The organism is Ruegeria sp. YTSA075 (assembly GCF_059610245.1).
Genome location: NZ_JBXWNG010000011.1, coordinates 1 through 55,619 on the forward strand (window position 1 = coordinate 1; position 55,619 = coordinate 55,619).

Sequence of the window (55,619 nt, forward strand, 5' to 3'; positions counted from 1 at the left end):
TTCGGCTTCGGCTTCGGCTTCGGCTTCGGCTTCGGCTTCGGCTTCGGCTTCGGCTTCGGCTTCGGCTTCGGCTTCGGCTTCGGAAGTCAGGTCTTCAACAGGGATACTCTGGTCAAGCGGTGCATCGTCCAAAGACTCAGCCGCTTCGACAGCATCCTCGTCCACAAGATCGTCCGGTTTCGGGGTTTCCGCCGGTTTCTGATCGGTTTTCTTTTTGCCCGCCACCGTCACATTCCCCTTATCGATTCTAAAATCACCAGAACTACAGACTGGTCCAAGTTAATCCGCACCCGGCTCGCCCTCAACCCGCATCGCGTGTTTCACAAGCTTTTTAACGGCTTTACGCATATGCTTGGGTGTAGGTTCTTTGGCGATCTTCAATCGCTGAAACCCCAAGGTTTTAAGGGGCTCCGCGGTCGCCTCGCTGATTGCAGCCAGCCACAAAGGGGCTGTTCCGGCCCAAATATCGGCAAATTGTCGCGCGGTCCGGGGCGAAAACAAGGGCGCGATGACTGGCCTTTCACCGGTTGAGGCTGCTGCGGCCTCATCGTTCAGCGGCAACAAACGCTGTTGATAAACGGGTTGCTCTCGGGTGGTCAGGCCCAGTGCCGTCAACCGATCGGCCACATTGCCCCGGCTATGCTCCCCACGCAGATGCAACAACGGGCTATCGGGACGGGTGCGCAACAGCATCGCCACCAGCTCCTCTGCAGTGGCCCCCATCATCTGCGCCTGCCATCCGGCACCCTTTGCGGTGCCGGTGGTTGTAGGGCCCACGCAGAAGGCCGGCAGATCGCGCCTGACCCCCAAGGAGGCCGCCGCGTTCACCGCATTCGCCGAGGAAAAAATCAATCCCTGGATATCCTCGGTCTGCACCTGAACCGGCAGCGGTTTGATTTCAAGAATAGGGGAATAAATGACCTCGACCCGTGATCTGGTGCGGGTTGGCAGCTGCGCCACAAACCTCTCCGAGGCAGCACGCGGGCGGGTCATCAACAAATACAACGATCGGCGCCTTTGGCCTTGGGATTGTTTGCATCCGCGCAGGGTGATACCCCGCTTGCCAATCATGATGCAACGGAACAGGCCAATGGTGCAAACACTAACCATCCTTGGGTTAGAAAGCAGCTGTGACGACACAGCCGCAGCCACGGTGCGGCAAACCGATGGAGCACCAGCTGAAATCTTGTCATCAGTTGTGCATGGTCAAACCGAATTGCACAGCGCTTATGGTGGTGTCGTGCCCGAGATTGCGGCGCGCGCACATGCTGAGAAGCTGGATATCTGCGTGATGCAGGCGCTGGATGAAGCCGGATTAGGCCTTGGCGATATTGATGCCATCGCCGTGACGGCCGGGCCCGGGTTGATTGGTGGTGTCATGTCGGGCGTGATGTGTGCCAAGGGGATCAGCGCCGCCACCGGGCTGCCGCTGATCGGCGTCAACCATCTGGCGGGCCACGCCCTGACGCCGCGCCTGACTGACGGGGTATCGTTTCCTTATCTGGTGCTGCTGGTTTCAGGCGGTCATTGCCAATACCTGATTGCCCATGGCCCCGAGGATTTCACCCGCCTTGGCGGCACCATTGATGATGCGCCAGGTGAGGCTTTTGACAAGACCGCGCGGTTGCTGGGCCTACCCCAACCCGGCGGCCCCTCGGTCGAGGCCGAGGCAAGATCAGGCGATCCCAAACGGTTCCGATTTCCGCGCCCATTGCTGGATCGGCCCGGATGCGATCTGTCCTTTTCAGGTTTGAAAACGGCTTTGATGCGCATGCGGGATCAGATTGTAACCGAGAAAGGCGGGCTGACCCGTCAGGACCGGGCCGATCTCTGCGCCGGGTTCCAGCAAGCGGTCGTGGATACACTGGCTGAAAAAACACGTCGCGCCATTGGCCTCTATCTTGAGCAAACCCCAGTAGAGCCCGTGATTGCAGTGGCGGGCGGAGTTGCTGCAAACTCCGCTATTCGTTCAGCATTAGAGTCTGTTTGCGATGAAACGGGGGCCAGATTCACTGCGCCCCCCCTGGCACTTTGCACTGACAACGCCGCCATGATCGCCTATGCCGGGTTGGAACGCTTTCGGGCCGGTGCACGGGACGGCCTGGACCTGACGGTCCGCCCGCGCTGGCCTTTGGATCAAACCAGCCCGGCCATGTTGGGCAGCGGCAAGAAAGGGGCCAAGGCATGAGCGTTTCCGTGCTGGGTTCCGGCGCATTTGGAACCGCCTTGGCCATATCTCTGGCGGGCAACGGGCCGGTGACTCTGTGGTCCCGCGATGCGGCGCAGGCGAGAACCATACAGGAGGCGGCCGAAAACACGCAACGCCTGCCCGGCGTGACCTTGCCGTCCCAGATTCACGTAACAGCGCAAATCGATCAGGCGTGTCAAACGGATGTGCTGCTGGTCTCCGTGCCCATGCAACAGCTGCGCACGGCCTTGGAGCAGCACAGGTCGGCCTTGGCAGGCAAAACGCTGGTTGCCTGCTGCAAAGGGATTGAACTGTCCACCGGTCTTGGCCCGGTGGCTGTGATCCGCGAAACCGTCCCGGACGCGCAACCTGCGCTGCTAACCGGACCCAGCTTTGCGGATGACATCGCACGCGGTCTGCCAACTGCGCTGACTCTGGCTTGCGCCGACGCGGATTTAGGCAAAGACCTGCAAGCCAGGCTGACCACCGCCAACCTGCGTCTGTATCGCACAACCGATACCACCGGCGCCGAACTTGGCGGGGCGTTAAAAAACGTCATGGCGATCGGATGCGGGGCCGCCATCGGCGCGGGTTTGGGTGACAGCGCGCGGGCTGCACTGATCACGCGCGGCTTTGCCGAAATGCAGCGTTTTGCCGCCCAGCGTGGGGCGCAGACAGAGACCTTGATGGGCCTGTCCGGGCTGGGGGATCTGGTCCTGACCTGCTCCTCCGAATTGTCCCGGAACTATCGTTTTGGCCAAAGTTTGGGTCTAAATCGGCCCTTTGACACCGGCACCACAGTCGAAGGTGTCGCCACCGCCCGCGCCATGGCTGCAATTGCCAAAGCCGAAGGACTGGATATGCCGATCAGCACAACGGTAGCGGAACTCAGCGACGGTGCCTACAGTGTTGCGCAAGCGATTCAGTCTTTGCTGGGTCGACCCCTGAAGGAGGAATAGAATGCTCATCGCCCTGATCGCCAAAGACAAAGACGGCGCCCTGCAAACGCGGCTGGACAACCGATCGGCCCACCTGACGTATATCGAGGAAACGGGCGTTGTCTCGCAGGCCGGTCCCCTTTTGGACGGAGACGCCATGATCGGATCACTGATCATTCTGGATGTCGAAGACGTCGCCGCCGCGCAGGCTTGGGCAGATAGTGACCCTTATGCCAAAGCAGGGCTGTTTGCCACGGTCGAATTGATCCCCTGGAAGCGGGTGATCGGGTGATGGCATATTGGCTGTTCAAATCCGAACCTTCGACCTGGAGCTGGGAGCAGCAGGTCGCCAAGGGTGATGCGGGCGAAGAATGGGATGGCGTGCGCAATTATCAGGCCCGAAACTTCATGCGGCAAATGTCCATCGGCGATCGCGGCTTTTTCTACCATTCACAGAAAGACAAGGCGATTGTTGGCATTGTCGAGGTGTGCGCCGAGGCGCACCCTGATAGCACAACAGATGACGCGCGCTGGGAGTGCGTGGATATCAAGGCCGTGCGCCCGTTTTCGGAATCGGTCACGCTGGATCAGATCAAAGCCGATGAGCGGCTGGCCGAGATGGTGTTAGTGCGAAACTCGCGCTTGTCTGTTCAACCGGTCAGTGATGCGGAATGGGATGTGATCTGCGCGATGGGGAATACGCAGGCGGACTAGGGATAAGAAAGGGAAGGTTCTGAACGATGCAGAACCTTCCCTACCCCACGTGCTCCCTACTCACCACACGCATCTGGAAATATCTGGTTCTGACCGTCCTGGTCACTGGAATGACTATAGACCGGGCGAGGCCCCGGTTTCAAATGGCAAGTCCTTAAACTCTGTCTCAAATGCAAAACGCCCACCTTGGCGACAGGCGGGCGTTTGTGTCTCTGGCCGGATCGGGTTAGCCGTAAACGGATTCTTTCCCGAAATGCTTGGTCAGCATGTAGTAGACGACGGCGCGGTACTTATTACGCTCGGACATGCCATAAGTTTCCATGGCCTTGTTGATCGCTTCCATCAGTTCCGGACCGTCGGACAGGCCCAGCTTCTTGATCAGGAAGTTGTTCTTGACGGTCTCAATTTCACCGTCCTGGCTGGCGGCAACAGTCGATGCATCCGCATCGTAAATCGCAGGGCCACAACCGATTGTGACCTTGGTCAGCAGGTCCATATCCGGATCCATGCCACATTTGTTTTTCAGGTCATCGGCATATTTGGCAATCAAGTCGTCGCGTTTTCCCATTAAACAGTCTCCCTATCAGCAGTCCTGGCTGCGGTTACTCAAATCCTTGAAACAGGTGCGGGAAGGTTAATCACAAGTGTTTTCAATACAAAGGGAAAAATTCCAACCTTTCCCCCTAAGCGGAGGCGCGCCTTTGCGAAACGCTTCGAAACGCCCGATCCGCCAATTCAGGAAAAGCCCGAACTTTGCGCCCCTGCGTGTTGCTGCCTGCATGAACGAAATCGGCGCAGCAGGGGATTTTAGTAGCCCAGATAGTACCTCGACCAACGCGCCCTTACTACTCCCAGTCTCTAACCCTGCCTCTCGCAGGTCCGACAGAACCGGCTCAATCCGATCCAGAAAGATCAGCCCCTCGTTGGTCAACTGAACCCAGCGGCTGCGCAGCTGAGCCGATACCACCGGTTTTTTGCGACCAAGACGAAGGCCAACAGATCATTCACATAATACACTCGAATTTCCTTGCGCTGGTTGCAGAGTGCAGACAGTTATCGAAGAAAATCGAATGACATCTGCTCTACCATGATCGGCGGAGGTCACTATGAAATCACTTTGCGCAGCAGTCTGCGCAATGTCTCTGGTAACTCCGGCGCTGACCCGACAGGTGTTTAATCGGAGCGGATGGCGATGTATGCCACAATCAACAAGCTGCATCGCTCACCCGTCCTGAATGGGGGCGAGGATGCCTCGGAAGGTATCTACAAGATCGTTCGATTCAAAGCATTGGCTGACGCGGTAAGTGGGCGGTGATCGCGCTCTAACCCAGCGAGGCCCCGGCAAGCTATCGGCAAAAACCCCAGCCGGGGCCCTGCAGATGAAAATGATCCGCATGCAGGCGGTTGTATTCTGGGCCCAGGACGACGCGGAACCAATCACAGGCCCCCTGCCCGATCTGTCTTAGAAACGCGGTCTCTGGTCCCGCAGCACTCCAATCTGACAACAGCGAAAGCGCCCGCCCATCGACCAGTTCGACCCCTACGATATCAATCGAGTCGGCGGTGGCGTGGCTGCTCCAACGACCGGATTGCCCCTGCGCAGTGCGCATGCGGCGGCAATTGTAGCTGCCAGCGTGGCGCAGCCTTTGTACACCCGTACCCAGGAAATCCCGTGCCGCAGGCTGCACCACATGGTGTTCCCACATCGCCAATCGCAGGGTTGTCCGGCAACTGGTCTCGACCGCGTCAATTCGCGAGGTCACCAGTTGTGACAACAGCCCCCGCCCGGTGATCCCGCAGTTCTGATCGATGACCAGATTCTCCATCTCCTCAAAACGGGCACCCGCATCCGACAGCGCAATCCGGCATTGCGCCTCATCCGCAAGGGCGCGATTCAACTGGAATTTAGTAACTGGTGTGACCGGCGCTTTTATAGTGAGATCACGCAAAGGGTTCCAATATGATGGCACCGGCGTTTCTGGATGCGCCAACAGGGCCCAACCCCCGCCACCCAGAAGGATTGCGACGACAGCTATTCGAAAAACGAAAGACGCCGCCAGATACAGGTATCGGCGGCGTCCAGAATTCTGTGTCATCGTCAGAGGACAATCAGTAGCGGTAGTGTTCCGGCTTGTAGGGGCCTTCCGGCTTCACGCCGATATAAGCCGCTTGCTCATTGTCCATCTTGGTCAGCTTGACGCCGATGCGATCCAGGTGCAGGCGCGCGACTTTCTCGTCCAGATGCTTGGGCAGAATATAGACGTCGTTTTCATACTCATCACCCTTGGTGAACAGTTCGATCTGCGCCAAAACCTGGTTGGTGAAGGAGGCCGACATCACAAACGAAGGGTGCCCGGTGGCGTTGCCGAGATTCAGCAGACGGCCTTCGGACAGCAGGATGATACGGTTGCCCGAGGGCATCTCGATCATGTCCACCTGTTCCTTGATGTTGGTCCATTTGTGGTTCTTCAGGCTGGCCACCTGAATTTCGTTGTCGAAGTGACCAATGTTGCCAACGATGGCCATGTCCTTCATCGCGCGCATATGCTCGATGCGGATCACATCCTTGTTGCCGGTTGTGGTGATGAACACATCTGCGGTTTCAACTTCATCTTCCAGCAGAGTTACTTCGTAACCGTCCATCGCCGCTTGCAGGGCGCAAATCGGGTCAACTTCGGTGACCTTCACGCGGGCACCTGCGCCCGACAGCGAAGCGGCAGAGCCTTTGCCCACGTCACCATATCCGCAAACCACGGCAACCTTGCCAGCCAACATCGTGTCAGTGGCGCGACGAATACCGTCGACCAGCGATTCCTTGCAGCCGTATTTATTGTCGAATTTCGACTTGGTAACCGAGTCGTTCACGTTGATCGCCGGGAACGGCAGATGGCCCTCTTTCACCAGCTGATACAGGCGATTCACACCAGTGGTGGTTTCCTCAGAAACGCCCTGGATCTGGTCGCGCATCTTGGTGAACCAGCCCGGTGATGCCGCCATACGTTTGGCGATCTGTTTCTTGATCACCTCTTCCTCTTCCGAGCCGGGAACAGGGATGATGTCTTCACCCGCTTCGGCACGAGCCCCTAGCAGAATGTACAGCGTCGCGTCGCCGCCATCGTCCAGGATCATGTTGGGGCCGTCTTCGAACATGAAGGACTTGTCAAGGTAATCCCAATGCTCTTCCAGCGTCTGGCCCTTGATAGCAAAGACCGGAATACCGGCCTCGGCAATCGCAGCGGCCGCGTGGTCCTGGGTTGAGAAGATGTTGCAGGAGGCCCAGCGCACATCCGCGCCCAAAGCAACCAGTGTCTCGATCAGAACCGCCGTCTGGATTGTCATATGCAGGGAACCCACGATCCGCGCACCTGACAAAGGCTTGCTTTCACCATATTCGGTACGCAGGGACATCAGCCCTGGCATTTCGGTTTCAGCGATATCCAGTTCCTTACGGCCAAACCCGGCCAGTGAAATGTCTTTTACGATATAGTCCCCGGCCATCTGGCACTCCATTTTCCGGTCAATCACACTGTCGCTGCCCCTAGCATCCCTTGGGGCAGGTGGCAATGTAGATGTCCGAAAACGGGGTGTAACGCCAATTTAGTCAGCTGGGCGTGCCGTCAACTTTGACTTTCGGGATCGCTTCGAAAAAATCAGTGCCAACGGCGACAATACAGGAAATGCCGTTCGCCTGGGTCACTAAAACGGTGTAACTGCCCGTTTCCCTTGAGGTCCAGACCTCCATGACCGACTGCGCACCGCGTGTTTTCTGCAACCCGCCAAAGGCCAGCTCTTCCGAGTAGCTTTTTTGCAGCTTGGTGATCACATGCTCGCGCTCTGCACAGGTTTGGGCAAAGGCGGGCGGGGCCGTGGCGGCCATGCCAAAGGTCAGGGCAAGGGCGAATAAACGCTTGAACATAGAAAACTCCTTTCGTTTCGCGTTTCGCTGTGTGAGAGGAGCACACCGGGAGAAGCGTGCGCCCCCCTCGGTTTTTATGTCGGGATCGCATCGTTTCATTTCAAAGCACGAATGCTCAAGAAAACGTTGGCAGCTGGTGATCCTGACAGGTACATCATAGCAGAAAATCGCAATTTTAGTGTGTCCCACTTCACAAGGCATTGCAGAATGACAACACAACCACGCGCTTGGCAAAGGATGCTATCGGGTCGCAGGCTGGACCTGCTGGACCCGACCCCTGTGGATATCGAGATTGAGGATATCGCCCATGGTCTGGCCTTTGTGGCGCGCTGGAATGGGCAGACAAACGGCGATTTTGCCTATTCCGTGGCCGAGCATTCATTGCTGGTAGAAGAAATCTATGGCCGGATCGCACCCAATGCCCCGGTGAAATGGCAGCTGGCCGCGCTGCTGCACGATGCGCCGGAATATGTGATCGGTGACATGATCTCGCCCGTCAAATCCGCCGTCGGCCCGGGCTATGGCGCGCTGGATGATCGCCTGATGGCAGCGATCCACATCCGGTTCGGGCTACCTGCCGAGGTGCCGAAGGCGGTGAAACGGCAGATCAAGAAGGCCGACAAGATCAGCGCCTGGATGGAGGCAACCCAGATCGCAGGGTTTTCCGAAACTGAGGCGACGAAGTTCTTCGGGAGGCCGGATAAGGCCATTATGGACGGTTTAAAGATCACACTGCGCCCCCCGGTTGAGGTGCGACTGGCTTACACCCGGCGGCATCAACAGCTGCTGGGCAATCTTTGAACGCAGCGTTCAAACTAATCCGCCTGCTGTTCAACCTTCTGAATGATGCGTCCTTCAGACTCGTGGGCCGACCATCGGACAGGCGTGGCGGTCACGCTTTTGATCGTCGTTTTACCTTCGGATTTTTGAACTTCCGCCTGCAATATCACGCTGCTTGCGATATCTTCATGGGCAAATCCCCAAAGCAAGCTACCCAGCGAATAGGCTATAGGCACCGTTTTGTCGGCGTCAGATTTTAGCCGATAAAGCTGAACCGGCTGGGGCACATGCGGGTGGTGGCACACGATGATATCTGCGCCAAATTCAGCCAATTCCTCAGCTGCTTTCTGCTGTGCACGGCGTGGAAACAGCTCGAATTCGTGACCCCAATGAAGGATCGCAATGACCAAATCGCATTCGACGGCCTTTGCATTTGATATCTGCGTCTTCAGAAGCTCGATATCCGGCGGCTGGTGCTTTGAGGTCAGCTTGGCCAGATTGACATTGTACCCATGTCCATCGGGCAGCGTTTGACCGTTGGTTCCAAACGCGCAGGAGGCAAAACCGATCTTGATTCCATTCCGTTCAATCACATTGACTGCGCCGGGATCAGCCGGGGCTTTGCTTATCCCAGTCGCCATGATGTTTCGTTTGGCCAGTGTGGCCAATGTCGTTTCGACGCCTTCAACGCCCATGTCGAAGATATGATTATTTGCCAAATTCAAGACGTCTATCGCCCGCCCCTTATGGCTGGTCAATGCATCGAACTGATCCTCTGACGCACATTCAACAGGAGGGCCCGCATCGCCGATTACTTCATCCACCAGAGGTTGGGTTGTAACAGGCGATTCATAGTTGGCGATGACGATATCGTTCTTGAACAAAAGGTCTTCGATCTGTGCGTAAACCTGATCCTGCGCGGGCTCAGCCCGATGCGTGCGCAGGATATCCCCGGCAAAACTCAGCGTGAGTGTGTCAACACTTTCACCCTCCGCGCGCGGCGCAAGCTGAGCATGCTTTGCTTGCATGAATTCGGACGTTTGTAGACCGGGTTCGGGCAATTGCACCGGGTTTTTGCTTTTGTAGACCCAATAGAGATTGTCCAACAAATTCATCTCAGAGACTTCGCCCGCCGCCCCTTTACGCGGGCGCGCCCAAAACCCAAATGTTTCTGCGGATTTTGTCACCAGCGCGACAATCCCGTTCAAAACGGGATTGGAAATTTTCAGCGCCTCATACGGCGTGTTGGGCAATAGGGACACTGGGGCTTCTCACTTATCGTTTCCAAACCTTGGTGCGCATGCAGATCACCAACATGCGCAGGTTCTCGCGGTAGCATAAATAGGGTTAACAAAACGATACTCAGAATAATGTGAAGCTGTAAATCCGTTGCACGCCCAGACCAAAAAACGCGACCAAAACGGTCGCGCGGATTATTTTCACCGGTTGGCAGGGGCGGGTCGACCAGACACCAGCCTGGCCATGCGAACCCGTCAGCGCGGACTGCGTTTGGCCAAAATGCGCTGCAACGTCCGACGATGCATGTTCAGACGCCGTGCGGTTTCTGACACGTTGCGATCACACAGCTCGTAAACACGTTGGATATGTTCCCAGCGCACGCGATCCGCGCTCATTGGGTTTTCCGGCGGCGGCGGCATCTCATCCCCTTTGGCCAATAGGGCATTTGTGATGTCTGTGGCATCCGCTGGTTTCGACAAATAATCCGTCGCCCCGATCTTGACCGCAGCAACTGCGGTGGCAATCGCGCCATACCCGGTCAGAACCACAACCCGGCTGTCAGGGCGTTTTTCACGCAGCACTTCGACCACGTCGAGTCCATTGCCATCCTCAAGCCTGAGATCGACAACCGCATAGGCAGGCGGACGGGCGGTGGAGATGGCGCGACCAGCGGCAACGGAACCGGCGGTTTCAACCTCGAACCCGCGTTTTTCCATGGCCTTTGCCAGACGTCTCAGAAACGGCTCATCATCATCCACCAGAAGCAGGGATTTGTCCGGGCCGATATCAAGCTGAGAAGGGTCTGCCATTCTTGGGTCTTTCCGTTATTTCATGCCTTTGGCTTGAACATGAGTAATAGCAGCGCCGCACTAAAGGTCAAACCGCCTTATCGTCAGGAGGTCTGATCAAGAAAGCAGCCGATTTTGTCAGCCATTTGTTCGGCCGTTTCATCGCGCTTGAAAAACTCCAGAAATCCATCTTCGGGCGTGACCAGATAGGTAAAGGTCGAATGGTCAACAAGATAGTATTCGTCACTTTGGTCATGCACCTTGTAGTAGGTCTTGTAGGCCTGGCTGGCGGCTTTGACCTGTTCGGGCGATCCGGTCAGGGCGATCAGCCTCTCGTGCAGATTGAACGCATAGTCAGCCACCACCTCGGGCGTATCCCGATCCGGGTCGATGGAAATGAACAGAGGCGTCACCGATTGCCCGCGCTCGGCCAGAATATCCACCGCATCAGCATTGCGGGACATGTCAAACGGGCACACGTCGGGGCAGAAGGTATAACCAAAGTAAATCAGCGTTGGTTCGGTAATCACATCTGCGTCAGTGACTGTCTCGCCTTTACCATTGACCAGCTCAAAGGGCCCGCCGATCGTCGCTGTCCCGCCTGCGATCTGGCTGGAGCGGCATTGCGCATACTTGTCATCTGACCCCGTTCCTCGCGTCAAAAACCACATGGCCCCAAGGCCCACGGCCAATACTACGGTTGCTAGAATTGCATAAAGGCGGGTCATGGCGAATATCCATACGCAAGGGATTGTTGATCGTTCCGGCCGGGACACCTATCAAGATGAACAGCCGATGCAACAGGACATAATCGACCCATGGCAGATTCCAACCAGACGTTTTGGCGCGGCCAGGAACGCAGCAGCTGGATCCGGCTGCGCACATTGATCCTGTTGCGCTGGGTGGCCATCGTGGGTCAGATCACTGCGATCACGGTGGCGCAACAAACCTATCATGTGCAGCTTGAACTTGGGCTGTGCTATCTGGCCGTTGGTGTCTCGGTCATCGGGAACCTGATCGCGATCTTCCTGTTTCCGCAGAACAAGCGCCTGTCCGAGTTCGAAAACTTCCTGATGGTGCTGTTTGACCTGCTGCAACTGGCGTTTCTGTTGTATCTAACCGGCGGCTTGAACAACCCGTTTGCCTTGCTGCTGTTGGGGCCCGTCACGATTTCGGCCAATGTCATGAGCACGCGGTCCACCCTGATCGTTGGCGGTGTCGCGATCATACTTGCTACCTTGCTGGCCGAATTTCACCTGCCCCTGCGTACCGATATCGGGGTCATTCTGCGCATTCCCGATATTCTTCTGTTCGGCAACTGGGCGGCCATCATCATCGCCATCGTCTTCATTGGCGCTTATTCCCACCGTGTCAGTTCCGAAGTGCAATCCATGTCCGAGGCGCTATCGGCCGCACATATGGCGCTGGCGCGCGAACAAAAGCTGACCGATCTGGGCGGCGTTGTCGCTGCCGCTGCGCATGAGTTGGGGACACCGCTGGCCACGATCAAACTGACAAGTTCCGAACTGATCGAAGAGCTTGAGGATCGCCCCGATCTGAAAGATGACGCCGCCCTGATCCGCGAGCAAGCCGATCGCTGCCGCGATATCCTGCGTGATATGGGCCGGGCCGGTAAGGATGATTTGCATTTGCGCCAGGCCCCGATTTCGACCGTTATCCACGAGGCCGCCGAACCGCATATCGAACGCGGCAAGCTGGTTCATTTTGTCGAAGGCCCGGCGCAGGATGGGGATGTGCAGCAACCCTCGATCCTGCGAAAGCCCGAAATCATTCACGGGTTGCGCAATCTGATCCAGAATGCTGTGGATTTTTCACGCGCCAATGTCTGGGTCGAGGCGCATTGGACCATGGATCAGATCACCGTTAGCATCATGGATGACGGGCGCGGATATCCCTCACACCTGATTGGCCGGATCGGCGATCCGTTCATGCGTCGCAGGCGGGCCGAGACCGAACAACGCACGCGCCCCGAATACGAAGGGATGGGGTTGGGCCTGTTTATCGCCAAAACCCTGCTGGAACGCAGTGGCGCCGAGCTTGAGTTTGCCAATGGCTCAGACCCCTATCAGCATTTGTCAGATAATCCGGAACATCGGGGGGCCATCGTGCGTGTTTCGTGGCCGCGCAAATTGATTGACGCACAGAAAGGCGACACGCCGGTGCCATCCGGCAGCAACCAGCGCATTCGGGCCTGAGTTAACAGTGCGTTAACCAATCGGAGCCATAGTCTGATCCCAGCACGTATTCTGGCATGGGGTTTCCTATGGCTGACTGGATCATCCTGGCCACAATCAGCTTGGTTTCATGTTGTCTGGCCGTTCAATGGCTGCTGCCGCGGCGGCCGCGGCGGGATGACAGCTATGGACTGTTCTCAAACTCGTCCCTGTTTGACGCCGTCTTCCTGTTCGACGGGGATCGGTTGATCAGCCATTCAGACATCGCCCTGGCCGGCTTTGATGATGTTAAAAACTGGAACGGGCTACGCCGCCTGCTGCAACGGGATTTTCCGACCTTCCCAGAAACGCCTGATCTGGTGCGCGATCAGGGCAATCTTGTTGTCTCGGCCATCGATTGCACAGTCGAGCGTGAGGTTCTGTGCGAATGGATCGACGGAATTGTCCGGGTGCAACTGCACGAACCCACCCGACCAACTGAAACACATATGCACGACCCCAATGACCCGATCCGGCATGCGATGGATCAGGCCCCCTATCCGGTTTGGCTGCTGGATCACAATGGGCAGGTCAGATGGTGCAACACCGCCTATATTGCGGTTGCGCGCAAGGCACGTGGCCCAGATGTGGATCTGACCGCGCCTTTGTTTTCCAATACCGCCGACAAACCGGGGCCCAGCGGCAAAGCCCGTGTCGCGGTCAAGGTTGACGATTGCGGCAGTCAGCTTTGGTTCGATCTGACGCAGGTTGAGGACGAACAAGGTTGTCTGTGTTATGCCGTCGACATCAATGCCATTGTCGAGGCTGAGACCGCTCAGCGCAAATTCGTACAGACGATGACAAAAACCTTTGCACAACTGTCAATTGGCCTGGCTATCTTCGACCGCAACCGTCAACTGGCCCTGTTCAACCCGGCGCTGATCAATCTGACGACATTGCCGCCTGACTTCTTGAGCTGTCGCCCAAACCTGTCCAGCTTTTTTGACATGCTGCGCGAACAACACATGATGCCAGAGCCGAAGAATTACCGCTCGTGGCGCAATCAGATGAACGATTTGCTCGAAGCGGCCGAGGACGGAAACTATCAGGAAACCTGGTCTCTGCCCTCAGGATCGGTCTATTCGGTCAGCGGGCGGCCACATCCGGATGGCGCAGTGGCTTTTTTGTTCGAAGACATCACGGCCGAGATCACGTTGACCCGCCGTTTCCGATCAGAGATGGATCTGATGCAATCCATCTTCGACAAGCTGGCAGACGCGATCGCGGTGTTTGCCGATGACGGCACGCTTGCGTTTACCAACTACACTTATCAGCAGCTTTGGGGTGATCCGGCAGATGCGGGTTTTCAGGCGGAAACAGTCATGGATGTCACCCGCAAATGGCAGGAACGTTGCGTTGCCACGCCTGTCTTGGGCGAAATTCGCGATTTCGTTGAAATGCGCGATAACCGGGCCGAATGGACGGCCGAGATTGGTATGCGCGACGGCACTAAATTGGACTGCACCATAACCCCGATGCAAAATGGCGCGACCATCGTCCGATTTGGCCATGAGGCGCTGATCGGCAAGCAGCCCCCAATCGAACAAATCAGCGCCTGAACCGGGTTGCAGCCGCCCGGTCGTGGGGCCATTGTGGCGGCATGACGACACCGCCCCATTCCATGACCCTGTCTTCACCCGAAGAAACGTTGGTTTTGGCCACCCGATTGGGGGCAAAATTGGCCGCTGGAGATGTTCTGCTGCTGGAAGGTCCGATTGGCAGCGGTAAAACCCATTTCGCCCGCAACCTGATCCAATCTCTGATGCAGGTGCCCGAGGACGTGCCTTCACCTACATTTACTCTGGTACAGGCCTATGACACCGCTGCGGGCGAAATCTGGCACTGCGATCTCTACCGGCTCAGCTCGGTCGATGAGGTTGAGGAACTGGGCCTGATCGATGCCTTTGATACCGCAATCTGCCTTGTCGAATGGCCCGATAAGCTCGGCCCCTCAGCCCCGCGGTCGGCGTTAACCATCGCCTTTGCGACAGATCCGAATGAAGCCGAAACACGGCATCTGAGGCTTACATGGTCAGATCCGAAATGGGCGCATACGCTGGAGGCGATCACATGACAAACCGGGCCGTATTGGCCGAGGCCCTGATCGCGCAGACACCATGGGCTGGTGCCCAGCGCGCGCATCTGGCCGGGGATGCCTCGAACCGACAATATGAACGGCTGACCGACCCGGCAACCGGTCGGACTGCCGTTCTGATGGATGCACCACCAGAAAAGGGTGAGGATGTCGACGCATTTGTGCGTGTGGCCAACTACCTGCGCTCGGTCGGGCTGAATGCACCGGAAATCTATGCGGAAGACTCCGAATTTGGCTTTCTGCTGCTGGAAGATTTGGGCGACGATCTGTTTGCGCGTGTTCTGGACCATGATCCGGCCAAAGAACGGCAGCTTTACAAGGCCGCGACCGATGTTCTGGTTCATCTGCATCAGGCGCCACTACTCTCATTGCAGTCATATGACCCGGCGCTGATGACCGACCTTTCGGCACTGTCGTTCACCAAGTATGCCCAAGGCATTCAGGGCGGTTATGACCACGCAGCGATGAACCGGTTTCAAACTCGATTCTCGGACCTGCTGCATCAGGAAACTTCGGGCCCAAAGGTTGTCATCCAGCGGGACTATCACGCCGAGAATCTGATCTGGTTTCCAGGCAGGGAAGGCGTGCAGCGCGTCGGATTACTGGACTTCCAACTGGCGATGCTCGGGCACCCGGCCTATGATCTGGTGTCGCTGTTGCAGGATGTGCGCCGCTCGGTTTCCGCAGGAACCGAAATGCAGATGATCAATCGCTACATCACCGCCTCTGGTGCGAATGATCACGACTTCAGAACTGCTTATGCGGTGCTTGGGGCACAGCGAAATCTGCGCATATTGGGCGGATTCTCTCGTCTAGCCATGAACTATGGCAAGCCGAAATACATCGATCTGATCCCGGCTACCTGGTCCCATTTGATGCGCGATCTGGAACACCCCGCCCTGATCCCAGTTGCCCAATTGCTGCGGGACGCCTTACCCGAACCGACGCCCGACAATCTGGCCAAGCTGAGGGCCGCATGAACGACATTCCAACCGCTGTCATGATGTTTGCTGCCGGGTTTGGAACCCGGATGGGAGAGTTGACGAAGGATCGCCCCAAACCGCTGATCGAAGTGGCAGGCGGGGCCTTGATCGATCACGCGCTCGATCATGTTGAGGCGCTGGGTCCGGAACGTGTTGTGGCCAACCTGCACTACCGCGCCGATCAACTGGACGCGCACCTGACACCCAAGGGCGTGCTGCTCTCGCGGGAAGAACCCGATATCCTGGAAACCGGCGGCGGGTTACGAGCCGCCTTACCCCTGTTACGTTCGAACCCGGTTTTCACAATGAACACAGATGCCATCTGGGCCGGTCCAAACCCATTGATCTTGCTGCAAACGGCCTGGGACCCCGAGCGCATGGATGCGCTGCTGATGTGCGTCCCTATCGGGCGCACCGTTGGCCATGATGGGGATGGGGATTTCACCGCCGATGCGGATGGTCGGATCACACGCGGGCCGGGACTGGTCTATGGCGGGGCGCAGATCATCAAGACCGATGGGCTAAAGGATTTCGCGGAACCAGCCTTTTCGTTGAACCTGCTTTGGAACCAGATGCAGGCGCAGGGCCGACTGTTTGCGGCCGAGTATCCCGGCCGCTGGTGCGATGTCGGGCGACCCGAAGGGATCGCTCTGGCCGAGGGGCTGCTGGCCGATGTTTGACCCCAGCCCCCTGCCCCGTGTCTTTGCCGTTCCGCCCGGTACCGATTTTCCCAAGGCGCTGGTCAATGGGTCGCGGCAGCGCAGCAACGGCCCACCCGAAGCGTTGGCTCGCGTGCAACTTGTGGTTAATACCCGCCGAATGGCGCGCCGCGTGCGGGACCTGTTCGATCAGGGACCCCCATGTTTGCTGCCCCGACTGTCTTTGGTCACTGATCTGGGAGAAAGCGCCGATCTGGCACAAACTCCACCTGCCATTCCACCACTGCGGCGTCGGCTGGAACTGACACAGCTGGTCGCCAAACTGTTGGACCAACAGCCGGATTTGGCAGCGCGGGCTTCGCTGTTCGATCTGTCCGACAGCCTGGCCGCATTGATTGATGAGATGCAGGGCGAAGGCGTGCATCCCGACACCATCCGTCAGCTGGATGTCAGTGATTTGTCCGGGCATTGGGCGCGCGCGCAGGCCTTTATCGGGATCGCCGATCACTTTGTCGAGGCGGGCGATCAGGCGATGGATGCACAGGCCCGACAACGCCGGGTCGTTGAGGCCCTGATTGCGCGGTGGGCAGAGGCGCCGCCTCAACACCCAATCATTCTGGCGGGCTCGACTGGATCGCGCGGCACCACGTTGATGCTGATGCAGGCCATCGCGCGACTACCGCAGGGGGCATTGATCCTGCCAGGGTATGATTTTGATCAGCCAGAACCCGTTTGGGATCGTCTGGACGAGGCGCTGATCTCGGAAGACCATCCTCAGTTCCGGTTCCGAAAGCTGATGCGAGAGTTGGATCTAACCCCGGATCAAATCGAACCCTGGACACGCGAACAGCCTCCCTCGCCTGCGCGTAACAGATTGGTATCATTAGCGTTACGCCCCGCGCCAATCACTGATGCCTGGATGTCCGAAGGGCCGAAGCTGACGGATCTGGATCAGGCAACCAAAGACTTGACACTGGTCGAGGCGGATTCACCCCGATCCGAAGCACTGGCCATCGCGTTGCGTCTGCGTGAGGCCGCCGAAACCGGCCAGACGGCCGCGCTGATCACCCCCGACAGGATGCTGACCAGGCAAGTCAGCGCAGCGCTGGATCGGTGGAACATTCTGCCCGATGACAGTGCGGGCCTGCCCTTGCAGCTGTCACCTCCGGGCCGGTTCCTGCGTCATGTTGCGGGCCTGTTTGCCCGACGTCTGGACGGTGAGGCGCTGCTGACTCTGCTGAAACACCCGCTCTGCCATGACGGTGGGGATCGGGGCGCCCATCTGCTACAGACCCGCGATCTGGAACTGGACCTGCGTCGCCATGGTCCCCCGTTTCCGGATCGTGTCAGCATGACGGCTTCGGCCATCCGCACTGAAGCGTCCACCGACTGGATCGCCTGGGTTGGTCAGCATCTCTGCGATCAGCAGGTCTCGGGCATGCATCCGCTTTCCGATTGGGTCACAAGGTTACGGGATCTGGCCGAAGCGATCTCGGCTGGCTCTGCTGGTGAACAAGGTACGCTCTGGGACAAGAACGCGGGCCAGAAGGCGTTGGGCGTCCTGACCGCCCTGCAAGTTGAGGCCCAGTATGGCGGCCCGATGACCGCGCATGATTTTGCCGACCTTCTGGGGGCATTGCTGGCCGGAGAAGAGGTGCGCGACCGCGATGCCCCACATCCTCATATCATGATCTGGGGCACGCTTGAGGCGCGGGTGCAAGGGGCCGATCTGCTGATCCTTGGCGGGTTGAACGAAGGCAGCTGGCCCGAAGCCCCAGCGCCGGACCCCTGGCTGAACCGTCAGATGCGCGATAAGGCGGGCCTATTGTTGCCAGAACGCCGGATCGGCCTTTCGGCGCATGATTTTCAGCAAGCAATCGGCGCGCCCGAGGTCTGGCTGACCCGCGCAACCCGTTCGGATGATGCACAAACCGTACCCTCGCGCTGGTTGAACCGCCTGACCAATCTGCTGAATGGTCTGCCGGATCAGGGAGGGCAGGCGGCACTGTATGATATGAAGGCGCGGGGGAATACATATCTGAGTTGGGCCAAGACACTGGAACAAGCGCCTCGGATTGACCCGGCACCCCGTCCATCTCCGCGCCCTCCGGCTGCTGCGCGGCCGCGCCAGTTGTCGGTAACAGAAATCAAACGCCTGATCCGCGATCCTTATGCGATCTACGCCAAACATGTGCTGCGCCTAAGGCCGCTTGATCCTTTGGTGCAAGCCCCGGATGCCCTGCTGCGTGGGATCGTTGTTCATGAAATCCTTGAACATTTTGTCAAGGAAAGTGTGTTGGACACCGCTCTGCTGACACGCGAGAATTTCCTGAGACGCGCCCACGATTTGTTGGAAAAGCACGTCGCATGGCCCACCGCCCGCAAGCTTTGGCTGGCGCGGCTGGACCGAATTGCCGACGATTTTCTGCGTGCCGAGACTACCCGGCGCGGTGATGGCGGGCCGGTGGCCTTTGAAGCTGTAATGAAACTGGCGCTTACTCCACTAGATTTCACCATTGCCGGGCGCGCCGACCGGATTGACCGCAACAGCCGGGGTGCGTTGCGGATCATCGATTACAAAACTGGCGTGCCGCCGAGTGAAGGCCAGCAGGCCAAGTTCGACAAGCAGTTGCTGATCGAGGCGGCGATGGCCGAGCAAGGAGCCATTGAAGGGATCGATCCAACGAATGTGGCCGAGGCAATCTTTATCGGGATGGGTGGCAGTTACAAAGAAGTCGCAGCCCCGTTGATCAAGGAACCAACGGATAAGGTTCTGGCAGATCTGAAACAGCTCATTTCCGCCTATTTAGAGCCTGATCAGGGGTTTTCATCCCGCCGGATGCTGCACAAGGACACAGATATCGGCGATTATGATCATCTGGCGCGGTTCGGTGAATGGGACCGTTCTGCCGAGACCCGGCCAGAGGATCTGACATGACCCCGCGCAATGATGCGACTGAGCGGCAAGTGCAAGCCGCGCGCCCCGATGCCTCAACCTGGCTGGCTGCCAATGCGGGCTCGGGCAAGACACGGGTTCTGACCGACCGCGTGGCACGGCTGTTGCTGGATGGGGTACAGCCGCAGCACATCCTGTGCCTGACCTACACCAAGGCTGCGGCCAGTGAGATGCAGAACCGTCTGTTCAAGCGTCTTGGCGAATGGGCTATGCTGGACAACCACAGCCTTGAAAGCGAACTGGTCGATCTGGGAGTAACAGGAGCGATTAACCCAGATCGATTGGCACAGGCGCGGACCCTGTTCGCCCGCGCTATCGAAACACCGGGTGGGCTGAAAATTCAGACGATCCACTCGTTTTGCGCCTCACTTCTGCGTCGTTTCCCGCTGGAAGCGGGTGTCAGCCCTCAATTTGCAGAAATGGAAGACCGAGCGGCCGCACTGTTGCGCGATGAAATCATCGAAGATTTCGCCGAAGGCCCTCAGGCTTCGCTGATCGAAGATGTGGCCCAGTTTATCACCGATACTGGATTTGACAGGCTGACAGCGGCGGTAACCCAAAGGCGAAGCTTGTTTGATCAACCTTTGCAGTGGTCCGACTTTCTGGATCGGTATGGTTTGCCCGATAGGTTTGATGAAAATAGCCTGCTGTCCCAAGTATTTATAGGCGGAGAGGTTGAGCTGATTCAATCAATCCTGCCTGCGCTTACCGAAAGCGGCGGCAACAATGCCAAGGCGGCGGAAAAACTAGCCGGGGTTACCGAGACTCGATTAACGCAATTGCCAATACTCGAAGGGGTTTTCCTGACCGGAAAGGCAGCGAAAGAGCCGTTTTCGGCCAAGATTGGCAGTTTCCCCACAAAAGCGCTGCGCGAGGGCGCGCTGGCCGACCGGATGCCTCAGCTAGAGGCCCTGATGTTACGGATCGAAACGGCACGGGAACAGCGTCTTGCGTTGGTCGCTGCCCAGAAAACCGCCGTTTTGCACCGATTTGCAACCGCCTTCCTGCCGGAATATGAGCGTCGCAAACAGCTGCGCGGTTGGCTGGACTTCGACGATCTGATCCTGCGCGCGCGGCAAGTGCTGAACGACCCGGCAGTCGCGGAATGGGTGCTGTATCGTCTGGATGGCGGCATCGACCACATTCTGGTGGACGAAGCACAAGACACCAGCCCAGACCAATGGGACGTGATCGAGAAACTTGCGCAGGAATTCACCAGCGGGGAAGGGGCCCGGTCGGGGGTCGAGCGCACGATTTTCGTGGTCGGGGATAAAAAACAATCGATCTATTCGTTCCAAGGCGCAGACCCGCAAGCCTTTGATCGGATGCAGGCAGAGTTTGGGCAGAAACTGGCGGAATCAGGCTCTAAGTTGGAGAAATCCGAACTTGCTTATTCCTTTCGTTCCTCAAGCGCGATCCTATCTTTGGTCAATATTCTGTTTGAAGAGCATGCTGAAGCGGGTTTCCAGGACGAGGCGCTTCACATTGCTTTCAAGGAAGGCCTGCCAGGGCGTGTCGATCTTTGGCCGGCTATCGAGAAGGTCGAGGATGATGAAGACGGCGACTGGACCGACCCCGTAGACCGGCCCGGATCGCGCCATCACACGGTTCTTCTCGCCGACCAGATTGCATCATCAATCCAGGAAATGATCGAAGGCGATGTGACGATCCCCGAAGATGGTCAAGAACCCGGCACATTTGTGCGCCGCAAAATACAACCGGGTGATTTTCTGATCCTTGTTCAGCGCCGCTCGGACCTGTTTGCCGAGATTATACGCGCATGCAAGACCAAAAAGCTGCCCATAGCAGGGGCGGATCGGTTGAAAGTGGGTGCAGAACTGGCGGTCAAAGACCTGGCAGCGTTGCTGAGCTTTCTCGCCACGCCCGAGGATAGCCTGTCGCTGGCCACCGTTCTGAAATCCCCATTGTTCGGCTGGACCGAACAGGCGTCGTTTGATCTGGCCCATCGACGGCGGGAAACCTACCTTTGGGCCGCATTGCGCAACCGGGCAGAAGAATTCCCCGAAACGCTCGCCATGCTCAACGATTTGCGCAGCCAAATCGACTTTCTGCGCCCTTATGACCTGATCGAGCGCATTTTGACCCGACACGATGGGCGGCGAAAGCTGCTTGGGCGGCTCGGGGCCGAAGCGGAGGATGGGATCAATGCCCTGCTATCGCAGGCCTTGGCCTATGAACGGACCGATATTCCCAGCCTGACCGGCTTTCTGGTCTGGATGCAGACCGATGATCTGGAAATCAAACGGCAGATGAGCGGTGTGGGCAACATGATCCGCGTCATGACGGTGCATGGCTCAAAAGGGTTAGAAGCGCCCATTGTGATCCTGCCCGACACCGGAAAACGCCAGGCCCCGCGCGATGCTGAGATCATGGTCGCAGACGGGACCCCACTTTGGAAGGTTCCGGCGGATGCCTCACCCAAACTGATCGCTCGGGCGCGGGACGAGGCGCGCAACCGAGAAGAAAACGAGCGGTTGCGTCTACTCTATGTGGCTCTAACACGGGCTGAAAAGTGGTTGATCGTGGCGGCGGCGGGCGATGTCGGCAAGGATGGGTCCAGCTGGTATCAGATGGTTGAGGCCGCGATGGCGCGGGCAGGGGCAACACAACTGGACGGAACAAATACGCGGCGGTTGGCGCATGGTGACTGGGACACATTACCCCTTGTCGCGCATTCAGAACCGCAGGAACCAAACCTCGATCTGCCCGAATTCTACAAATCACCCGCGCAAGATGCGCCTCAGACCCCAGAATCCCTCAGCCCATCCGATCTGGGCGGGGCCAAGGCGCTACCTGGTGACGCGGGTCAGGATGAAGACGCCGCAAAGCTGCGCGGCACGCGGCTGCATCTGCTGCTGGAACATTTGCCCGGTACGGCGCAGTATAGCTGGCCCGAGCTTTGCGCCCGCGTTCTGCCCGATATGCAGGACGGGGAACGAAATGAGCTGCTGGCCGAAGCCACAGCAGTTCTGACGACCGCACATCTGGAATCCATATTCGCGCCCGATGCGCTGGCTGAGGTTCCCGTGTCTGCCGACCTAAACGGGCAGCGCATGCATGGGATTATCGACCGGTTGATCGTGACCGACACCGAAGTGCATGTGATTGATTTCAAATCAAATGCTACGGTCCCCGTATCCGCCGAAGCCTGCCCCGAAGGTCTGCTGCGGCAGATGGGCGCCTACGCGCAGGCACTGGCTCAGATCTATCCTGATAAGACCATCCGCACCGCGATCCTTTGGACGCGCAACGCTGAACTGATGTGGCTGCCACACGATCTTGTGACGGGCGCGCTGGCCCGCACCCAGATATCTTGACCTTCCCCACGGCGGCACCTACGTTCTGATCCCAAGTTTACCCCATTCAGGAGACAGAATATGTCGACCGTTGCCGTTACCGACGACACCTTTGACGCCGAAGTCAAGAACTCGGCCGTTCCCGTAGTTGTGGACTTCTGGGCCGAATGGTGCGGCCCCTGTAAGCAGATCGGCCCCGCGCTGGAAGAATTGGCCGCCGAGTATGGCGATAAGTTAAAGATTGCCAAGGTCGATGTGGACAGCAACCCAAACGCGGCCGCGGCCATGGGCGTGCGTGGTATCCCGGCATTATTCATCTTCAAGGACGGTCAGGTGGTCTCGAACCGCGCGGGCGCGGCGCCCAAGGCCGCTCTGCAAAGCTGGATTGACGAATCCATCTGATCCGATTGGGATTAGAAAATGATCAAAGGCGCCTGTACCGGGCGCCTTTTTTGTTGAAAGGCCGGAGAAGGCAGATGGCAAAAACAAGGGTATTGGTGGAATTCGGTATGGGAACGTCCCTGCGCCGTGCGGATTACACCGAAGCTGCGCTGCGCGCGATCAAGGACGCGCTGTGGCATAATTCGATCAACATGGCTGAGCTGTTCGGCTTTCCCAAAGAGGCGATGATCATCGATGTCGAAATCGGGGTGCAGCAGCCCGAACAGGTGGATGCCGATAAGCTTTTGGCTGTGTTTCCGTATGGAACCCCCAGCATCACGGTTGCCAAAGGCGGCCTTGATATCGAGAAACCGGGCGGACAGGGCCTAACGGTGATCGCCAATGCAGCGTTGGCCGTTTCTTTTGATATGGAGGCCGCGCAATGAGCGAACAGCGCATCATTCTTGAGATGGGCATGGGGAATGACCTTTATGGTCAGGATTACACCAAAGCTGCACGAAGGGCGGTACAGGATGCACTGCACCATTCCTCGATCACGTTGTTTTCGAACCTTGGGATCGATCACGCCGAGATGCGGGTGCAGGTGACAATTGGTGTGCAAAATCCCGAACAAGTCGATTGTGATCTGGTCGCAGCTGATCTTCCACGCGGCAAGGCCGAGGTGCGCGCGGTTCTGGGTGGGCAAGATGTGGTGGATACGGCTGCTGGCACGCGGCACGTGGTTGCAACCGCCGCGATTGAGGCCTTTGTGCCATCTCAGATCGGGAATTATATCCAGAACTGACAAAGAAAAAGCCGCTCGGATATCCGGGCGGCTGTTCTGATTTGGTGATCCGGTCGAAGGATCAGAGCTTCGCGATATCCGCGCGAACCAAGCCGATGTCTTCCAGCTGAGCGTCGGTCAGCTCGGACAGAAGCTTGCGGGTTTTGCGACTCTTGTTCCATTCAACAACGGTTTCAAAAGCGTTCGAGAACGCGTCCACTACGTGCAGGATGGTAGCTGCTCCGAGCGGCGCATGAATATTTGCAGTGGTTGCCATGTGCGCAGTCCTTGGATTTGAAACAGCCGACCCGTTGTCGGTTGTAAGCCCCATGTAGGATGCGCGACCCGGACTCACAATTGCTTGTTTGACAGTCCCGATCTGCATCCATTGCATATCTTTTACGCAGTTTTAGAACGGGTTGCGCCGATCCTGCGTCCGGCCCATATATAGCGACAAGCAGAACGGAGGCTTTCATGGCAGACAGCGATTTCCCCGGTTGGCACGGTACGACCATCATCGGTGTCAAGAAAGGCGGGCAGGTTGTCATTGCCGGGGACGGGCAGGTCAGCCTGGGCCAGACCGTAATCAAGGGCACCGCCCGCAAGGTGCGCCGCCTGTCGCCCGGTGGGTTCGAGGTGGTTGCTGGTTTTGCCGGATCAACTGCCGACGCCTTCACGCTGCTGGAGCGACTGGAAGCCAAGCTTGAAGCCACACCCGGCCAACTGGCCCGCGCCTCGGTAGAGCTGGCTAAGGACTGGCGTACCGACAAGTACCTGCAAAAGCTTGAGGCGATGCTGATTGTCACCGATGGCAAAGACCTGCTGGTGATCACCGGGGCAGGCGACGTGCTGGAGCCCGAGCATAACGTGGCTGCCATCGGATCAGGCGGGAACTTTGCGCTCGCCGCAGCCCGCGCGCTGATGGACAGCGACAAAGAGGCCGAGCAGGTGGCGCGCGAAGCGATGGCGATTGCTGCGGATATCTGTGTCTATACAAACGGCAATCTGACGGTTGAGACGATCTAGGACGTTTTACGTAAACCCAAAAACAATGCATCAAAATGCGCGTTCGACCGTAGGGAGAGGCAGCGTATTTCGAAACAAAATCAAACGAAAATTATCTCAGGCGAGTAGCGCCTTGATCTCCTTCCCTTTCCAGCGGCGGTGCATCCCGATCAAGCCGAAAATCGCGGCAATGACCACGATGTAATAGGGCACGCGGATGTCGATGCTCATCAGCCCGCCGCCAATCAGCGACATGATGCCTCCGGCCAAACAGAACACGGCAGTAGTCACGCCCATGACCCAGCCCTGATCGGTCTCGCTGACGCTGGACGAGAACAGGCCCAGCAGGGTCGGGTAGGCGACGCCGAACAGAAAATAGAACAGGAAAACCGGCACATAGCTGAGCACACCGTTGGGGCTGAAGGCAAAAGCCAGCCCGCAGATCACCATGGCGATCAGCGATGTGTAGATGATCGAATGCTTGCTGAACCGCTCTTGCGCGGGTTTGACGAGGAAGGTGCTGGAGAACGCCAGCGCAACGCCGATCACCACCATGGCCACGCTGCCGCCGATTACCCCGTAGCCAAAGCGACTGGTTAAAAAGTTGTCGACAAAGACATAGAAGGTCACGTTGGCGATCATGAAGAAGGAATAGACCGGCAGGATTTTCAGAACCATCGGGTGGCCGCGCACCGCGATCAGGCTGTCAGCGATGTCGCGCGGGCGGAAGACAAAGGGTTCGCGGTCTGTGCGAGTGTCCTTGAAAAATGTCATCACCAGGAAGATAGCGACCATCACCAGAACGAAGGCCCCGTAGAACGGGGTTTTCAGGGTAGCATAACTGCCCAGCAGGGCGGCATCTGACAGGACGGCCCCAATAATCGGGCCGCCCACAAGGCCAAAGCTAACGCCAGTCACGATATACCCCATGTTTCGGTCTCGGTCGGCGGCATCGGTGCTGCCATCAATCATCGCCGCCTGCGCGATGGGCTGGTTGCCGGCAGTGAAGCCTGTGATCGAACGCCCGACGATCAGCATCAGCAGGCTGTTCATATAAAGCGCCGCAATGGTCAGGGCATAACCCACCAACGCCCCGCCCAGACAGACCAGCAAAGCGTTCTTACGCCCGATGGAATCTGAGACTTTCGAGACATAAACCACGCCAAGAAACCAAGATAGGAAGAAACACCCGATCACGAGACCATAGTAAAAATGCCGTCGCCCCTCGGGTGTGTTGTCCGGCAGAAACCCGGATTTGGTCTCCATGATCAGTGAGTTGATAATGGGAAACACCAACCCCTGTCCGATCAGGTCTACAAACACCACAAACAACAGGGTGATCTTGGCGATTTTCGTCATCTCTGCACTCCTGACCCACAAGGCATTGAAATCACTGTATCAGAGCGGGCGCGCTTCACCTATAGAAAGCATTGCAAACCGGAGGGTGCGTTGCTAACCAACGCTGCCAATGAAGCCACTTGGTTGTTTTCATGCCTCACATGATTACCTAAGCCAAAGTTTTGACCTGCCGACCGAAAGGACTGCGCCTTGACCGACCTGACCCCGCGCGAGATTGTCTCGGAACTGGACCGTTTCATCATCGGTCAGAAAGACGCCAAGCGCGCCGTAGCCGTGGCATTGCGCAACCGCTGGCGGCGTAAGCAGCTGTCTGATGATATCCGCGATGAGGTCTATCCAAAGAACATCCTGATGATTGGCCCCACCGGTGTGGGCAAAACCGAGATCAGCCGCCGCCTGGCCAAACTGGCGCGCGCACCTTTTATCAAGGTTGAAGCCACCAAATTCACAGAGGTCGGTTACGTTGGCCGTGATGTTGAGCAGATCGTCCGCGATCTCGCCGACGCCGCCATCGTTCAGACCCGCGAATACATGCGCGAAGATGTGAAGGCACGCGCGCATCAGGCCGCCGAGGATCGTGTGATCACCGCCATTGCCGGCGAAGACGCCCGCGAAGGCACGCGCGAGATGTTCCGCAAAAAGCTGAAAGCAGGTGAGCTGGACGATACCGAGATTGAGCTGGAGCTGTCCGACACCGCAAACCCGATGCCGATGTTCGATATTCCCGGCCAGCCGGGCGGCCAGATGGGAATGATGAATCTGGGTGATATATTCGGCAAAGCCTTCGGCGGGCGGACAGTCAAGAAGCGGATGACCGTTTCTGAAAGCTATGATGCCCTGATCGGCGAAGAGGCCGACAAGCTGCTGGATGATGAAACCGTCAACCGCATTGCACTGGAATCCGTCGAACAAAACGGCATTGTCTTTCTGGATGAGATCGACAAGGTCTGCGCCCGCTCGGACGCGCGCGGCGGCGATGTCAGCCGCGAAGGGGTGCAGCGCGACCTGCTGCCTCTGATCGAAGGCACCACGGTCAGCACCAAACATGGTCCGGTGAAAACCGACCATATCCTGTTCATCGCCTCCGGAGCCTTCCACATCGCCAAACCCTCGGACCTGCTGCCCGAGCTTCAGGGGCGTCTGCCCATTCGGGTTGAACTGCGCGCGCTGACCGAAGAAGATTTCGTGCGCATCCTGACAGAAACCGACAACGCGCTGACCCGCCAGTACACCGCCCTGATGGGCACCGAAGAAGTCACGGTCAGCTTTACCGAAGATGGTATTGCGGCACTGGCCCGGATCGCGGCGGATGTAAACCAAAGCGTCGAAAACATCGGTGCGCGGCGGTTATACACCGTGATGGAACGGGTGTTTGAGGAGCTGTCCTTTACCGCGCCCGACAAGGCCGGGTCTGAAATCACGGTTAATGCCGCCTTCGTGGAAGAAAACCTGGGCGAGCTAACCAAATCCGCCGACCTGAGCCGTTACGTTCTGTAACAAGCTCAGCCAGATTTTGCCGCCGCAATCCCCCAAGTCACTGGACGTGGGGGTAGAAATCGATAGCTTAGCGCCAAACCTTATTAAGGGTATTTTGCGTTGCGTTATCTGCTCATTCTATTTCTGATTTTCTTGGTTGGGGCATGTGTCGACAGAACCGTCACGGAAACCGTGCCCTCCGCCCTGTCAGTCGGTACGCCCAAGACCGTGTTCGCCAGCACTTCACGCGCAAAAGAACCGGATGGATCCTATGGGTTCCGGCGCGGCGACAGCCTGCGCTTTCTTGAAACCACTGTTTCAATCCCTCCGACCCATACACCCGGAACGCTTAAATTTTCATACGCCAACGCAAACCCGAAGAAAGAGTTTGTTCTGGCCAATGTAACCGAACTGGATGGCCCCAACGGGTTAAAAGAACATCTACATGGTCAGGACGACGTGACGATCTTTGTCCATGGCTACAACTCGACCCAGACCGAAACCCTGTTCCGTGCGGCCCAGCTGTCAAATGACATCGGGATACCCGGTTCCATCCTGGTTTATTCATGGCCCAGCCGCGCAACCGGGTTTGGCTATGCCTATGATCTGGACAGCACGCTGTTTGCGCGCGATGGGCTGGAACAAACCGTTCGCAGTTTGAAATCCATGGGTGTGAAACGTGTTGTTCTGGTTGCGCATTCCATGGGTGGCGCGCTGTCGATGGAGATGATGCGACAGGCTGAGTTGAAAGAACCTGGCTGGGCTAAAAGAAATCTGGAAGGTGTTGTTCTGATCTCTCCTGATCTGGATGTCGATCTGTTTCGATCTCAGATGACCCGTATCGCAAACCCGCCCGACCCGTTCATCGTGATGGTGTCGCAGAAGGACAAGATACTCAATATCTCAGCCCGCCTACGCGGGACGGCAGAAGGTGAGCGCTTGGGGAACATCAGCTCGATCGACGCGCTGGAAGAGTTTCCGATCAACGTGATCGACACAACTGCGTTCAACAGTGATGCGCAATCCTCGCATTTCGTGGCAGCCACTTCGCCAGCGCTTCTGGCGATTCTCGGCTCGGTCCGGCGCGTCAGCGGCACGTTCGGGCCGGATGACGGGCGCAGCCGGGGCATCAACACTCTGGTGCCTGAAGATCAACGCAACCCCGATGGCGCAACCGAAATTGTGCTGACCGAAACCGGACAGGCAGAGGTGACAACACCGTGACGCGGTTCAACCTGCGTCAATTCCTTCATGACAATGCAACCTGGCTCGGCGCTGGTCTTCTACTGACCTTCTTGTCGAGCTTTGGGCAGACGTTTTTCATCTCGGTCTTCGCGGGCGAAATCCGCGCCGCTTATGGATTAAGTCATGGGGCTTGGGGCGGGCTTTATTCACTGGGCACCTTGGTTTCAGCCGGGGTAATGATCTGGGCCGGGGGCCTGACGGATCTGTTCCGCGTCCGCGTTCTGGGGCCTGTTGTCCTTGCGGGTCTTGCCCTTGCCGCGCTTGCGCTGGCCTGGAATACTTGGGTGGCTCTTTTGCCGGTTGCCATCTTTCTGCTGCGCCTGTTCGGGCAGGGGATGAGTACGCATCTGGCACAAGTCGCCATGGCACGCTGGTTTACCGCATCGCGGGGTAAGGCCCTGTCAATCGCCTCACTGGGCTATTCCATCGGTGAGGCGCTGCTACCCCTTAGCTTTGTTGCCGCAATGGCCTTTGTGGATTGGCGCTGGCTTTGGGTTTTGGTGGCAGGTCTGATCCTGCTGGGTATCCCGGTCCTGTTCCGGCTGCTGCGTCAGGAACGAACACCCCAAAGCCTTGCGGATGAATATGCGGCAACAGGAATGCAAGGCCGTCACTGGACCCGTCGTGAGGCATTTTTACATCCGCTGTTCTGGTGCATGGCGCCAGCTATTCTGGGGCCCTCGGCGTTCATCACTGCCTTCTTCTTCCATCAGGTCCACTTGGCCGAAGTCAAAGACTGGGCCCATATCCAACTGGTGGCCTTGTTTCCGATCTTTACCGTCATTTCGATCATCTCGATGTTTGCGGCGGGATGGGCATTGGACAAATGGGGCACCGCCCGGATCATGCCATTCTATCAGATACCAATGGCGATGGGCTTTGGCGTCATGGCCTTCGCAGACACCATCGGTATCGCTTTGATTGGCTTGATCTTCATGGGCATCACTGGCGGGGCCCACAATACTTTGCCCAGCGCGTTTTGGGCCGAGTTTTACGGCACCCGACATATCGGGGCCATCAAAGCCCTGGCGACAGCGCTGATGGTACTGGGTTCTGCCATAGGACCGATTCTGACCGGTGTTTTGATCGACTTTGGTGTCCCGCTCAGCCTGCAATTCCTGTGGATCGCCGCGTTTTTCCTGCTGGTCTGCGCATCAGTTTGGTTTGGCATCCGGCGTGCGAGGGCTGGTTTCTAACGCGAGCGCCTCAGATAGACATAATAGGCCCCGTCTCCGCCATGGCTGATATGGGCCGGGGTCACCTGCATCACCGCCTGCGCAAGCGGCGGGATGGTCAGCCAGTGCGGCACCTGATTGCGCAGCACGCCGCGCGGGGTCGGGATTGGGCCAGGTTCGTCCCGGTCCTTGCCCTTGCCCGTGATTACCAGAACCAGCCGTTTGCCTTGTGCCTGCGCCGTTAGAACAAAGCGCACAAGCGCCGGATGTGCTGTTTCAATCCGCATCCCATGCAGGTCTAACTTGCCCTCAGGCTTAAGTTTTCCGCGCTTCATCCGGCCGAACGCCTTGGTATCCATCTGCACCGGCGCGGCGCGCAACGTTTCCGTAATTGACGGCTTCAAACTATTACCGGACGGTTTGCTTTGAAGGGTCTGGCCCAGCTCAAAGGTTTCGAGCCGAGGTTTCGGCAGCTTCTTGGGTGTCGGCTTCGGCAGGGTTGTCGGATGCACATTCTGGGGGACCTCAGGGTGCAAACGCTCAGCCTGTTTGGTGACCTTGCGCCAAAGCTCGATCTCGTCACTGGTCAGTTTGCGCTGGGTCATCAGAATTCATCCGGCAACAAGGCGTAAGCACGTTGAATGGGCAACAACAGGATCATCCGTCCCGGATCTTTCAGCCTACCTGCGGCTTTTCCGGCGTCGTCACCAGTCCCGAAAAAGATATCAGCCCGTTGTGCGCCTTTGATGGCCGATCCGGTATCCTGGGCGATCATCAATCGGCGCAGCGGGTTTGCGCCGTCCTTCTCGACCCAGACCGGCGCGCCCAATGGTGTATAAGCCGGATCGGCAGCAATGCTCCGCATGGTGGTGACAGACCGGTTCATGGCGCCCAGCGGCCCCAGCTCGGGTGCAACGCGGCTCACCTCGCGGAAGAACACGTAGGAGGGGTTGTGAAACAGCAACTCGGCCCCGGCCTGCGGGTTCTTACGCACCCAGGCGCGGATCATCTGAGCGCTGACTTCGTGCGACCCCAAAATCCCGCGCCGGATCAGTTCAACGCCGATGGACCGATAGGGATGACCATTGGCACCACCATAGCCAACACGCAGCGCGCCACCATCGGGCAGTTTTACCCGGCCCGAGCCCTGGATCTGCAGAAAGAAAAGTTCGACGGGATCATCGACCCAAGCGATTTCCAGGCCACGGCCTTTCATCACATCGCTTGTCAGGATTTCCCGGCGGCTCAGCCATGGTCCATCGCTTCGGGCTTCGGGCGGCATTTTGTAGATCGGATATCTGAAACGTTCTGTGCGAACCCTTGAACCATCGAGTTCTGGCTCAAAATACCCGGTGAACAACGCGTCCTCGCCATCCTCAACCAGAACCGGACGAAAGAACAGTTCAAAGAAAGTGCGTGCAGCTTCTGTGTCATAGCTGCGCGCAACACCGCAAAGCGCGCGCCAATCCGGATGTCCCAGATCACCACAGGTGTTCAGAAACACGGAAAGGGCCGCGCCGTGGTCATCCTCGGCCCAGCCCTGCAAGTCATCAAATGAAAGAATGGATCGCGTCACCTCTGCTCCGGTGGCGCTGGCGGTGGTCATTGCGCCCACCAGAAAAAGCGACCGGAGCGTTGCAATCATGCGTCCGTGGCAACAAGCAGCCAGTTCGGATCGTCCTTGCCCATCACGCGGGCAAAGGTCCAGCTGTCCTTTTGGCGTTTCATGGTGTTCGGGCTGCCCTCAATGATGTCGCCACCACGATCCCGCACGACCGAGGTCAACTCACCCACGAACTTCATGGTAATCTCGGCCTCGTTGGTGTCTTTGTCGAACTTCACATCCGTCAGAGTAGTTTCCCGTACGCCGATGAATTCCGCCTCGATCGTCAGGCCCTTGTCTTCGCGGTCGGCGACAACCGAAACAAAGGTGTCAAACACCTCTTCCGACAGGAAGGGCTGGATTTCATCCAGGCTGCCCTTTTCAAAGCCCATCACGATCATCTCATAGGCGCCGCGTGCGCCCTGAACAAACTCGCTGACTGAAAAGCTCGGCTCGATCCGCTTCATCGCGGCCAGAGTTTGCGCCTGATCGCTGTCTTCGGGCACATGGTCGGTGATGTCATGATCGGGGCCACCCTCGATCACCTCAAAATCACGGCGCGACGCGCTTGTATCGGGCTGTTGCGGGACAGGAGGCTTTTCGAAACCCTCACGCGAACCCAATACGCTTTTCAAGCGCAGGATCAGGAAAACGGCAATTCCGGCCAGGACCAGCAACTGGATCATGGGTTCGTTCATTTCATCCTCTTCTCAGAGCCAAGACTTTGTGTACACGGCCTCTTGCCACTATGTAGGTGACAGGGCGAGGCAAGTCCACAGCCTGGCCATATGGAAAGGATAGCGCAAATGTACCTGTTCTTGGCATTTTTGTTGGTACCCATCATCGAAATCGCCCTGTTCATACAGGTTGGCGGCCTGATTGGCCTGTGGCCAACGCTGGGAATTGTGGTTCTGACAGCGATTTTGGGCACCACTTTGGTGCGGACACAAGGTCGCATGGCGCTGGGACAGCTGCAGCAATCCTTTGCCACACTGGATGACCCGACCGAACCGCTGGCCCATGGCGCGATGATCCTGCTATCGGGCGCGTTGCTTCTGACGCCCGGCTTTTTCACGGATGCTGTTGGGTTTGCACTGCTTATCCCCGGTGTCCGGGTCGCGGTGTTCCGCTATCTAAAGTCCAAAGTCAAAGTCACGCAATTCCAGATGGGGTCAGGGGCAGGCTTTCAGACCCAGCGTGACCCTTTTGATCAGGGTGATGTGATTGACGGAGAATTTACCGAAGTGCGCCCCCGGAAAGACCCCTCAAAACCATCGAAATGGGTCGAAGGCCCCCACGAGCATTGAGGTGCCGCGCCCAAGTTGATAAGCAGTGGCGAATTTCATTTTTGGAGTAGATCCATGGCCGAAGAAAACGCTGCAGAAAACACCGCGGCACAAACTGCCCCTCAGGTGCAAATGCGCGTTCTGGGACAGTTCATCCGCGATATGTCCTTTGAAAACGTGATGGCGCAAAAAGGCGTGTCGGGTGACGTGCAGCCCGAAATTCAGGTTCAGGTGAACCTGGATGCCAAGAAACGCCCGAACGAACATCAGTTCGAGGTGTCGATCAAACTGAACCTGACATCCAAAGCCAAGGGCATGGATGATGTTCTGTTCATGTGCGAGCTGGACTACTGCGGCCTGTTCCACGTGGAAGGTGTGCCCGAAGACCAGATGCACCCGTTCCTGATGATCGAATGCCCGCGCATGCTGTTCCCGTTCCTGCGCCGCATTGTCAGCGATGTAACCCGTGACGGTGGCTTCCCGCCGGTGAACCTGGACAACATCGATTTTGTTGCGCTGTATCGCAACGAGTTGATGCGCCGTCAGGCAGCTCAGTCGGAAAAGACCGACGCCTAGGGTTTTGACCCGTGCCTGACGGGATCAGGCGCGGGTCCAAAGGGCGCTTTCGCCCAATTTCTCAACAAATGCCTCATGCGCAGCGCGTTCCTCATCGGTGATCCGTGAGGGCAGAGATGTCGTGCGTGGGCTTGGCCGCCAGTCATCTGCTCCACCCGGACCCGAGACAGCAGAGGTGGACAGGCCAAAATCGGGCTGACGACCACCGATCAATTCCAGATAGACCTCGGCCAAGATCTCCGAGTCCAACAACGCCCCGTGTAGCACCCGGTTCGAATTGTCGATGTTGAACCGTCGGCATAGCGCATCCAAAGACGCGGGCGAACCGGGAAAGCGTTTCCGCGCGATGGCCAGCGTATCAATTGCTTGATCCATCGGCAGCGGGGCCATACCCATCCATTTCAGTTCTGCGTTCAGGAATTTCATGTCGAACGAAGCGTTGTGGATCACCAGCTTTGCGTCGCCCACAAAATCGCGAAACCCCTGACCGACCTTTGAAAAAACCGGTTTGTCTTTCAGCGTGACTTCACCTTTTTCTGCCGGGCGCGGGGATTCCAACAGGTCAGGGCCGATGCCGTGTACACCAAACGCTTCTTCGGGCATGGATCGTTCGGGGTTGATATAGACGTGATAAGTCTCACCCGTGGCGACATGATTCCACAGCTCAACTGCGCCGATTTCCACGATCCGGTCCCCATTTTCGGGATCGAACCCTGTGGTTTCGGTATCAAGTACAATCTCTCGCATCTGCCATCCCCGCCCGTATCTGCCTGACCACATCCTGCACCTGTGCGCGGGCGTGGTCCAGAGTGTCAGTCTCGATCACATAATCCGACCGCGCACATTTTTCATCATTTGGCATCTGCTTGGCGCGGATCTGTTCGAACTGAGCCTCAGTCATCGTACCGCGCGCCATGACCCGGCGTTTTTGTTCCTCAGCAGGAATAGAAACGCAGGCTACCGCGTCCATGGCTTCGTTGCCGCCGGTTTCAAATAGCAGCGGGATGTCGAAGACCAGAATGTCCGCCGTTGCGTTTTCGCGGAATGCCGCACGGTCCGCCGCAACCAAGGGGTGGACAATGACCTCGATGGCTTTAAGCGCAGAGCCGTCCTGAGAAATGATCTGTTTCAAAGCATCCCGACTGACCGCTCCGTCGATGATGGCGTCAGGAAAGGTGGTGCTCATCGGCTCAACCGCTGCTCCGCCGGGCGCATAAAGCCGATGCACGGCTGCATCCGCATCCCAAAGCGCGCAGCCTTCGTTGACAAACATCTGCGCCGTGGTGCTTTTCCCCATGCCAATCGAGCCGGTCAGGCCAAGCGCGAAACTCATGCCAAAGCCGCCGCGCGGGTGTCGGCGTCAACCTCTGGCCGGACGCCGAACCAACGTTCAAACCCGGGAACCGCCTGATGCAGCAACATACCAAGACCGTCGACTGTGGTGCACCCGGCCTCTTCCGCTGTTTTCAACAGATTGGTTTTCAACGGTGCGTAAACCAGATCGGTCACCACAGCGCCGGGCTGTAACCCGTCCAGAGGTACCCGCAATTCCGGCTGACCTTGCATGCCCAGCGAGGTTGTATTGACCACAAGCTCCGCATTTTCAATAACATTTCCGGCCTGAACCCAATCGACCACGGTAATCCGCTGACCAAATTCTTCTTTCAGATGATCCGCGCGAGTGCGGGTGCGGTTGGTCAGCAGAATCTCAGGCACACCTGCATCGGCCAACGCCTGCAACACCGCGCGCGCCGCTCCGCCTGCGCCAAACACGACAGCTGGCCCATCCTGAGCATTCCAGTCTGGCGCACCGCTACGCAAATTCTCCATAAACCCATACCCATCGGTGTTGTCAGCTTGGATCGAACCATCCTCGCGAAACACCAATGTATTTGCCGCCCCGATCACCGTTGCCCTGTCAGAGACATGATCGGCAATCCGCAAAGCAGCTTCTTTATGGGGCACGGTCACGTTCGCGCCCACAAACCCGGCCTTGGGCAGGGTTCGCAACACGGTCTCAAGATCCGCAGGGGCCACATCCATCGGAATGTAGTGCCCCGGCAGCCCATAAGTCTTCAACCAATGCCCATGCAGCTTGGGCGACCGCGAATGCCCGATCGGATGCCCAATCACCCCGGCCAGAGGGACCTGATAGTCCGTCATTGATCGATCACCCCTTTGACAGCCAGATAGTTGAGCAGTTCCAACAGGGGCATACCCAAGACGTTAAAATAGTCCCCGTCAATGGCGGCAAGCAAGCGCGCACCTTCTTCTTCCAGCTTATAGGCCCCTACGGCGTGGCGAATGCTGTTCCAGTTCCGCTCAACATAATCACGCAGATAGGAGTCCGAACTCATCCGCATGCGCAAACGAACCTGACCCACATGCCGCCAGATCGGCTCACCATCCTGATAGATCACCGCTGCCGACAAAAGCATATGGCGCTTACCCCGCATGGCTTTGAGGTGTTTCAACGCATCCTTGGGCGTTTCGGGTTTCGATAGCAGCTGCCCGTCGAAATCCAACACCTGATCGCAACCCAAGACCATCGCGCCCGGAGATTTGTCGCTGACCTTTCGCGCCTTCATTTCGGCCAGCGCATCCGCGATGTCGCGGGGTGGGGCATCCTCAGCCAGCAACGCCCGCTTTATGGTATCCTCATCCACCCGCGCCACTTGCACAGTGAACGGCACGCCTGCGTTTTCCAGCAGCTGCGCGCGAATGGTTGAGCCCGAGGCTAAAATGATGGGGACAGACATGTGGACAACCCCGTGTGCAAATCCATGAGTGTTCAGGGACGCTTTGTATGGTTTTCAGATTGACACGCAAGCCCGGGAAAAACCCGCAAAACTTCCCTGAGTCGCTCAAACATTGTCCAGCCGGGACAAGGATAAGTCTGACACATGGGATAACTCTCTCCCCCATAGATATACAGGTAGTTATCCCCAGAATCTATAGAATGAAATTCATATAAGTATTTGTATAATATATAATATTTATAAAACTCACAGAATCAGCCCAATATCCGGCAAAACTATCCACCTGAGGAAAACCAAAGGGTAAAAAAGTAATCCACCAAAATTGATCGCACTACAAAACCATCATCCTTTCTTCTTTCTTATTTTTTTTATAGGGAGAGGGACGAACAACGTTCGGAGCCAAAATGACTGATCTTCTTTTCACGATCTACCCGTGGGTGAAGTCGCTCCATATCATGGCCGTGATCTCTTGGATGGCCGGTTTGTTCTATTTACCCCGATTGTTTGTTTATCACGTAGAGAAGGCGCAAGCGGTAGATGGCGCGCAAGAGATTTTCTTTGAAATGGAAGAAAAGCTGCTGCGCGTGATCATGGGACCAGCCAGTATTGTGGCTTGGGTCTGTGGGCTGATCATGGTGTTTACGCCGGGTATCGTCAGCTGGGATTTCGCGTGGCCATGGTTAAAAGGGGTGGCCGTGATTGGGATGACCTGGTTTCATCATTGGCTGATGGCCCGCCGCAAAGACTTTGTCGCGGGTCGAAACACGCTCACAGGGCGCCAGTATCGCATGATGAATGAGGTTCCCACCGTTTTGATGGTGATCATCGTTCTCTCGGTTGTTTTGAAGTTCTGACGGCCCGTTTGACTCTTTCCAAGTAAGCGCCTATCTAGACCGCAACACGCCCGTCCGGGCGGTGTATTTTCCGTACTGAAATTCCACTTCGTGCCGTGCAATCAGCGGTGAAGGTATATGTCATGACAACTGAATCCCTGAATCTGGCCGATCTGAAAGCCAAAAGCCCCAAAGACCTTCTGGCGATGGCCGAAGAGCTGGAGATCGAAAACGCCTCGACCATGCGTAAGGGCGAGATGATGTTCCAAATCCTGCGCGAACGCGCGGATGAGGGCTGGACCGTTGGCGGCGATGGCGTGCTTGAGGTTCTTCAGGACGGTTTTGGCTTTCTGCGCTCGCCCGAGGCAAACTATCTGCCGGGTCCGGATGACATCTATGTTTCGCCTGATATGATCCGCCTGCACTCGCTGCGGACAGGTGATACGGTTGAAGGTGATATCAAGGCACCTGATGAGAACGAGCGTTACTTTGCGCTGACCAAAGTTACCAAGATCAACTTTGAAGAACCAGAAAAAGCCAAGCACAAGATTGCCTTTGACAACCTGACGCCGCTATATCCGGACGAGCGTCTGAAGATGGAGATCGAGGATCCCACCATCAAGGACAAATCAGCCCGTGTTATTGATCTGGTCTCGCCGATCGGTAAAGGCCAGCGTTCTTTGATCGTGGCGCCTCCGCGGACCGGTAAAACGGTGATCCTGCAGAACATCGCGCATTCGATCGAACAGAATCACCCAGAGTGCTATCTGATCGTCCTACTGATCGACGAACGCCCGGAAGAGGTGACTGACATGCAGCGTTCAGTGAAGGGTGAAGTTGTGTCTTCAACTTTCGACGAACCAGCAACACGACACGTCGCCGTGTCGGAGATGGTGATCGAAAAAGCCAAGCGTTTGGTCGAACATAAACGAGATGTTGTTATTCTTCTTGATTCGATCACAAGACTTGGTAGGGCCTTTAACACTGTGGTCCCATCCTCGGGCAAAGTTCTGACCGGTGGTGTGGATGCGAATGCGCTGCAGCGGCCCAAGCGGTTCTTTGGTGCCGCGCGGAATATCGAAGAGGGTGGATCATTGACCATCATCGCCACCGCACTGATCGATACCGGCAGCCGGATGGATGAAGTCATCTTCGAAGAATTCAAAGGCACCGGTAACTCGGAAATCGTGCTGGATCGCAAGATCGCAGACAAGCGCGTGTTCCCGGCCATCGACATTCTCAAGTCCGGTACCCGGAAAGAGGACCTGCTGGTCGACAAGGGCGATCTGGCGAAGACCTTCGTTCTGCGCCGTATCCTCAACCCGATGGGCACCACCGACGCAATCGAGTTCCTGTTATCCAAGTTGAAACAGACGAAGACAAACGGTGAGTTCTTCGATTCGATGAATACCTGACACAGGTCTTACCAACGCGAGGCCTTCGAATGGATACGATATTCGCCTTGGCCAGCGCGCAGGGTAAAGCCGGGGTGGCGGTCATCCGCCTCTCGGGTCCCGATGCACATCGCGCTGCGGCTGAGATGTCAGGCGGTGCCCTGTCGCCGCGGGGTATGACGTTCCGCACCTTGCGTGATCCTGCGGATTCTCGTTTGGATGATGGTTTGATCCTGACCTTTCAAGCGCCAGCCAGTTTTACTGGCGAAGACGTTGCTGAGCTGCAGATTCACGGCAGTACGGCTACCGTAAACGCCGTTATGCGATGCCTGTCTGATATCGATGGCGTGCGCCTGGCTAACCCCGGAGAATTCACCCGGCGGGCTTTGGAAAACGGCAAGATGGACCTGACACAGGTCGAGGGCCTTGCCGATCTGATAGATGCGGAAACAGAAGCGCAGCGACAGCAAGCGCAGACCATATTGGCAGGCGAGTTGGGGCATCTTGCGGAACGCTGGCGGCGCGATCTGATCCGAGCGGCTTCTTTATTGGAAGCAGTGATAGATTTCGCTGATGAGGAGGTCCCAACTGACGTTACGCCCGAAGTTCGGCAGCTGATTTCTGGCGTTATCGAGGATCTTCAACGCGAGGCTGATGGTGTTCAAATTGCCGAACGTGTTCGAACCGGATTTGAGGTGGCGATTGTTGGATTACCGAATGCCGGTAAATCCACCCTGCTGAACGCGCTTGCAGGGCGTGAGGCTGCGATTACGTCGGAATATGCTGGAACCACGCGGGACGTGATCGAGGTGCGCATGGACCTCTCTGGTTTACCCGTGACGTTGTTGGATACTGCAGGTTTGCGAGAAACCGAAGACCATGTTGAAAACCTTGGCATCGAACGGGCGCGCAAACGTGCGGAAACTGCTGATCTGCGTGTTTTTCTTTCTGATAATCCCTCAGAACTTGGCGTATCGATTCAGGTGGGTGACATCTCGGTTCGACCGAAATCAGATCTTCGACCAGATATCGAAGATGGTGTTTCCGGGAAAACCGGGCAGGGGATTGATATGTTAGTCACCAATATATCGCGTGTGTTGGGTGAACGGACTACTAGTCATGGTATTGCAACACGGGAGCGGCACAGGATTGCGCTGATTGCTGCAAAGCGTGCTTTGGACAGTGCGATGTCGGTTCTGGAATCAGGCCCGGACCTGTATGATATCGCAGCAGAGGAGTTGCGTACTGCAATCCGGGCGCTTGAAACTTTGGTGGGCAGAATAGGTGTTGAGGACTTGCTAGATGAAATCTTCTCAAGTTTCTGCCTGGGAAAATAAGGAGTGTTTCACGTGAAACATTCGGGTTTTGATGTCATTGTTATTGGCGCAGGACACGCGGGAGCGGAGGCCTCGCATGCGGCTGCGCGTATGGGTGTGTCAACTGCGCTCGTGACCCTGTCCGCAACCGATATAGGTGTGATGTCCTGTAACCCTGCCATTGGTGGGTTGGGTAAAGGTCATCTGGTACGAGAAATTGATGCGCTAGACGGTGTCATGGGTCGCGTAGCAGATCGTTCAGGTATTCAGTTTCGGTTACTCAACCGCCGCAAAGGCCCAGCCGTTCAAGGCCCAAGAACGCAAGCTGACCGAGCGCTATATCGCGGGGCAATGCAAGCGGAAACGGAACAGCAAGAAAATCTGACCGTTCTGGTTGGCGAAGTCGTCGACTTCAAAATGGAAGGCGAGCGCGTCGCAGGTGTGATTCTTGGTGACGGATCCGAGGTTTCAGCACGCGCGGTTATCCTGACTTCTGGTACATTTTTGCGCGGGGTAATCCACATTGGCGATGTTTCGCGACCGGGTGGTCGGATGGGCGATCGCCCATCTAAAAAGCTGGCCGAGCGATTGGATAGCTATGACTTACCCATCGGCAGGTTGAAAACCGGCACGCCACCCAGGCTAGATGGTCGGACGATCAATTGGTCGGATCTGGATAAGCAAATCGGGGATGATGAACCGACGCTGTTCTCATTTCTATCGACATCGGTCATTGCGCCTCAAATCTCTTGCGGTATCACGCATACAAATGTCCGGACACATGAGATCATTGAAAAGAACCTCAGTAAATCGGCAATGTATGGCGGTCACATCGACGGTGTTGGCCCAAGATACTGCCCATCTATCGAAGATAAGATCGTTCGGTTCGCAGATAAGGATTCGCACCAGATTTTCCTGGAGCCAGAGGGTATCAATGATCACACGATTTATCCCAACGGTATCTCGACCTCATTACCTCAGGATGTACAGCAGGACTACGTGCGATCCATCAAGGGCCTTGAGCGGGCTGAGATTCTCCAGCCCGGCTATGCGATTGAATACGATTATGTGGATCCAAGGATTTTGACTGCCTCGCTGTCCCTTCCTTCTGTGCCGGGTCTATATCTTGCGGGTCAGATAAATGGAACCACAGGATATGAGGAAGCAGCAGCCCAAGGTATGGTCGCTGGACTTAACGCCGCGTTAGAGGTGCAGGGGAAAGAGCCCGTACATTTCACTCGAGCGGACAGCTATATCGGCGTTATGATCGATGATCTGACGACACGAGGTGTAGCTGAACCCTATCGTATGTTCACTTCAAGGGCTGAGTTCAGATTGTCACTAAGGGCGGACAATGCGGATCAGCGGTTGACGCCGATCGGTATGCGGCTGGGCTGTATTGGTGAAAAAAGATGTGCGCATTTCGAAGACAAGATGACGAAATTGGAGGGTGCAAAAGGTGTGCTCACCGAGCGTACTTACACCCCGAAAGAGATAAAAGCGGCTGGCATCAATGTGAATCAAGACGGAAATCGCCGCGATGGTTTGGCGATCCTGGCGTTTCCAGATGTGTCTTTTGAAGACATATTGCCATTGATCCCCGATATCGTCGATATCGCTCCGGAAATTCGCCAGCAAATCTCACGGGACGCGCTTTATGCCAATTACATTGCTCGGCAACAGCGTGATGTGGAAGCGATGAAACGGGATGAAGCTTATGTGATTCCGCGGGGTTTCGATTATCATACGCTGGATGGGCTGTCTGCGGAAATGAAACAGAAGCTTTCCAAGGCGCGCCCGGCTAACATCGCACAGGCCAGCCGGGTTGAGGGCGTGACACCAGCAGCACTTACACTGGTTTTAGCAAGGCTTCGTCGTGACGAAAGGTTGCGGCGGGCATGAGACCTGAATTCCTGGATTTTGGCGCCTTAGATGTTTCACGTGAAACACTGGAACGCCTCACAACCTACGTAGATCTGGTTGAGCGCTGGAACCCAAAGATAAACCTAGTTTCACGCAAGAGCCTGAAGGAAATCTGGAACCGGCATATCCTGGACTCAGTGCAGGTGTTCCGTTGCGCGGTGCCCTTTCAAACATGGGCTGATCTGGGAAGTGGGGGCGGGTTTCCAGGAATGGTCTGCGCGATTATGGCTGCGGACGAGGCGCCAGAAGCACGTTTTAAGTTTATCGAAAGCGATCAGCGCAAATCGGCTTTTCTGCGCAATGTCGCGCGGGAATGTGGTGTTCATTGTGAGGTGATCTCAAAGCGGATCGAGGCAGTTGATCCATTGGGTGTGGATATCCTATCGGCTCGGGCCCTGGCTGATCTAAAGACGCTTTTGTCATTTTGTGACAGACACTTAAGCGAACCTGGCCTAGCCTTGTTGCCGAAAGGCGCAAACTGGAAAAAAGAGATGGACGAGGCGCGTGAGGAATGGAAATTCGATGCGGAGCAAATTACAAGTTTAACTGAACCTCAGGCCGTTATCCTTAAGATCAAAGGAGTATCACGTGGTTGATTTGTCTCGTCCTTCCGGCCCCCGGATTATCGCGGTTGCTAATCAGAAGGGTGGTGTTGGGAAGACCACAACGGCAATAAACCTAGCGGCTGGGCTGGCCGAGGCCGGATGCCGGGTTTTGGTGGTTGATCTTGATCCGCAGGGCAACGCATCAACCGGGCTGGGTGTCGAAGACCGAGACTGGACAACTTATGACTTGATCCTCGACGAGGCGCCGCTTGAGGCAGTTGTTCAAGAGACTGAGATCGGTGGTCTGTTCGTCGTACCCGCGACCGTGGACTTGAGCTCGGCTGATATTGAACTGATTTCAAACGAAAAACGCAGTTATTTGTTGCACGACGCGTTGAGACAGACGTCGATCGATGAGTTTGATCTGGATTTTGTTCTGATTGATTGCCCACCTTCGCTGAATCTATTGACGGTGAATGCGATGGTGGCTGCACATTCGGTATTGGTTCCACTGCAAAGTGAGTTTTTTGCGCTGGAAGGTCTCTCTCAACTTATGTTGACGATCAGAGAGGTTCGACAGACCGCGAATCCAGACCTGAGAATCGAAGGTGTTGTGTTGACCATGTATGACAACCGCAACAATTTGTCCCGTCAGGTTGAAAAAGACGCCCGTGACAATCTGGGTGAGATGGTTTTTAAGACCAAGATACCAAGAAATGTGCGGGTCAGTGAGGCACCATCTTTTGCGTTGCCGGTTCTGCAATATGACTCTGGATCGCTTGGGGCGATGGCCTATCGGCATCTGGCGCGCGAAGTCATGCACAAAAACAATAAAGTCGCCGCTTAAGCGACAAGTCAGGAGGGTGTCGTGAGCGCCAAGAAAACAAAATCAAGGGGCCTGGGGCGTGGTCTGTCTGCTTTGATGGCGGACGTGACACAAGATGGAGATGGCCGTGTACCGGCAGAGCCGCGCCGCCCGGATATGACGATCCCGATTGAAAAGCTGAAGGCCAACCCCGACCAGCCGCGCCGTACATTTATGCCCGAGCAGCTGAACGAGCTTGCAGCCTCGGTTAAGGAAAAGGGCATCATCCAGCCTTTGATCGTACGGTCGATTGGCGAGGGGGCTTATGAGATTGTTGCGGGTGAGCGCCGCTGGCGCGCGGCACAAATGGCGCAACTACATGATATTCCAGTTATAATCCGTGATTTTGACGATACCGAAGTACTGGAAGTTGCGATTATCGAAAACATTCAACGTGCTGATCTGAACGCGGTTGAAGAGGCCGCTGGATACAAGCAGCTAATGGATCGGTTTGGTCATACACAAGAAAAAATGGCCGAGGCTTTGGGCAAAAGCCGCAGCCATATCGCAAACTTGTTGCGCCTTTTGTCTTTGCCAATGGATGTTCAGACGCTGGTGATCGAAGGCAAGCTGTCAGCCGGCCACGCGCGGGCGCTTATTACGGCTGAAAACCCATCTGAATTAGCAAAACGTGTTGTCAAAGATGGCTTGTCGGTTCGGGCGACCGAAGCGCTGGTGAAAAAGCAGCAGCAGGGGGATGCGCCCCGCACTGCGCCTCAGTCCCGCAATTTGAATGCAGATAAGGATGCAGATACACGCGCGCTGGAAAAGGATCTTTCGGCCATTCTGGCAATGAAAGTGGTGATCAACCACAAGCCGGGCTCTGAAAGTGGTCAGGTCGTTCTGACCTATGAAAACCTGGATCAGCTCGACGATCTCTGCGCGAAACTTAGCCGTTAGGGCGAGTCCATATAAAAGTCAGCACAGCGCTTAGGACTATCGCTTGGACGATCAGGACATAGGGCGGGGCGGCGACAATAACGGATATGCCGAACACGGCGGCGACGGAAACGGTTGCCGCCTTTTTTGCGGCTGGACGAATAGCGCCTGATCTTTGCCAATCTTCGATCATGGGCCCGAACAGCCGATGCGTCAGAAGCCAGTTGTGGAGGCGGGATGAGGATTTGGCAAAGAAAAATGCCGCCAGCAGAAGAAACGGAACCGTGGGCAATAGGGGAAGGACAATGCCAAGCATTGCCAGCGCAACACAGAGCAATCCGAATGTGGCCCAAAGATACCGCATGCACCTAGCTCAATAGCTCTCGGATGACAGCATTCAGAACGGCGCGCCCGTCTTTGGTTGCTGACACACGGTTTCCGTGTTGTGAGATCATGCCGATCTGCGTCAGGTGATCCAGCTTGGATTGCTCCAGCGGTTCTCCGGCCAATGCACGATACCGATCTATATCTAGTCCTTCTTTAATACGGAGACCCATCATAAGGTATTCACTTGCTTGATCTTGCAGGGGTAAGGCAGTGCGGCTTTTCTCTCCCGACCCGTTTTGCGCTGCGGTGAGCCACCCATTAGGCGACAGATAAGTTTCGGTCGCTAGTTTCTGCCCGGAAACGGTGATCCTGCCATGTGCGCCGGGGCCGATCCCGACATAGTCGCCATATCGCCAATAGATCAGGTTGTGCAGTGACTCGGCGCCGGGTTTAGCGTGGTTTGATACTTCGTAGGCGGGCAGGCCATGTGCGTCGCAAATCTCCTGTGTGGCAAGATACATATCTGCGGCGCTGTCATCTTCGGGTAGGCCCCGCAGTTTGCCGACCGCGTATCGGTCGCCAAAGGCTGTGCCGTCTTCAATTGTGAGCTGGTACAGAGACATGTGGTCGATAGCCATCGACAACGCATCGGTCAGTTCGGCTTTCCAAGCGTCCAGTGTCTGGTGTTGCCGGGCATAGATCAGATCAAAACTGACGCGGTCAAAACAAGTGCGGGCGATGTCGAACGCAGCGCGTGCCTCGGAGACTGTATGAATGCGGCCCAAACGGCGCAGATCTTCGTCGTTCAACGCCTGCACGCCCATTGAGATCCGATTCACCCCAGCGTCGCGATATGCTGAAAACCGGCCCGCTTCGACAGAGCCGGGGTTGGCTTCAAGCGTGATCTCCATGTCGTTGGCCGGGTGCCACAGAGCGCGAGCCTCGTCGATCACGGCGGCGACGGTGTCAGGGGCCATCAGTGAAGGTGTGCCGCCGCCAAAGAAGATCGTGTTCAGAACCCGATCAGCCGTTTCGGCGGCCGAACGCTTTAGTTCGCTCAGATAACTCTCAAGCCATTGTTTTTGATTGATTTCACGGGAAACATGACTGTTGAAATCGCAATAGGGGCATTTGGCCTCGCAAAAGGGCCAATGCACATATAGGCCAAAGCCCCCGTTGCGCCAATCATCCGCCAAAGCAGCCTTTCACGAACATCTCCACCGCGCGACCGCGATGGCTGATCTTGTTCTTTTCCCAGCGATCCATCTCGGCATAGGTAATGTTGTAGCCTTCGGGGACAAACATTGGGTCATACCCAAACCCGTCCTTGCCACGGATCGGCCAGACCAGATGACCGGGCGCGACGCCTTCGAACACCTCATCATGCCCGTCGGGCCATGCCAGAACCAGCGTGCAGCGGAATTGAGCCAGGCGGGGATGCGCGGCGTTTTTGGCTTCCAGCTCATTATGCGCACGGGTCATCGCCATCAGGAAATCGCGGCCATTGCCGGTTTCGGCCCAATCGGCAGTGTAAACACCCGGCGCTCCGTCTAGGGCGTCGATTGTGATCCCGGAATCATCCGACAGGGCAGGCAGACCCGTTGCTTTGGCGGCAGCATGAGCCTTGATCCGGGCATTGCCGACAAAGGTGTCTTCAGTCTCTTCCGGTTCGGGTAGGTCCATTTCCGCCGCGCCAACAACTGTCACGCCAAAGGGCTCAAGCAGATGCGCCATCTCCTCAAGCTTGCCCTTGTTGTGGGTTGCGACCAGTAACCTGCCCCCGTCGAACTTACGGGTCATGCGGTGGCGGCTTTCTGGGCGGTGGCCAGTTCAGCCACGCCTTTTTCAGCCAGATCCATCAGCTGATCCATTTGCGCGCGGCTGAAGACCGAGCCTTCGGCGCTCATCTGAACTTCGATCAGTTTGCCGGAGCCGGTCATGATGAAGTTGCCATCGACACCTGCTTCGCTGTCCTCAGGGTAGTCCAGATCGAGTACCGGTTGACCCGCATAGATGCCGCAAGACACCGCAGCGACGGGATCGACCAGAGGGTCGGAAATAACGTCTCCCGTCTTCATCAGCCTGTTGACCGCCAGACGCAGAGCAACCCAACCCCCGGTAATTGAGGCACAACGGGTGCCGCCATCCGCCTGGATGACGTCGCAATCAACGGTGATCTGTCGTTCACCTAGGGCAACCCGGTCAACGCCGGCGCGCAGGGCACGGCCGATCAGGCGTTGAATTTCAACAGTACGCCCACCCTGCTTGCCCGATGCAGCCTCACGCCGCATCCGCGTGTTGGTTGCACGGGGAAGCATACCGTATTCGGCAGTGACCCAACCAAGGCCCGAACCCTTGATGAAAGGAGGCACGCGATCCTCGATCGTGGCGGTGCACAGTACATGGGTGTCGCCCATTTTGATCAGGCACGACCCTTCGGCATGTTTGGTGAAGCCCGTCTCGATGGAAACGGAGCGCATTTCGTTTAGATCACGTCCTGAGGGTCGCATGAAAAATCCTTTGTTTGCTGGTTTGGGGATACCGCCCCGTAGCGTTACGATGCAACCCCGATTGACCTTTCTTGTGCCTGCTATTTAATGGCTGTCCAGCAAGGGTGCGCAGATGAGCGAAGCGAGCAAAATTCTGAGTGAGATGAACGACCGGTCGCGTGAGGTTTTCCGACTGATCGTCGAAAGCTATCTGGACAGCGGTGAGCCAGTCGGCAGCCGCACCCTGACACGCACCCTTTCGGAAAAAGTCAGCGCGGCGACCGTGCGAAATGTGATGCAGGACCTGGAGTTTCTGGGCCTGCTGGACAGCCCCCATGTCAGCGCGGGACGCATACCAACGCAACAGGGGTTGCGGATGTTTGTGGATGGGTTGCTGGAAGTTGGTGATCTGGGCGCTGATGACCGTCAGAAACTGGATGAGACTTTAGGCTCTAACGCGGGCGATGTTGGCGGGATGCTCGACCGCGTAGGATCGGCTTTGTCACACGTGACACATGGAGCGTCGCTGGTCCTGACGCCCAAGCATGAATCCGAGATCAAGCATATCGAGTTTGTTTCACTCGCCCATGATCGTGCGTTGGTGGTTCTCGTCTTTGCCGATGGTCATGTGGAAAACCGGCTGTTCACGCCGCCGCCGGGGCAAACACCCAGCTCGATGCGTGAGGCGGCGAATTTTCTGAATGCGCTGATCGAAGGGCGAACGCTTAGCGAGGTGCGCCGCCAGATGCAGTCCCAGATTGTTGCCCGAAAGCAGGAGATCGATGTGCTGGCACGCGCGATGGTCGAAAGCGGAATGGCGGTCTGGGATGGCGACGGGTCTGATTCCGCGCGTCTGATCGTGCGCGGGCGGGCGAATCTGTTGGGAGAACCCGGTCAGGAAGAGGAGTTAGAGCGCATCCGGTCGCTGTTTGACGATCTGGAACGCAAGCGCGACATTGCGGAATTCCTTGAATTGGCTGAAGAAGGCGAAGGTGTGCGCATTTTTATTGGCTCTGAGAACAAACTTTTCTCACTTTCGGGTTCCTCTTTGGTGGTGTCTCCATATATGAACGCTGATCGTAAGATAATCGGTGCGGTTGGGGTCATCGGGCCCACGCGTCTGAATTATGGACGGATCGTGCCGATCGTGGATTATACGGCGCAACTGGTCGGCAAGCTGATTTCCGACCGGAGCTAGAGGGTAAGAGATGGCAGAGCCCAAGAACGAAGATTTTCTGGATGACATCGCAACCGCCGAGGCGGAAGAGCTGGCCGAGGACCTGATGGACATCAGTGAAGAGGCGTTGGAGATTGACGCGCTGCGTGCCGAGCGGGACGATTACAAAGACAAGTTCATGCGTGCGCTGGCGGATGCCGAAAACGCGCGTAAGCGTGGCGACAAGGCGCGTCGGGATGCGGAACAGTATGGCGGATCAAAGCTGGCCCGCGATATGCTACCGGTATACGACAACATGAAACGTGCGCTTGAGGCGGCGACCGATGAGCAGAAAGAGGTTGCTGGCCCTCTGTTGGAAGGCGTCGAACTGACCATGCGGGCGTTGAAAGATGTTTTTCAGAAGCACGGGATCGAGGTGATCACGCCCGAAGTTGGCGACCGTTTCGATCCGAATGTGCATGAGGCGATGTTTGAGGCCTCGGTGCCGGGAACGCGTGCGGGTGATATTATTCAGGTGTCCGCCGAGGGGTTTATGCTGTACGACCGGTTGTTGCGCCCGGCGCAGGTTGGCGTGTCGTCGACACCTGCGAGCTGATTGGCCTCTGCGAGGCCAAGCCTCCGGCGGAGGTATTTTTGAACAGAAGAAGAGGCGGTCAGGGTTTGGCCGCTTCTTTCAGTTTATAGATCAGGTCAAGCGCTTCGCGTGGGGTGAGTTCGTCGGGCAGAATCTTGGTTAGCATGTCGGTGACTGGAGAAGTTTTGGTGGCCGGCGGTGGCGCGGGAGGCGCGGCTGAGAACAGCGGCAGGTCGTCGATCAGGGCTTTTTGCTTGCCGCCTTCTCGCTCGGTTTTTTCCAACTGATCGAGGACGACACGGGCGCGGTCGACAACTGAGGCTGGAAGGCCAGCCAGTTGCGCGACCTGTACACCATAGGACCGGTCGGCGGCGCCTTTATGGACCTCATGCAGGAAGATGACCTCACCTTCCCATTCCTTCACGGCCACGGTGGCGTTGTCGACGCCTTTGAGTTTTCCGGCAAGCGCGGTGAGTTCGTGGTAATGGGTGGCAAACAGGGCGCGGCATTGGTTGGCCGCGTGCAGATGCTCCAACGTGGCCCAGGCGATGGACAGGCCGTCATAGGTGGCGGTGCCTCGGCCAATCTCATCCAGGATTACCAGCGCGCGGTCATCGGCCTGGTTTAGGATGGCGGCGGTTTCGACCATTTCCACCATGAAAGTTGAGCGGCCCCGTGCCAGATCGTCTGACGCGCCAACGCGGCTGAACAGCTGGCTGACCACGCCGATATGGGCCTGTTCGGCTGGAACATAGCTGCCCATTTGGCCGAGCAGCGCGATCAGGGCGTTCTGGCGCAGGAAGGTGGATTTACCGGCCATGTTGGGACCTGTGAGAAGCCAGATGGCGGCCCCGTCATCGGCGCTCAGGTCACAGTCATTGGCGATGAAGGCGTCGCCACTTTGCTGGCGCAGCGCGTGTTCAACGACCGGATGGCGACCACCTTGCACGTCGAAGGCGCGGGAGATGTCGACTTGCGGTCTGCACCAATTCTCACCGCGCGCCAGATCGGCCAGCGCAGCGGTCAAGTCCAGCTCAGCCAGCCCTCGGGCGGCTTGGTTGAGGCGGGCGGCGAGGGCCAAAATTTCATCAGAAAGCCTTTTATAGAGCCGCTTTTCGATCTCAAGCGCCAGATTTCCAGCATTCAGGATACGGGTTTCGATTTCCGAGAGTTCGACAGTGGTAAACCGCACCTGATTGGCGGTGGTTTGGCGATGGATGTATGTCTCGGAGAACGGCGGGCTCAGCATCTTCTCGGCATGGGTGGCCGTGGTTTCGATGAAATAGCCCAACACGTTGTTATGCTTGATCTTCAGCGAGGTGATACCGGTGTGTTCCGCGTATTTCTGCTGAAACCCGGCGATGACGGATCGGCCTTCGTCGCGCAGGGTACGCGCTTCGTCCAGTTCGGGGTCAAAGCTGGGGGCGATGAAACCTCCGTCGCGGGCCAGCAGGGGTGGTTCGGCGACCAAAGCCTCATCCAGCAAGTTCAGGAGGTCGTCAAAGCCAACGAGGTTTTGCAAGGCAGTTGCCAGCAGGACTGGAAGATCCTGCCCCTCGCAAATGCCCGCAATTGCGGCGGCTTGTGTCAGGCCGTTGCGGATGGCGGCTAAATCGCGGGGCCCGCCGCGCTCGAGGGATAAGCGGGACAAGGCGCGGTCCAGATCAGGGGTCTTGCGTAGGGCCTCGCGCAGGTCCGAAGCGATCAGGCTGTCTTCGGCGGCAAAGCTGACAGCGTCGAGACGGGCATGGATCACATCTAGGTTGCGCGACGGGCTTGAGAGGCGTTGTTCCAGCAACCGTGCCCCACCCGGCGTGACCGTGCGGTCGACCACCGACAACAACGATCCGGCGCGCCCGCCCGACAGCGATCGGGTCAGTTCCAGATTGCGGCGCGTGGCGGCGTCGATCTGCACCACGCGGTCCTCGGATTCCTTCATTGGCGTTTGCAGAAGGGGCAGTTTGCCTTTCTGCGTGATCTCAAGATAGTCGATCAGGGCACCCATGGCCGACACTTCGGCTCGTCCAAATGAACCGAAGGCATCCAGAGCGCCGACGTTGAACAGCGCGCAGATGCGTTTTTCAGCCGCGGTGCTGTCGAAACTGGCGCGCCCGATTGGGGTTAGTGAGATCCCCAGATCGCGGATGGGCTCCTGCAATGTCTGATCGGATCCATCGGCCACGATTAATTCGGACGGGGCCAGACGTGCCAGTTCGGGGCTAAGGCGTACCGAAGTCAAGGGCATCACGTGGAATGCGCCCGTGGATATATCGGCCCAGGCCAGCGCGGCCTCATCCCGGACCTCGGCATAGGTGGCCAGAAAGTTGTGGCGGCGGGCCTCCAGCAGAGCATCTTCGGTCAGCGTGCCTGGCGTCACCAAACGCACGACATCGCGCTTTACCACCGATTTAGAGCCTCTTTTCTTCGCCTCGGCCGGGCTTTCCATCTGTTCGCAGACGGCCACGCGGAACCCTTTGCGAATGAGGGTCAGTAAATAACCCTCGGCCGCATGAACTGGGACACCGCACATCGGAATGTCGTCGCCATTGTGTTTGCCGCGCTTGGTCAAGGCGATGTCCAACGCTTCGGCGGCGTTGACGGCATCCTCGAAGAACATCTCGTAGAAATCACCCATGCGATAGAACAGCAGCGCATCAGAATGGGCCTCTTTGATCTCAAGATACTGCGCCATCATTGGCGTGACTGTGGACAAAAGCGGCCCCCTTCTGGCGTGTTCCGGACGCGACCTTACAAACCCCGCATCTTCTATAAAAGCCGAAAACTCATTCCCGTTGAGGCGCGCGCCCGCCTGCGCTATGAGGCATGAGCCCCGAAGTCATGGAAACGACGTTCAAAATGCCCAAAGCGAAGATCACCAAAGAAGAGGCGCTGGCCTTTCACCTCGACCCGACCCCCGGCAAGTGGGAGGTGCAGGCCACCGTTCCCATGACAACGCAGCGCGATCTTTCGCTGGCGTATAGCCCCGGCGTCGCTGTTCCATGTGAAGCAATCGCTGAGGCGCCCGAGACAGCCTATGACTATACCAACAAGGGCAATCTGGTTGCTGTGATCTCGAACGGGACGGCGGTTCTGGGTCTTGGCAATCTTGGCGCGTTGGGGTCGAAACCGGTGATGGAGGGCAAGTCGGTCCTGTTCAAACGGTTCGCCGACGTGAACTCGATCGATATCGAGCTGGACACCGAAGACCCGGATGAGTTTTGCCGCGCGGTGCGCCTTATGGGGCCGACCTTTGGTGGCATCAATCTGGAAGACATCAAGGCGCCTGAGTGTTTCATCATCGAACAGCGCCTGAAGGAAGAGATGGATATTCCGGTCTTCCATGACGACCAGCACGGCACAGCGGTGATCTGTGCGGCGGGCCTGCTGAACGCGCTGCATATTTCGGGCAAGAAAATTGAGGACGTTAAGATTGTTCTTAACGGTGCGGGTGCTGCGGGGATCGCCTGTATCGAGCTGCTCAAATCGATGGGCGCACGGCATGAGAACTGTATCGTCTGTGACACCAAAGGTGTGATCTATCAGGGCCGGACCGAGGGGATGAACCAGTGGAAATCAGCCCACGCTATTACCACAGATCTGCGCACTTTGGAGGAAGCCATGAATGGTGCGGATGTGTTCCTTGGCGTGTCGGTCAAGGGGGCGGTGACACCGGACATGGTGGCCAGCATGGCCGACAATCCTGTGATTTTTGCCATGGCGAACCCGGATCCGGAAATCACACCGGAAGAAGCGCATGAGGTCCGCGTTGATGCCATCGTCGCTACTGGGCGCAGCGATTATCCCAATCAGGTCAACAACGTGTTGGGATTTCCCTACCTGTTCCGCGGTGCGCTGGACATTCATGCCCGTGCCATTAATGACGAGATGAAGATCGCCTGCGCCCACGCTCTGGCCCGTCTGGCGCGTGAGGATGTGCCGGATGAGGTTGCCATGGCCTATGGCAAATCACTGACCTTTGGCCGGGACTATATCATTCCGACGCCGTTTGACCCCCGTCTGATCCACCGTATTCCTCCAGCGGTTGCCAGGGCAGGTATGGATACCGGAGCGGCCCGCCGTCCGATCATTGACATGGACGCCTATGAACTAAGCCTGAAATCCCGCATGGATCCGACCGCCAGCATCCTGCGCGGCCTGAATGCCCGTGCCCGTCAGGCGCAAAGCCGGATGATCTTTGCCGAGGGCGACGATCCCCGCGTGCTGCGCGCGGCGGTGATGTATCAGCGCTCAGGCTTTGGCAAGGCGCTGGTGGTTGGCCGCCAAGACGATGTGAAGGAAAAACTGGAAGCGGCGGGACTGGGCGACGCCGTGCGCGAGCTTGAGGTCGTAAACGCAGCCAATACAGCTCATTTGGACGGCTACAAGGACTTCCTGTATCAGCGCCTTCAACGCAAAGGCTTTGATCACAAGGATATCCATCGTCTGGCCGCGCGGGACCGGCACGTGTTTTCATCGCTTATGCTGGCCCATGGACATGGTGACGGTTTGGTGACGGGCGCCACCCGAAAATCGGCACATGTGTTGGATCGGATCAATCACGTGTTTGACGCCGATGCGGTACATGGGGCCGCAGGTGTGACCGCCTTGTTGCACAAGGGGCGGATTGTTCTGATCGGTGATACGTTGGTTCATGAATGGCCAGACGAAAACGATTTGGCCAATATTGCCGAGCGTGCCGCAGCCGTGGCCCGCCATATGGGGCTAGAGCCTCGGGTGGCTTTTGTCAGTTTCTCGACATTTGGCTATCCGGTGTCAGAGCGGGCCGAGAAAATGCATGTAGCGCCCACAGTGCTTGATCAGCGCGGCGTGGATTTCGAATACGAAGGTGAAATGACCGTCGATGTCGCGTTGAATGTGGATCAGCAGCAAGCGTATCCGTTTCAGCGCCTCACTGGCCCGGCCAACATCCTGATTGTGCCTGCGCGCCATTCGGCCAGCATTTCAACCAAGTTGATGCAGGAAATGGGCGGGGCCACCGTGATCGGCCCGATCTTGTCCGGCATCGGCAAGCAAATTCAGATTTGTTCGACCGTTTCAACGGCCAATGATATCCTGAACATGGCCATTCTGGCCTCGTGTGAGATTGGGTAAGCCATGACAATCTGGAACCTAGGCTCGATCAATGCGGACATGGTCTATGCCTTGCCGCATCTGCCTGCGCCGGGGGAAACTCTGGCGGCCAATGGGCTCGAGAAGTTTCTGGGCGGTAAGGGTGCCAATATGTCGGTGGCCGCCGCGCGGGCGGGATCACGCGTCAGCCACATCGGAGCGGTTGGTGCGGATGGGCGCTGGGCACAGGAGCGGCTGACGGAATATGGCGTCGACACGCGGTTTATTGCTGAGGTCAGCAACCCCACGGGTCATGCCATCGTTGCGGTCGACGCGCAGGGTGAGAACCTGATCATTCTGTATCCCGGCGCCAATCACGCGCTTGAAGGTGGGCAGATCGGGCAGGCGCTTGCGTCTGCCAACACCGGCGATTTGCTTGTTTTTCAGAATGAAACCAACGCACAGGTCGAAGCCGCCCGCATGGCGCGCGAGCTTGGTTTGACCGTTTGCTATGCAGCAGCCCCGTTCGAGGCCGAGGCGGTACAGGCCGTGCTGCCCTATCTGGATTTCCTGATCCTGAATGAGGTTGAAGCTGAACAGCTGCAGCAGGAAACAGGCCTAAGTGCGGCTGAGCTGCCTGTGCGACATGTGATCGTGACGCTTGGGTCCAAAGGCGCGCGGTATTTGCAGCAAGGCTGCGATCCGGTCGACTTTGCTGCGCATAAGGTACAGGCCGTTGACACGACCGGGGCAGGCGACACGTTCACCGGCTATGTGCTGGCGGGGATGGATCGGGGTATGCCGATGGAGCAGGCTGTTTTGCAAGCCAACCGCGCCGCTGCCCTGATGGTCACACGGCACGGAACGGCGGATGTTATCCCAGACTTGCGGGAAGTGCGCGACGCGCAGTTCGATTAAGACCCGGCAAATGGCGCATCTGCACCCCAAAGCTGCTTGACCCGCGCGTCCCGACCGCAGGCTTTGCGATAGGCTTTGTAGGCGTTCTTTTGGCGCTTGGGTCCAAAGCGGGTGAACACAACCTTGTCGCCCTTGTAGTAATCCTGATGATACGCCTCTGCCGGATAGAACGTGGTTTTCTGCAGGATAGGCGTCACAACGGTTTGGCCGAGTGCGGATTGAGCGTCGGCCTTTGCCTGCTCGGCTACGGCTTTTTCGCCTGTGTTAGAGACAAAAATGGCCGTACGATAGCTATCACCCCGGTCACAGAACTGCCCGCCTGCGTCCGTCGGATCAACCGAGCGGAAGAACATGTCCAACAAGGTGTCGCGAGAGACTTTGCTGGGATCAAAGGTGATCTGAACCGCTTCATAATGGCCGGTTCCACCCTTGGTTACGTCCTTGTAGCTGGGGTTGGCGGTGGTGCCGCCGGTATATCCGGATACCGCACCGATTACGCCGGGTACGGTTTCAAAATCGGATTCGACACACCAGAAACACCCGCCGGCAACTGTTAGGGTCTCGGTCTCTGCGGCTGAACCTGGTGCGGCGCGCAGCATCGCAGCCAGCAGGATCAATAAAAACAGCACTGAAGGTTTTATGTAGTCGAGATAAGCAGTCCGGGTCATCGCAGGTCTCCTTCCGAGACCAAGCTGCCCGCAGATGCCCCGCCTTGCAATGCGCTGACATCGATTGTCACGCGCTGGTGAGACGATTTTATCGCCTATCCCAGCAACTGACCCAACTTCATCGCGACGCCCATATTGCCCGAGATCTTGAGCTTTCCCATGGCGACGCCAGTCATCGGGTTCAG

The 55,619-nt window shown here is 57.2% G+C and carries 59 protein-coding genes (1 of these 59 running past the window's edge); 33 read left to right on the forward strand and 26 right to left on the reverse strand.

The annotated features are described in order from the left end of the window. Window positions 1-225, reverse strand: a 225-nt coding sequence (locus AC2FGE_RS16730; protein ID WP_496820378.1) for a hypothetical protein, incomplete at its 3' end; no start/stop codon positions are given. A gap of 54 nt (window positions 226-279) precedes the next feature. After that, window positions 280-960, reverse strand: coding sequence for a uroporphyrinogen-III synthase (locus tag AC2FGE_RS16735; RefSeq protein ID WP_496820379.1), 681 nt, complete (start codon window positions 958-960; stop codon window positions 280-282). A 130-nt stretch (window positions 961-1,090) separates the two neighbouring features. Here AC2FGE_RS16735 and tsaD point away from each other — a divergent pair, with 130 nt between their 5' ends. The 4 genes from tsaD to AC2FGE_RS16755 are packed head-to-tail and all read left to right on the forward strand — an operon-like array spanning window position 1,091 to window position 3,840. Beyond that, entirely contained in the window at window positions 1,091-2,188 is a 1,098-nt protein-coding gene (gene tsaD, locus AC2FGE_RS16740) for a tRNA (adenosine(37)-N6)-threonylcarbamoyltransferase complex transferase subunit TsaD (RefSeq protein WP_496820380.1), read from the forward strand. Further along, window positions 2,185-3,147: an NAD(P)H-dependent glycerol-3-phosphate dehydrogenase gene (locus AC2FGE_RS16745; protein WP_496820381.1), complete on the forward strand. Its 963-nt coding sequence runs from the start codon at window positions 2,185-2,187 to the stop codon at window positions 3,145-3,147. The genes tsaD and AC2FGE_RS16745 overlap by 4 nt, the downstream gene beginning before the upstream one ends. A gap of 1 nt (window position 3,148) precedes the next feature. After that, window positions 3,149-3,418, forward strand: coding sequence for a YciI family protein (locus tag AC2FGE_RS16750; protein WP_496820382.1), 270 nt, complete (start codon window positions 3,149-3,151; stop codon window positions 3,416-3,418). Beyond that, window positions 3,418-3,840 carry an EVE domain-containing protein gene (locus AC2FGE_RS16755; RefSeq protein WP_496820383.1) on the forward strand — a complete coding sequence of 141 codons (423 nt, stop codon included), beginning with the start codon at window positions 3,418-3,420 and terminating at the stop codon, window positions 3,838-3,840. Before AC2FGE_RS16750 ends, AC2FGE_RS16755 begins: the two co-directional genes overlap by 1 nt. Before the next feature lie 226 nt (window positions 3,841-4,066). Here the strand turns inward: AC2FGE_RS16755 and AC2FGE_RS16760 are convergent, their stop codons facing one another. Beyond that, window positions 4,067-4,408, reverse strand: a complete 342-nt coding sequence (locus tag AC2FGE_RS16760) for a DUF2853 family protein (RefSeq protein WP_496820384.1) — start codon at window positions 4,406-4,408, stop codon at window positions 4,067-4,069. Between the two features lie 66 nt (window positions 4,409-4,474). After that, on the reverse strand, window positions 4,475-4,807 hold the full coding sequence (locus tag AC2FGE_RS16765; protein WP_496820385.1) for a hypothetical protein: 333 nt from the start codon (window positions 4,805-4,807) through the stop codon (window positions 4,475-4,477). 225 nt (window positions 4,808-5,032) lie between these two features. Here AC2FGE_RS16765 and AC2FGE_RS16770 point away from each other — a divergent pair, with 225 nt between their 5' ends. Further along, entirely contained in the window at window positions 5,033-5,155 is a 123-nt protein-coding gene (locus AC2FGE_RS16770) for a hypothetical protein (protein WP_496820386.1), read from the forward strand. A 31-nt stretch (window positions 5,156-5,186) separates the two neighbouring features. Here AC2FGE_RS16770 and AC2FGE_RS16775 read toward each other — a convergent pair whose 3' ends face one another. The 3 genes from AC2FGE_RS16775 to AC2FGE_RS16785 form a co-directional block, all read right to left on the reverse strand. Continuing rightward, a complete protein-coding gene (locus AC2FGE_RS16775; RefSeq protein WP_496820387.1) occupies window positions 5,187-5,936 on the reverse strand; it encodes an extensin-like domain-containing protein in 750 nt (249 codons plus the stop codon). 13 nt (window positions 5,937-5,949) lie between these two features. Further along, window positions 5,950-7,338 (reverse strand): adenosylhomocysteinase, encoded by a 1,389-nt coding sequence (ahcY, locus tag AC2FGE_RS16780; RefSeq protein ID WP_496820388.1) that lies wholly within the window; start codon window positions 7,336-7,338, stop codon window positions 5,950-5,952. 103 nt (window positions 7,339-7,441) lie between these two features. Continuing rightward, a complete protein-coding gene (locus AC2FGE_RS16785; protein WP_496820389.1) occupies window positions 7,442-7,756 on the reverse strand; it encodes a hypothetical protein in 315 nt (104 codons plus the stop codon). Between the two features lie 207 nt (window positions 7,757-7,963). Between AC2FGE_RS16785 and AC2FGE_RS16790 the strand changes: the two genes are divergently transcribed. Then, window positions 7,964-8,557, forward strand: a complete 594-nt coding sequence (locus AC2FGE_RS16790; protein ID WP_480550390.1) for an HD domain-containing protein — start codon at window positions 7,964-7,966, stop codon at window positions 8,555-8,557. 14 nt (window positions 8,558-8,571) lie between these two features. Here AC2FGE_RS16790 and AC2FGE_RS16795 read toward each other — a convergent pair whose 3' ends face one another. The 3 genes from AC2FGE_RS16795 to AC2FGE_RS16805 form a co-directional block, all read right to left on the reverse strand. Continuing rightward, a complete protein-coding gene (locus AC2FGE_RS16795; protein WP_496820390.1) occupies window positions 8,572-9,798 on the reverse strand; it encodes a CapA family protein in 1,227 nt (408 codons plus the stop codon). Window positions 9,799-10,029: 231 nt separating this feature from the next. Then, complete coding sequence (locus AC2FGE_RS16800; RefSeq protein WP_496820391.1) at window positions 10,030-10,584, reverse strand: ActR/PrrA/RegA family redox response regulator transcription factor; 555 nt, start codon at window positions 10,582-10,584, stop codon at window positions 10,030-10,032. An 83-nt stretch (window positions 10,585-10,667) separates the two neighbouring features. Further along, window positions 10,668-11,291 (reverse strand): SCO family protein, encoded by a 624-nt coding sequence (locus AC2FGE_RS16805; RefSeq protein ID WP_496820392.1) that lies wholly within the window; start codon window positions 11,289-11,291, stop codon window positions 10,668-10,670. 90 nt (window positions 11,292-11,381) lie between these two features. Here AC2FGE_RS16805 and regB point away from each other — a divergent pair, with 90 nt between their 5' ends. From regB to AC2FGE_RS16855, 10 genes are all read left to right on the forward strand, one after another. After that, window positions 11,382-12,779 (forward strand): sensor histidine kinase RegB, encoded by a 1,398-nt coding sequence (gene regB, locus AC2FGE_RS16810; RefSeq protein ID WP_496820393.1) that lies wholly within the window; start codon window positions 11,382-11,384, stop codon window positions 12,777-12,779. Between the two features lie 68 nt (window positions 12,780-12,847). Continuing rightward, window positions 12,848-14,356 carry a PAS-domain containing protein gene (locus AC2FGE_RS16815; protein WP_496820394.1) on the forward strand — a complete coding sequence of 503 codons (1,509 nt, stop codon included), beginning with the start codon at window positions 12,848-12,850 and terminating at the stop codon, window positions 14,354-14,356. 41 nt (window positions 14,357-14,397) lie between these two features. Further along, complete coding sequence (tsaE, locus tag AC2FGE_RS16820) at window positions 14,398-14,871, forward strand: tRNA (adenosine(37)-N6)-threonylcarbamoyltransferase complex ATPase subunit type 1 TsaE (RefSeq protein ID WP_496820396.1); 474 nt, start codon at window positions 14,398-14,400, stop codon at window positions 14,869-14,871. After that, complete coding sequence (locus tag AC2FGE_RS16825; protein WP_496820397.1) at window positions 14,868-15,872, forward strand: aminoglycoside phosphotransferase family protein; 1,005 nt, start codon at window positions 14,868-14,870, stop codon at window positions 15,870-15,872. The genes tsaE and AC2FGE_RS16825 overlap by 4 nt, the downstream gene beginning before the upstream one ends. After that, window positions 15,869-16,555, forward strand: coding sequence for a nucleotidyltransferase family protein (locus tag AC2FGE_RS16830; RefSeq protein WP_496820399.1), 687 nt, complete (start codon window positions 15,869-15,871; stop codon window positions 16,553-16,555). The genes AC2FGE_RS16825 and AC2FGE_RS16830 overlap by 4 nt, the downstream gene beginning before the upstream one ends. Next, on the forward strand, window positions 16,548-19,472 hold the full coding sequence (addB, locus tag AC2FGE_RS16835; RefSeq protein WP_496820400.1) for a double-strand break repair protein AddB: 2,925 nt from the start codon (window positions 16,548-16,550) through the stop codon (window positions 19,470-19,472). The genes AC2FGE_RS16830 and addB overlap by 8 nt, the downstream gene beginning before the upstream one ends. Further along, a complete protein-coding gene (addA, locus tag AC2FGE_RS16840; protein WP_496820401.1) occupies window positions 19,469-22,828 on the forward strand; it encodes a double-strand break repair helicase AddA in 3,360 nt (1,119 codons plus the stop codon). The genes addB and addA overlap by 4 nt, the downstream gene beginning before the upstream one ends. Window positions 22,829-22,888: 60 nt before the next feature. Continuing rightward, on the forward strand, window positions 22,889-23,209 hold the full coding sequence (gene trxA / locus AC2FGE_RS16845; protein WP_480826160.1) for a thioredoxin: 321 nt from the start codon (window positions 22,889-22,891) through the stop codon (window positions 23,207-23,209). Between the two features lie 74 nt (window positions 23,210-23,283). Continuing rightward, a complete protein-coding gene (locus tag AC2FGE_RS16850; RefSeq protein ID WP_496820403.1) occupies window positions 23,284-23,634 on the forward strand; it encodes a Lin0512 family protein in 351 nt (116 codons plus the stop codon). Beyond that, entirely contained in the window at window positions 23,631-23,993 is a 363-nt protein-coding gene (locus tag AC2FGE_RS16855; RefSeq protein WP_496820404.1) for a Lin0512 family protein, read from the forward strand. Before AC2FGE_RS16850 ends, AC2FGE_RS16855 begins: the two co-directional genes overlap by 4 nt. Before the next feature lie 61 nt (window positions 23,994-24,054). Here AC2FGE_RS16855 and AC2FGE_RS16860 read toward each other — a convergent pair whose 3' ends face one another. Continuing rightward, window positions 24,055-24,249 (reverse strand): DUF1127 domain-containing protein, encoded by a 195-nt coding sequence (locus AC2FGE_RS16860; protein ID WP_496820405.1) that lies wholly within the window; start codon window positions 24,247-24,249, stop codon window positions 24,055-24,057. Between the two features lie 197 nt (window positions 24,250-24,446). On the opposite strand from AC2FGE_RS16860, the gene hslV reads away from it, so the two are divergent. Beyond that, window positions 24,447-24,998, forward strand: a complete 552-nt coding sequence (gene hslV / locus AC2FGE_RS16865) for an ATP-dependent protease subunit HslV (RefSeq protein ID WP_496820406.1) — start codon at window positions 24,447-24,449, stop codon at window positions 24,996-24,998. A gap of 96 nt (window positions 24,999-25,094) precedes the next feature. On the opposite strand, the gene AC2FGE_RS16870 is transcribed toward hslV, so the two are convergent. Continuing rightward, window positions 25,095-26,336 carry an MFS transporter gene (locus AC2FGE_RS16870; protein ID WP_496820407.1) on the reverse strand — a complete coding sequence of 414 codons (1,242 nt, stop codon included), beginning with the start codon at window positions 26,334-26,336 and terminating at the stop codon, window positions 25,095-25,097. A gap of 189 nt (window positions 26,337-26,525) precedes the next feature. Here AC2FGE_RS16870 and hslU point away from each other — a divergent pair, with 189 nt between their 5' ends. From hslU to AC2FGE_RS16885, 3 genes are all read left to right on the forward strand, one after another. Further along, a complete protein-coding gene (gene hslU, locus AC2FGE_RS16875; RefSeq protein ID WP_496820409.1) occupies window positions 26,526-27,833 on the forward strand; it encodes an ATP-dependent protease ATPase subunit HslU in 1,308 nt (435 codons plus the stop codon). Window positions 27,834-27,932: 99 nt separating this feature from the next. Then, window positions 27,933-29,036 (forward strand): alpha/beta hydrolase, encoded by a 1,104-nt coding sequence (locus tag AC2FGE_RS16880; RefSeq protein WP_496820410.1) that lies wholly within the window; start codon window positions 27,933-27,935, stop codon window positions 29,034-29,036. Next, window positions 29,033-30,253 carry an MFS transporter gene (locus AC2FGE_RS16885; RefSeq protein ID WP_496820411.1) on the forward strand — a complete coding sequence of 407 codons (1,221 nt, stop codon included), beginning with the start codon at window positions 29,033-29,035 and terminating at the stop codon, window positions 30,251-30,253. Before AC2FGE_RS16880 ends, AC2FGE_RS16885 begins: the two co-directional genes overlap by 4 nt. Here the strand turns inward: AC2FGE_RS16885 and AC2FGE_RS16890 are convergent. From AC2FGE_RS16890 to AC2FGE_RS16900, 3 genes are read right to left on the reverse strand one after another with little or no spacing between them, the layout of a single operon-like run. After that, complete coding sequence (locus tag AC2FGE_RS16890) at window positions 30,250-30,837, reverse strand: Smr/MutS family protein (protein ID WP_496820412.1); 588 nt, start codon at window positions 30,835-30,837, stop codon at window positions 30,250-30,252. The genes AC2FGE_RS16885 and AC2FGE_RS16890 overlap by 4 nt on opposite strands. Continuing rightward, a complete protein-coding gene (mltA, locus tag AC2FGE_RS16895; protein WP_496820413.1) occupies window positions 30,837-31,877 on the reverse strand; it encodes a murein transglycosylase A in 1,041 nt (346 codons plus the stop codon). The genes AC2FGE_RS16890 and mltA overlap by 1 nt, the downstream gene beginning before the upstream one ends. Further along, entirely contained in the window at window positions 31,874-32,533 is a 660-nt protein-coding gene (locus tag AC2FGE_RS16900; protein WP_496820414.1) for a Tim44/TimA family putative adaptor protein, read from the reverse strand. Before AC2FGE_RS16900 ends, mltA begins: the two co-directional genes overlap by 4 nt. A 108-nt stretch (window positions 32,534-32,641) precedes the next feature. On the opposite strand from AC2FGE_RS16900, the gene AC2FGE_RS16905 reads away from it, so the two are divergent. Then, window positions 32,642-33,142, forward strand: coding sequence for an FxsA family protein (locus AC2FGE_RS16905; protein WP_496820415.1), 501 nt, complete (start codon window positions 32,642-32,644; stop codon window positions 33,140-33,142). 54 nt (window positions 33,143-33,196) lie between these two features. Beyond that, window positions 33,197-33,697: a protein-export chaperone SecB gene (gene secB, locus AC2FGE_RS16910; RefSeq protein ID WP_480550429.1), complete on the forward strand. Its 501-nt coding sequence runs from the start codon at window positions 33,197-33,199 to the stop codon at window positions 33,695-33,697. A 24-nt stretch (window positions 33,698-33,721) separates the two neighbouring features. Here the strand turns inward: secB and dnaQ are convergent, their stop codons facing one another. From dnaQ to AC2FGE_RS16930, 4 genes are read right to left on the reverse strand one after another with little or no spacing between them, the layout of a single operon-like run. After that, on the reverse strand, window positions 33,722-34,444 hold the full coding sequence (gene dnaQ, locus AC2FGE_RS16915) for a DNA polymerase III subunit epsilon (RefSeq protein WP_496820416.1): 723 nt from the start codon (window positions 34,442-34,444) through the stop codon (window positions 33,722-33,724). Continuing rightward, window positions 34,425-35,030, reverse strand: a complete 606-nt coding sequence (gene coaE / locus AC2FGE_RS16920; protein ID WP_496820417.1) for a dephospho-CoA kinase — start codon at window positions 35,028-35,030, stop codon at window positions 34,425-34,427. The genes dnaQ and coaE overlap by 20 nt, the downstream gene beginning before the upstream one ends. After that, window positions 35,027-35,860 (reverse strand): shikimate dehydrogenase, encoded by an 834-nt coding sequence (locus AC2FGE_RS16925; protein WP_496820418.1) that lies wholly within the window; start codon window positions 35,858-35,860, stop codon window positions 35,027-35,029. The genes coaE and AC2FGE_RS16925 overlap by 4 nt, the downstream gene beginning before the upstream one ends. Beyond that, window positions 35,857-36,456 (reverse strand): Maf family protein, encoded by a 600-nt coding sequence (locus tag AC2FGE_RS16930; RefSeq protein ID WP_496820420.1) that lies wholly within the window; start codon window positions 36,454-36,456, stop codon window positions 35,857-35,859. The genes AC2FGE_RS16925 and AC2FGE_RS16930 overlap by 4 nt, the downstream gene beginning before the upstream one ends. Before the next feature lie 404 nt (window positions 36,457-36,860). On the opposite strand from AC2FGE_RS16930, the gene AC2FGE_RS16935 reads away from it, so the two are divergent. The 7 genes from AC2FGE_RS16935 to AC2FGE_RS16965 all read left to right on the forward strand — a co-directional run bounded on the left by AC2FGE_RS16935 (window position 36,861) and on the right by AC2FGE_RS16965 (window position 44,232). Further along, window positions 36,861-37,310 (forward strand): CopD family protein, encoded by a 450-nt coding sequence (locus AC2FGE_RS16935; protein ID WP_496820421.1) that lies wholly within the window; start codon window positions 36,861-36,863, stop codon window positions 37,308-37,310. 122 nt (window positions 37,311-37,432) lie between these two features. After that, a complete protein-coding gene (gene rho / locus AC2FGE_RS16940; protein WP_496820422.1) occupies window positions 37,433-38,704 on the forward strand; it encodes a transcription termination factor Rho in 1,272 nt (423 codons plus the stop codon). 29 nt (window positions 38,705-38,733) lie between these two features. Next, window positions 38,734-40,020, forward strand: a complete 1,287-nt coding sequence (mnmE, locus tag AC2FGE_RS16945; RefSeq protein ID WP_496820423.1) for a tRNA uridine-5-carboxymethylaminomethyl(34) synthesis GTPase MnmE — start codon at window positions 38,734-38,736, stop codon at window positions 40,018-40,020. A gap of 12 nt (window positions 40,021-40,032) precedes the next feature. Beyond that, window positions 40,033-41,901, forward strand: coding sequence for a tRNA uridine-5-carboxymethylaminomethyl(34) synthesis enzyme MnmG (gene mnmG / locus AC2FGE_RS16950; protein WP_496820424.1), 1,869 nt, complete (start codon window positions 40,033-40,035; stop codon window positions 41,899-41,901). Beyond that, window positions 41,898-42,518 carry a 16S rRNA (guanine(527)-N(7))-methyltransferase RsmG gene (gene rsmG, locus AC2FGE_RS16955; RefSeq protein WP_496820425.1) on the forward strand — a complete coding sequence of 207 codons (621 nt, stop codon included), beginning with the start codon at window positions 41,898-41,900 and terminating at the stop codon, window positions 42,516-42,518. Before mnmG ends, rsmG begins: the two co-directional genes overlap by 4 nt. Beyond that, entirely contained in the window at window positions 42,511-43,314 is an 804-nt protein-coding gene (locus tag AC2FGE_RS16960; protein WP_496820427.1) for a ParA family protein, read from the forward strand. The genes rsmG and AC2FGE_RS16960 overlap by 8 nt, the downstream gene beginning before the upstream one ends. Window positions 43,315-43,335: 21 nt before the next feature. Beyond that, the gene (locus AC2FGE_RS16965) at window positions 43,336-44,232 is read left to right on the forward strand and encodes a ParB/RepB/Spo0J family partition protein (protein ID WP_496820429.1); all 897 of its coding nucleotides are present in this window, start codon (window positions 43,336-43,338) and stop codon (window positions 44,230-44,232) included. On the opposite strand, the gene AC2FGE_RS16970 is transcribed toward AC2FGE_RS16965, so the two are convergent. From AC2FGE_RS16970 to rph, 4 genes are read right to left on the reverse strand one after another with little or no spacing between them, the layout of a single operon-like run. Beyond that, the gene (locus AC2FGE_RS16970) at window positions 44,222-44,575 is read right to left on the reverse strand and encodes a YbaN family protein (RefSeq protein WP_480826176.1); all 354 of its coding nucleotides are present in this window, start codon (window positions 44,573-44,575) and stop codon (window positions 44,222-44,224) included. The two genes, AC2FGE_RS16965 and AC2FGE_RS16970, sit on opposite strands and share 11 nt — an antisense overlap. Window positions 44,576-44,579: 4 nt before the next feature. Then, window positions 44,580-45,734 (reverse strand): radical SAM family heme chaperone HemW, encoded by a 1,155-nt coding sequence (gene hemW, locus AC2FGE_RS16975; protein WP_496820430.1) that lies wholly within the window; start codon window positions 45,732-45,734, stop codon window positions 44,580-44,582. Then, window positions 45,724-46,338, reverse strand: coding sequence for an RdgB/HAM1 family non-canonical purine NTP pyrophosphatase (gene rdgB, locus AC2FGE_RS16980; protein WP_496820431.1), 615 nt, complete (start codon window positions 46,336-46,338; stop codon window positions 45,724-45,726). The genes hemW and rdgB overlap by 11 nt, the downstream gene beginning before the upstream one ends. Next, window positions 46,335-47,048, reverse strand: coding sequence for a ribonuclease PH (rph, locus tag AC2FGE_RS16985; RefSeq protein WP_496820432.1), 714 nt, complete (start codon window positions 47,046-47,048; stop codon window positions 46,335-46,337). Before rph ends, rdgB begins: the two co-directional genes overlap by 4 nt. Before the next feature lie 112 nt (window positions 47,049-47,160). Here rph and hrcA point away from each other — a divergent pair, with 112 nt between their 5' ends. Both hrcA and AC2FGE_RS16995 read left to right on the forward strand, forming a co-directional pair. Next, window positions 47,161-48,225 (forward strand): heat-inducible transcriptional repressor HrcA, encoded by a 1,065-nt coding sequence (gene hrcA / locus AC2FGE_RS16990; RefSeq protein WP_496820433.1) that lies wholly within the window; start codon window positions 47,161-47,163, stop codon window positions 48,223-48,225. 10 nt (window positions 48,226-48,235) lie between these two features. After that, a complete protein-coding gene (locus AC2FGE_RS16995) occupies window positions 48,236-48,799 on the forward strand; it encodes a nucleotide exchange factor GrpE (RefSeq protein ID WP_496820434.1) in 564 nt (187 codons plus the stop codon). 58 nt (window positions 48,800-48,857) lie between these two features. On the opposite strand, the gene mutS is transcribed toward AC2FGE_RS16995, so the two are convergent. Further along, a complete protein-coding gene (gene mutS / locus AC2FGE_RS17000) occupies window positions 48,858-51,473 on the reverse strand; it encodes a DNA mismatch repair protein MutS (RefSeq protein ID WP_496820504.1) in 2,616 nt (871 codons plus the stop codon). Between the two features lie 161 nt (window positions 51,474-51,634). Between mutS and AC2FGE_RS17005 the strand changes: the two genes are divergently transcribed. Continuing rightward, window positions 51,635-53,890, forward strand: coding sequence for an NADP-dependent malic enzyme (locus AC2FGE_RS17005; RefSeq protein ID WP_496820505.1), 2,256 nt, complete (start codon window positions 51,635-51,637; stop codon window positions 53,888-53,890). A gap of 3 nt (window positions 53,891-53,893) precedes the next feature. Further along, complete coding sequence (locus tag AC2FGE_RS17010; protein WP_496820436.1) at window positions 53,894-54,766, forward strand: ribokinase; 873 nt, start codon at window positions 53,894-53,896, stop codon at window positions 54,764-54,766. Here the strand turns inward: AC2FGE_RS17010 and msrA are convergent. Together msrA and AC2FGE_RS17020 are read right to left on the reverse strand one after the other, a co-directional pair. Then, complete coding sequence (msrA, locus tag AC2FGE_RS17015) at window positions 54,763-55,434, reverse strand: peptide-methionine (S)-S-oxide reductase MsrA (protein ID WP_496820437.1); 672 nt, start codon at window positions 55,432-55,434, stop codon at window positions 54,763-54,765. The genes AC2FGE_RS17010 and msrA overlap by 4 nt on opposite strands. 95 nt (window positions 55,435-55,529) lie before the next feature. Next, window positions 55,530-55,619: the 3' end of an SCP2 sterol-binding domain-containing protein gene (locus tag AC2FGE_RS17020; RefSeq protein ID WP_496820506.1), read on the reverse strand. Its footprint extends 228 nt past the window's final position; only the last 90 of its 318 coding nucleotides appear in the window; its start codon lies beyond the right edge, outside the window; it ends in the stop codon at window positions 55,530-55,532.

What these genes read in the sequence shown, in the direction of transcription:
- AC2FGE_RS16790 (WP_480550390.1), top strand. Translation starts at nt 7,964, where the DNA reads ATGACAACACAACCACGCGCTTGGCAAAGGATGCTATCGGGTCGCAGG.
- AC2FGE_RS16815 (WP_496820394.1), top strand. Translation starts at nt 12,848, where the DNA reads ATGGCTGACTGGATCATCCTGGCCACAATCAGCTTGGTTTCATGTTGT.
- trxA (WP_480826160.1), top strand. Translation starts at nt 22,889, where the DNA reads ATGTCGACCGTTGCCGTTACCGACGACACCTTTGACGCCGAAGTCAAG.
- AC2FGE_RS16770 (WP_496820386.1), top strand. Translation starts at nt 5,033, where the DNA reads ATGTATGCCACAATCAACAAGCTGCATCGCTCACCCGTCCTGAATGGG.
- AC2FGE_RS16825 (WP_496820397.1), top strand. Translation starts at nt 14,868, where the DNA reads ATGACAAACCGGGCCGTATTGGCCGAGGCCCTGATCGCGCAGACACCA.
- AC2FGE_RS16970 (WP_480826176.1), bottom strand. Translation starts at nt 44,575, where the DNA reads ATGCGGTATCTTTGGGCCACATTCGGATTGCTCTGTGTTGCGCTGGCA.
- rho (WP_496820422.1), top strand. Translation starts at nt 37,433, where the DNA reads ATGACAACTGAATCCCTGAATCTGGCCGATCTGAAAGCCAAAAGCCCC.
- AC2FGE_RS17010 (WP_496820436.1), top strand. Translation starts at nt 53,894, where the DNA reads ATGACAATCTGGAACCTAGGCTCGATCAATGCGGACATGGTCTATGCC.
- ahcY (WP_496820388.1), bottom strand. Translation starts at nt 7,338, where the DNA reads ATGGCCGGGGACTATATCGTAAAAGACATTTCACTGGCCGGGTTTGGC.
- regB (WP_496820393.1), top strand. Translation starts at nt 11,382, where the DNA reads ATGGCAGATTCCAACCAGACGTTTTGGCGCGGCCAGGAACGCAGCAGC.
- AC2FGE_RS16850 (WP_496820403.1), top strand. Translation starts at nt 23,284, where the DNA reads ATGGCAAAAACAAGGGTATTGGTGGAATTCGGTATGGGAACGTCCCTG.
- rsmG (WP_496820425.1), top strand. Translation starts at nt 41,898, where the DNA reads ATGAGACCTGAATTCCTGGATTTTGGCGCCTTAGATGTTTCACGTGAA.
- AC2FGE_RS16855 (WP_496820404.1), top strand. Translation starts at nt 23,631, where the DNA reads ATGAGCGAACAGCGCATCATTCTTGAGATGGGCATGGGGAATGACCTT.
- coaE (WP_496820417.1), bottom strand. Translation starts at nt 35,030, where the DNA reads ATGAGTTTCGCGCTTGGCCTGACCGGCTCGATTGGCATGGGGAAAAGC.
- tsaE (WP_496820396.1), top strand. Translation starts at nt 14,398, where the DNA reads ATGACGACACCGCCCCATTCCATGACCCTGTCTTCACCCGAAGAAACG.
- mutS (WP_496820504.1), bottom strand. Translation starts at nt 51,473, where the DNA reads ATGATGGCGCAGTATCTTGAGATCAAAGAGGCCCATTCTGATGCGCTG.
- mltA (WP_496820413.1), bottom strand. Translation starts at nt 31,877, where the DNA reads ATGATTGCAACGCTCCGGTCGCTTTTTCTGGTGGGCGCAATGACCACC.
- AC2FGE_RS16930 (WP_496820420.1), bottom strand. Translation starts at nt 36,456, where the DNA reads ATGTCTGTCCCCATCATTTTAGCCTCGGGCTCAACCATTCGCGCGCAG.
- AC2FGE_RS16890 (WP_496820412.1), bottom strand. Translation starts at nt 30,837, where the DNA reads ATGACCCAGCGCAAACTGACCAGTGACGAGATCGAGCTTTGGCGCAAG.
- tsaD (WP_496820380.1), top strand. Translation starts at nt 1,091, where the DNA reads ATGGTGCAAACACTAACCATCCTTGGGTTAGAAAGCAGCTGTGACGAC.
- AC2FGE_RS16785 (WP_496820389.1), bottom strand. Translation starts at nt 7,756, where the DNA reads ATGTTCAAGCGTTTATTCGCCCTTGCCCTGACCTTTGGCATGGCCGCC.
- AC2FGE_RS16830 (WP_496820399.1), top strand. Translation starts at nt 15,869, where the DNA reads ATGAACGACATTCCAACCGCTGTCATGATGTTTGCTGCCGGGTTTGGA.
- AC2FGE_RS16755 (WP_496820383.1), top strand. Translation starts at nt 3,418, where the DNA reads ATGGCATATTGGCTGTTCAAATCCGAACCTTCGACCTGGAGCTGGGAG.
- AC2FGE_RS16745 (WP_496820381.1), top strand. Translation starts at nt 2,185, where the DNA reads ATGAGCGTTTCCGTGCTGGGTTCCGGCGCATTTGGAACCGCCTTGGCC.
- secB (WP_480550429.1), top strand. Translation starts at nt 33,197, where the DNA reads ATGGCCGAAGAAAACGCTGCAGAAAACACCGCGGCACAAACTGCCCCT.
- AC2FGE_RS16760 (WP_496820384.1), bottom strand. Translation starts at nt 4,408, where the DNA reads ATGGGAAAACGCGACGACTTGATTGCCAAATATGCCGATGACCTGAAA.
- dnaQ (WP_496820416.1), bottom strand. Translation starts at nt 34,444, where the DNA reads ATGCGAGAGATTGTACTTGATACCGAAACCACAGGGTTCGATCCCGAA.
- AC2FGE_RS17005 (WP_496820505.1), top strand. Translation starts at nt 51,635, where the DNA reads ATGCCCAAAGCGAAGATCACCAAAGAAGAGGCGCTGGCCTTTCACCTC.
- AC2FGE_RS16900 (WP_496820414.1), bottom strand. Translation starts at nt 32,533, where the DNA reads ATGAACGAACCCATGATCCAGTTGCTGGTCCTGGCCGGAATTGCCGTT.
- AC2FGE_RS16860 (WP_496820405.1), bottom strand. Translation starts at nt 24,249, where the DNA reads ATGGCAACCACTGCAAATATTCATGCGCCGCTCGGAGCAGCTACCATC.
- AC2FGE_RS16800 (WP_496820391.1), bottom strand. Translation starts at nt 10,584, where the DNA reads ATGGCAGACCCTTCTCAGCTTGATATCGGCCCGGACAAATCCCTGCTT.
- mnmE (WP_496820423.1), top strand. Translation starts at nt 38,734, where the DNA reads ATGGATACGATATTCGCCTTGGCCAGCGCGCAGGGTAAAGCCGGGGTG.
- rdgB (WP_496820431.1), bottom strand. Translation starts at nt 46,338, where the DNA reads ATGACCCGTAAGTTCGACGGGGGCAGGTTACTGGTCGCAACCCACAAC.
- AC2FGE_RS16870 (WP_496820407.1), bottom strand. Translation starts at nt 26,336, where the DNA reads ATGACGAAAATCGCCAAGATCACCCTGTTGTTTGTGGTGTTTGTAGAC.
- msrA (WP_496820437.1), bottom strand. Translation starts at nt 55,434, where the DNA reads ATGACCCGGACTGCTTATCTCGACTACATAAAACCTTCAGTGCTGTTT.
- rph (WP_496820432.1), bottom strand. Translation starts at nt 47,048, where the DNA reads ATGCGACCCTCAGGACGTGATCTAAACGAAATGCGCTCCGTTTCCATC.
- AC2FGE_RS16935 (WP_496820421.1), top strand. Translation starts at nt 36,861, where the DNA reads ATGACTGATCTTCTTTTCACGATCTACCCGTGGGTGAAGTCGCTCCAT.
- addA (WP_496820401.1), top strand. Translation starts at nt 19,469, where the DNA reads ATGACCCCGCGCAATGATGCGACTGAGCGGCAAGTGCAAGCCGCGCGC.
- addB (WP_496820400.1), top strand. Translation starts at nt 16,548, where the DNA reads ATGTTTGACCCCAGCCCCCTGCCCCGTGTCTTTGCCGTTCCGCCCGGT.
- AC2FGE_RS16750 (WP_496820382.1), top strand. Translation starts at nt 3,149, where the DNA reads ATGCTCATCGCCCTGATCGCCAAAGACAAAGACGGCGCCCTGCAAACG.
- AC2FGE_RS16805 (WP_496820392.1), bottom strand. Translation starts at nt 11,291, where the DNA reads ATGACCCGCCTTTATGCAATTCTAGCAACCGTAGTATTGGCCGTGGGC.
- hrcA (WP_496820433.1), top strand. Translation starts at nt 47,161, where the DNA reads ATGAGCGAAGCGAGCAAAATTCTGAGTGAGATGAACGACCGGTCGCGT.
- AC2FGE_RS16775 (WP_496820387.1), bottom strand. Translation starts at nt 5,936, where the DNA reads ATGACACAGAATTCTGGACGCCGCCGATACCTGTATCTGGCGGCGTCT.
- AC2FGE_RS16925 (WP_496820418.1), bottom strand. Translation starts at nt 35,860, where the DNA reads ATGACGGACTATCAGGTCCCTCTGGCCGGGGTGATTGGGCATCCGATC.
- AC2FGE_RS16995 (WP_496820434.1), top strand. Translation starts at nt 48,236, where the DNA reads ATGGCAGAGCCCAAGAACGAAGATTTTCTGGATGACATCGCAACCGCC.
- AC2FGE_RS16905 (WP_496820415.1), top strand. Translation starts at nt 32,642, where the DNA reads ATGTACCTGTTCTTGGCATTTTTGTTGGTACCCATCATCGAAATCGCC.
- hslV (WP_496820406.1), top strand. Translation starts at nt 24,447, where the DNA reads ATGGCAGACAGCGATTTCCCCGGTTGGCACGGTACGACCATCATCGGT.